The sequence below is a fragment of the Exiguobacterium sp. s40 genome, assembly GCF_018617905.1.
Classification (GTDB): domain Bacteria; phylum Bacillota; class Bacilli; order Exiguobacteriales; family Exiguobacteriaceae; genus Exiguobacterium; species Exiguobacterium mexicanum_A.
On record NZ_JACSLC010000006.1, the window covers coordinates 1 to 57,671 of the forward strand.

A 57,671-nucleotide genomic window follows, 5' to 3' on the forward strand; every position below is an offset into this window, starting at 1 on the left:
AAAAGGCGATCGTCCCGACACAAGTCGGGCCAATCGCCTTTTTCACGTTCTCACGCTCGGATAGAGCGGGGGTTTTTCAGTGCCCTCCTACCATGGCGGGAGTTTTTTTGTCATGTTCATGCTAAGAAAAGTATGCTATATTATAGGTGATAATGAGAATCGCTATCAGTAGGAAGGTGGAACATGATGGAACTCATGATGATCAGCGGTGTACTGGCCCTCCTTAGTGGCGGCACGGTATTCCTCGCACAACAGATGCGCACTCGGCCGACGCGGTAAGGAAGGGGGAACCCTTCTTTTTTTGTGAGCTTGTTTGCGTGTCGTGAACACATTGAGCGCGGAGGAAACGGCTGCATTCCCATCATTCATCCACAATTGTTTGATATGATAAACAAAAAACGTTGCAGAGGTGACTGGAATGTACACAATCTATTTAGTCGATGATGAAATCAATTTAAATAAGATGCTCGTCACGTATTTAGAGCAAGAAGGGTATCAGGTCCGTTCGTTCACCGACGGGACCTCGGCCCAGGCCGCAATTAAAGACGAACCAGACTTATGGGTGCTCGATATCATGCTCCCGGACCTCGATGGGTTCCAGTTACTGAAACAAATCAAAGCGAAAAACGCGTTCACGCCGACGATTTTCATTTCGGCGCGAGATGAGGATATCGATAAAATTATCGGACTCGAGATGGGGTCGGACGATTACATCGCGAAACCGTTCTTGCCACGGGAACTGGTCATCCGCGTCAAAAAATTGATCGACCGTGTCTACGGTTCGAAATCGAATGAGCATATCGAATATGGAGAATATACGATTTATCCTGAGAAACGTCTCATCAAGCATGGACAAGATGAAATCGATTTGACATCAAAAGAGTTCGACTTGTTGCTGCTCTTCCTCGAACATCCGGGGTCGGCCTTATCACGCGAACAGATTTTAGAAGGGGTATGGGGCCATGACTATTTCGGCTCGGACCGCGTCGTCGATGACTTGGTACGCCGTCTCCGGAAGAAACTGCATCGCCTTGAGCTCGAAACGCTCTATGGCGTCGGTTACCGACTCGTTAAGCCATGAAGCTCGATCGTCTCCAGCCGAAACGGCTCATGTGGAAGATTTGGGTATTGATCCTTCTGATCATCGTGACGCTCGCCTTGATGATTTTGTTGACGATTCGTTCCTCGATCACGCAGTTTATCGATGAACAAGTGTACGAGACGTTGCAAGATGTGGATTATTACCTGGGGAATACGAATGAGCTAGAAAACATTCCGCAAAATCCGATTGAATATGACCGTCGCCAACAAGAATCCCGATCGGTCAACCAGCTCATCTTTTTGCCGAATGGACGCATCATTTATGGTTCGGCCCCGCTTGAATTGACGAACCGGATGTATCAAGAGGCGCTCACTCAGACGAGCGAGGTCGCCAAATACCAGACGACGATTGATGGAGAGGACGTCTACTATATCATCCGGCAGAACGAGTACGATGGGGCTCTGATCTACCAAGCTTCCTACGCCTGGGACGCTTACCGGCGTGAACTTGTCTCGACGCTCTACTGGCGCATCTCGATTTTAATCGGCGTCATCAGCCTGTTGTCGTTAATCCCGGCTTTATGGATGTCGCGAGAGTTGACGAAACCGATCGTCGAGATGGAGCGGGCGGTCGAGAAAATCTCGAACCGACAATGGGAGACGGTGCTCCCGCTCGCTCGTCAAGATGAGCTCGGGCAGTTGGCCCGCTCGATTGACGCGATGCGGCAAGAGTTGCAAGAGCAAGACGTGGCCCAACAGGCGCTGCTCCAAAACATCTCGCACGACTTGAAGACACCGATCATGGTCATCCGCGGCTACGCCCAATCCATCGGGGACGGGATTTATCCGACCGGGGATTTGAAAGGGTCGGCCGAAGTCATCGACGAAGAGGCGTCCCGACTCGAGAAGAAAGTCGTCGATTTGTTATATGTCACGAAGCTCGAATACTTCAAAGGCCAAGAAATGCGGCTTGAACCGATTAATCTCGATAAGTTGATGGAACTGCTCGTCAGCCGATTCAAACTGCGAGGCAACTTGGACTGGTCGGTGACAGGACATGCCGGCGAGATGCTCGGGGACGGAGAACAAATCCGTGTCGCCTTCGAGAACGTGCTCGATAATGCCTTGCGCTATGCCGAGTCGACGATTCGAATCGAACTGACGCGCTCCGAGGCGGGTGTCGACATCACCATTGAGAATGACGGTCCCCCGGTCGACGCGAACCTCGACTTGTTCCATCAGTTTTCGCGAGGGAAACAAGGGAAGTTCGGTCTTGGCCTGTTCATCGTTCAACGAATCGTGACACTTCATGAGGGGACGGTCGCCTTGGGAAATACAAAAGACGGAGTACGTGTACATTTTCAATTTCCCCAATCGAAATCGTTACAGAATAAGAAATTAGATCACTGAAATTAAAAAATCAGCCGATAATCGGTTGGTTTTTTTAGTGGGAAATATATGAACGAGATTTGTTTAAGTCTTCATTTCTTGGTATGAATGACATGTAAGTCACTATATCCATGATGGAGGCAAATCAGATGACTCAGTTGACGAATGAAACAAGAGCTTTGATTCCAGTTTTCAATGAGTATGGGGAGGCGGAGACGCTCGTCTATCAATCCGACGGTGTATCGCGAATGAAGGGATCGCCCCTGTATTTACTCGAATCGGCCTGTCTGTATTACGGTTCAAGCATTCAAGGACGGATCGAGGCGGCTCGTAACGTACTCGGCCCGCACCGGAAGACACCTGTCATCATGGATTGGCATGCAGATGCGATCTTTTTCCCGACGATTGCAAAAGAAAGTCCGGACTGTGCCTGGATCAATTTTTCTCAAGTCCTCGATGCTAAGAAGAGTGGTAAAGGAAGTCGGATTATCTTTCATTCGGGTGAGTCGGTCGAGGTCCCGGTCTCGAATCATACCGTCTATAAGCAAAAGCAACGGTCCATCGAGTTATCGTATTCGTTTCAAAAACGCTTTCACTGAAGCACATTCAACTGTGTTTAAAGATTGAAATGAATGGTGAACCCCTCTATGATAAAGAAGAATAGTTCATATGTGTATTTGCACATTATCTGAAAGTGAGGGGTCAACATGTTTTTTCAAAAAATGATTGAACGAGGAAAACTGGTCATCGTGTTTTTGCTCGTCGCAGTCGTCGTCGGAGTGCTCACGTTCTTCCAACTTCCGAAACGTGAAATTCCAGAGACGAGTGTCAATATCATCTTGATTCAAACGCCATATCCGGGCGCGACCGCAGAGACGGTCGAACGGAACGTTACGAATATTTTGGAGACTGAATTGAGAGGACTCGATGGTATCGAGAATGTGTCATCATTATCCGCATCCGAGTTCTCGAATATCACCGTCGAGTATGAAGACGGCTTCGATCGAAGTGAGCTGCAGTCGAATGTACGCCAAGCGATCTCAGACGCTGCGCCTCGCTTGCCAGAAAATGCGCTGGCCCCGACCGTCAATGACTCGATCGGGCAGTTGCCGGTCGCTTCTTACTTGTTGACGGCAGATGATCGCCAAACACTCCAGACAGTGCGTGAAGATATCGAGCGGTTGGAGGAACGTCTGTTGCGGACAGATGGGGTTACCGGTGTGACGATCAAAGGACTACCGGAAACGGAATTCGTCGTCTCGCTCGACTCGGCGGAACTCGGGGAGCGTCAACTTGCTTTTCCGGACGTCTTGACGGCGATCAATGAAGAATATAAGACGACCCCGCTCGGTCGCCAGTCGACTGAAGATGGGATTTACCAATTGGCGATCGATAGTTTGACGAACGTCAATGACATGGGCCGAGTCGTCGTCGGCTCAGTGGATGGGACGCCTGTCCTCCTTGAAGACGTCGGCACGGTCGAAGAGACGGAGAAAGCGGTCACGGACCTCGTTTCACTCGACGGACAACCTGCCGTTTCCTTGACGGTCACGATTGAATCGGGTCAAGATATCCCGACTCTTCAAGAACGCGTCGACGAAGTCGTTGCGGATGAAGTCGGGGACGTGAATGGTGTCGAACTTGTTCCATATTACGAGCAGGCCAAAGCGGTCGATGATATTTTCTCATCCCTCACTCGTGAATTCATCATTGCCATGATTGCGGTCATCGTCGTCACGACGATCGGGCTCACGTTCTCAGGCTCGCTGATTGTCAGCTTAGCGATTCCATTGTCGTTCTTGCTCGCGTTGATTCCACTTCGTTTCACCGGAGTCGACTTGAACCAAATCTCAATCATCGGGGCTATCATTGCGCTCGGGATCCTCGTCGATGACGCCATCGTCGTCAATGACAATATCCTCCGCCGTTACCGAAAAGGTGACACGGCGATGGGCGGTGCCGTACGCGGGACGAAAGAAGTGTGGGGCTCGATCGTCACATCGACGCTCGCCGTCGTCTTCGCCTTCTTGCCATTGACACTCCTCTCGGGAGCGAACGGGAACTTTATCCGTGCCTTGCCGACCGTTTTGGCCTTGTCGGTGCTCGCTTCGATGCTCATCAGTTTGACGCTCGTGCCGATCGCCCAGTACTGGTTGAATCGGAAGCAAGTGAAAGTATCGAAACGCGAGCCGGGGTGGTTGGGTGGGCCACTGAACCGTCTCAGTAATTTCTATGCAGATACGTTACTACCCAAAGTCGCGAAGCGTCCATGGACGTTCGGTCTCGTCGGTTTCGTCATCACGACCGCATTGTACGGTTTGATCTTGTTGACGCCGTTCGAATTCTTCCCGGCTGCGAACCGGCCAGAAGTCGTGACGAGTGTCACCTTGCCGGTCCAAACCGACCTTGAGGAGACAGAACAGAGACTTCGAGCGATCGAGGAAGAGTTCCAAAGTATTGATGGTGTCGTCGAGACATCTGTCTTTGCGGGTGGCGGCCTACCGAGCCTCTTCACGGGAGGGCTCGATCAGACCGGTGAAAACACGGGTCAAATCGTCGTTCGTGTCGACAATGAGACGATTGACGCGATTCAATTGATCGACGAATATACGACACAAATCCGGGAAAACAACCCGGATGCTGAAATCTTCTTGGATACGCAGCAACAAGGGCCGCCGACTTCGGCACCAGTCGAGTTCACGATGCGCGGTGAAACGATTGAGCAACTCGTCACGGCCCGGGATACCGTGAAAGCGGACCTTGAAGCCATCGACGGTGCACTCGTGCTCGACAACATTAAAGAGCCGTTCCAGACGCTCACGTATGAACTTGATCGTGACGCGATGGCGGCCGCTGGTGTGACCGCGAAATCAATCAGTGACCAGATTCGCCTCGTCACGGACGGCATCCCGATCGGCACGTTTGATGACGGAGTCGAACAACGCGATGTGAAAATCGTCGTCGATGCGGAAGCGAACCGTGAGGCGCTCGCCTTAAACGATATCCTCGTCCCAGTTCAGACGGAGGCAGGTCCTCCGGTCGCACCGCTCAGTACGTTCGTCACTGAGACGACGACAGAACAGATTCAACAGATTCCGCGTGAGAACGGGGAACGGATCGTGACGCTCCAAATTTATGCGAGCGAAGGCATGGACGAAGAGGCGTTCAAACAAGACGTCGACCGCGTGCTTGCTGACGCCGAGGCGTCATTGACCGATGAAGGAATCGCGTTTGACCAATCTGGCGCGAGCGACACACAGAACGAGTTCTTCCTTGAACTTGCTACGTTGTTCGTCGTCGTCTTGTTCTTGATCTTCTTGATCATCGCGTTCCAGTTCAATTCACTGTCTCTTCCGCTCCTCGTCTTGTTCACGATTTACTTGGCGATTGCGGGTGCTGTGGTCGGACTGTTCGTCACCCAGACACCATTTAGTTTCATGGCCTCGATGGGGATCGTCTCACTAGCCGGGATCGTCGTTCGGAACGCAGTCGTCTTGTTCGAGTTCATCGAGCAAGGAATTCGCGACGGCATGGCCGTCACGACCGCCGTCTATGAGGCGGGACGCGCCCGGATTCGTCCGATTCTGTTGACGGCGTTGACCGCTGTCGTGGCACTCTTGCCGGTCGCGCTTGGAGAAGACCCACTGTTCCGACCGCTTGCTATCGGAATCGTGTCAGGAATTCTCTTCTCGACCGTATTGACGCTCGTGCTCGTTCCAGCTTACTACTTGATTTTGGCGAAACGTCGCCATCGAGATAAGCCGTTCACGGAGTAATGTGGCAAACAGAGGGTGGTCCGAACCGGGCCATCCTCTGTTTTTGTGAACGAACGTTCACGACAACTCATGTTTTCCCCAGATGTTGTATGGGTATAATAAGAAAAGGTACTTCAGTATATTGGAGGGAATAGACATGAATGATTCGTACACATGGATCAATCGGCGCAAGATGCGCCCTGCTTATAGCGCGACAGGGGGTCGCTCGTGGACGAGTGAACGGATAGTCCGACCCGATGCGGCTCGTGGGCGCACCGTGCGTGGCGTCAAACGTGTCCGTCGCCCGTACACCGATGAACACGGTGTTCGTCGTTATACGACGGGACGTGTCGTCATTACCGATGCGGCTCGTCAGGCGCGTGCGCACGGTCACGGCGAGTCGGCGGTTCAACTCGAGCTGTCGGTGCCGACACCGTATGAACGGGTGAAAGAGATGATTCCGACGAAAAAAGTGCTCGTGCCGGTCATGGCCGGGATTGCTGTCGCCGGAGGACTTGCGGGTGCGATTTACGCGCTTCGTAAGAAAAAACAAAATAAAAACAAGCACAAATAAAAAAATCGCCCGCGGGCGATTTTTTTATTTGAGGCGATCTGCGAGAATCCGTTCGAGCTGTTGCTCGCCGAGTTCACGCATCTCTGCTTCGTTCTCTTGGTCATACGACTCGTCTGTGAAACGGCCGACGAATTCGACTTTCCCGTTCCCGAGTTCACGGAACACGAGGTTTTTGCGATCGTTATAGAAGACGACGCGGTACTCTCGTCCATTCTCATGTGGATAGTTGAACACGCCTTTAATATGGTCCATGTTCTTTTCTTCGGGTTGGTCTTCTTCCTCTTCATCCTCTGCGAGGGCGTCGGCGAGGACTGCCGTCGGTTCTACTTCTTCCGTTTCTTCTTCAGAGGAAACGGCCTCTTTTTTTTCTTCTTCTGTCATGAAAAACGACCTCCTTTACTTACTTTCTTATCATACCCGCTTTTCGAAAGGCTGACTACTCAAAATGGTGGGAGCAGACGCGGACGACGTTCGAGGATGACATGATCAAACGATGGAACAGTTGTTGCTTGACCGATTCGGGGGCATCGACTGTTTTGAGCGCTTGCTCCATGCAGCCGAGCCAGTGGCCGGCGTGCGTTTCCGAGATCGGGTGGTCGCGATGGATCATCGCCAAGTTGCCGCCACCGCGACGTTCCGTATACAGTTTCGGTCCCCCGAGCAGTTGTGTTAAAAACTCAAACTGATGCGCTTTGACCCGGTCTTTGTCGTCCGGGAACAACGGCAATAAGATCGGATCGGCGTAGACGAGGTCGTAAAAAGCGTCCACGAGTTGCTGAACGCCACGTTCGCCTCCAAATTGTTCATATGCACTCATCTTCTTTCCCCCTCATACGTTCAGTCTAATCGATTTTTGCGGAAAAGGGGACTGAAGCGGGCTGGCCAATTTTCTTCCTGGGCTGTTGAAGGATTTCCCTCTACAAACGAGGTCGAATGGGTCATAATAAAGAAAAAAGGGAAGGAGTGTTCGCCTAAATGACGGTCACTTTTCATGTCGGGCGTTCCGGGAGCGGAAAAAGCGAATGGATGATCAAACGAGTCATCGAAGAGCTGAAGCGTGACCCGAGCGGACCGACCATCTATATGCTCGTCCCAGACCAAATGTCGTTTGAGATGGAACGGAAGATGGCGATGATGGACGGCTTGAACGGGTCGACCCGGATTCAAGTCTTATCGATGCGTCGACTCGCCTTTTTGATGATGCGCGACCGTGGCGTCGCGACCGAACAGTTTTTAGATCAGACAGGGACGCACTTGCTGTTGCGCCGTGTCGTCGAGATGAACGAGGAACGATTGACGTTGTTCCGCCGGACGATGAACCAGTTCGGATTTTACGAGGAACTGAACCAGTTGATCACGCTCCTCAAGCGCGGCCTCGTCGATCCCGAGCAGTTGCTCCGCTTAAGCGAGCAAGACCAACATCGGTCCCTCAAACTTCAAGATTTGTCGATTCTTTATGAGGGCTTCTTGACGATGACAGAAGGGAAATCGCTCCACGCGGAAGACTATTTCAACGTGTTGCTACAACTGTTGCCGGACATCGATTTGACCGGGACGCAGTTTTACGTCGATGGGTTCAATGAATTTTCGGAACAAGAGCTGGCCGTGCTCGTCGCTTTAGCGGAGAAGGCGCCGCTCGACGTGTTGTTGACGATTGACCCGGATTCGCTCTATCGGCCTCATCCGTCGTTCGGACCGACGCAACGGACACTCATGCGTTTCAAAGAGCTGTTGGCCGAGCGCGGTCTCTCGTCAAACGACCACCCTCATACAGGATCTCCGCGCTTCCAACATCCGAGCCTAGCCTATCTCGAGGCGACGTTCGGGCAAGTGACGGCAGCCCCATACACGCGTCCTGATTCGAACGTGGTGTTGAACGCGGCCGTCGACCGGTCGGTAGAAGTCGAGGCGGCCGTCCGTGAGGTCGTTCGGCTCGTCCGCGAGGATGGATTCCGCTATCGCGATATCGCTTTCGTGTCACGCTCGCTTGAGGAGTACGGCGACTTGGCGACACAAGCGCTCCAAAAAATGCAGTTGCCGTTCTTCCTTGATGAGCGCCAACCGATGCTCGATCATCCCGTCGTCGAATTATTGAAGGCGACGATTGAGGTCGCGATGCGTGGCTACCGGGAAGAACCGGTGTTTCGGGCGCTCAAAACCGAACTGATTTTGCTCGATGCGGAGCATCGATGCACGTCGGTCGACCGACTCGAGGCGTTCGTCATCGAGCGCGGGATCAAACATTATCACTGGCACGAGGATTGGTATTTGCGACGCCGAGCCGAAGAAGAGGCGCGGCTGACCGGGGAAGAACTTGACTTGGAGACGGCACTCAATCGTTACCGCCAAACCGTCGTTGAAACGTTCGACCCGCTGTTGGCCGATTTAAAAGCGGCGAAGACGATGCAAGCTTACACGCACGCCATCTATGCCTTTCTAGAACGGGTTGATGTGGCGTCTTGTCTCGCCTATTGGCGCGAGGAGGCGCTCGAGGAATCAAGATTGCTCGAAGCGAGAGAACATACCCAAGTGTGGGATGCCGTGTTGCACTTGCTCGAGCAGTTGGAAGCGGCGGCGCCAGATGAGACGCTCTCGACCGAACTGTTCCTGCAGATGATGGATACCGGGCTCGACAGTTTGCGCTACGCGCTCGTCCCGCCATCTCTGGACCAATTGACGGTCACTGATTACGTCCGGGGCCGCTTGATTGATAAAAAGGTCGTCTTCTTACTCGGGGCAAACGAAGATCAAATCCCGCTCGTAGCGACCCAGTCGAAACTGTTGACCGACCAGGACCTTGATTTCATGCATGACAACGGCGTTCGGGCCGGGAAAGCGACCGAGCATTTATTTGATGACGAGACGTACTATTTATACAAGGCGCTCACGGCACCGAGCCATCGTGTGTTCGTCAGCTATGCCCTCGTCGACCGGGCTGGCAAGGCGATTCAACCGGCGAGTTTTATCGCTGACCTGAAAGCCCGCCTCAGTGGCGGGAAAGTCGTGACGACCCATTTCGCGGAAGCCGGGGAACATCGCCCGAGCGACCAGCTGTCTTTTATCACGAACGTGAATCAGACGGCAGCGGTGACAGCGCTCGAACTGCAACGACTCAGCCGGCATTATCCGATTCAAGATACGTGGTTCACGGTGTACAACGAACTGTTGAAACATCCGGAAGGCCGCGAACGGATTCGCTTATTGACGAGTGCACTCTTCTATCAAAACGTGCCACAACCGTTGCCGGAAGATGTCGCCAAGTCACTTTATACAAACTCGATTCGAGCGAGCGTCTCACGGCTCGAGACGTTCCAAGCTTGTCCGTTCCGTCACTTTGCGAGCTATGGGCTCCGTTTGAAAGAACGTCGCCTGTATCGGTTAGAAGCGCCGGATATCGGAAACTTGTACCATCGCACGATCGAGCATATGTCCCAGACCGTGAAAATGGACGGGAAAGAATGGCGGGATGTGAGCCGCGACGAGTGTTCGTCACTCGCCGAGGCGGCCGTCGAACTCGTCACGCCCGAAATTCAAAATGCGATTTTGATGAGTTCGAACCGATATGGCTATTTGAAGAAGAAATTGACCGATGTCGTCAGCAAGACGGCGGAAGTGTTGATCGAGCAATCGAAACGGGACGGATTCGACCCCGTCGCTTTCGAACTCGCCTTCGGCAGCGGCAATTTCCCGCCCGTGTCGTTCACGCTCAGTAACGGGGCGACGTGTGAACTTGTCGGTCGCATCGACCGCGTCGATACGGCCTCGGTCCATGATCAGCTCTACGTCCGGATCGTCGACTATAAGTCGAGCAAACGAGAAATCGACTTCGCCGAAATCTATTACGGGCTCGCCATGCAGATGCTCATCTATTTGAAAGTACTGATCGAGCAGGCGAACGCGTGGACACAAGAGAATGTCGCGCCGGCAGCGGCGCTTTATTTCCACGTCCACCGGCCGCTCGTCGCACCGGCCGAGACGGACACGGACACCGAGCGGAAGGTGCTCGAATCGTATCAGATGCAAGGATTGCTCGTCGACGATCCTGCCATTTTAGAGGCGATGGACCGGACAGCGAAACTCGATCAGAAAAAATCAATCGTCATCCCGGTCAAGTACAAGAAAGATGGGACGATCGATGCGAATACGACGAAAAAAGTCGTCTCCCCGCCACAGCTCGAGCAATTGATGGACCATGCCCTTAATTTGGCGGAGGCGAGCGCCGAGGCGATGTACGATGGCGAAATCGGAGTCGAGCCATATGAATATAAAGAACGACGGCCCTGCCAGACGTGCCCGTTCCAAAGTGTCTGTCACTTTGATGAGGCGCTGTCTAATGAGCCACGGCAATTGAAGAAATTAGAAAAAGATGACGTCTTGTCAAGATTAGGAGGTGACGTCGATGAAGTGGACGAATGACCAACAAGCGGCCATCGATGCCAGAGGATCCCACGTGCTCGTCTCGGCGGCAGCCGGTTCCGGGAAGACGGCCGTCCTCGTGGAACGGCTCGCGAGCCGTCTCTTGGATGAGACGGACGAATTGACGGCGGACCGCATGCTCGTGGTCACATTCACGAATGCGGCGGCGGCCGAGATGAAACGTCGAATCGCCAAAGCACTCGACGGGGCACTCCGTGATGATCCCGAGAACGCATATATTCGAAAGCAACGCCAAATGCTCAACCGGGCACTCATCACGACGATTCACTCGTTCTGTCTCGAAGTGATTCGGGAGAATTATTATTTGCTCGACCTCGACCCGGCGTTCAAAATCGCCGAGGAACGGGACTTGGTGCTTTTGCAGGACGATGTGCTCGAAGATGTGCTCGAGGAGGCGTACGGTCAACAAGACCAAGCTTTCTTCACTTTGATTGACGCCTATACGTCGGACCGCGGGGACAGTGAAATCGAGGAATTGATTCTCGGTCTCTATCACTATGCACGGACGCTACCGGACCCGGAAGCGTACTTGGACGAACTTGTGTCGTTGTATCAGTTCGATGGGGATCCTGATGAGGAACAACTGTTGATTGAATTCGGGCGCCTGCTTTGGGGAGACATCGAAAAAGCGTTGCGTCAGCTCCGTCGCGTCGCCATCGAACTTCGGCTCGCCGGTTATGAGGCGCAATCCGAGAACGTGCAACAGGCGATTTTACCATTTGCGAATCTCGATCCGGACTCGTTCAAGTGGAGCGAGCTCGAGACGGCTTCCCGCGCCGTCAAGTTCGGGACGATGAAATCCGTTCAAAAGAAAGAAGAACATCACGTCTATCACACGGTATTGAAGCCGGCGTACGATCAGGCGAAAAAGAAGTTAAGTGAAGCCATCGCCCAAGCGAGCACGAGTGGGGCCGATTATTTGGACGTGTTGATGACACAACGTCCGCTCGTCGAGACGCTCGTTAAGACCGTGCGGACGTTCGGTGCCGCTTACGAGCAGGCGAAGCGGGATCGTGCTTTTGTCGACTTCAGCGACCTCGAGCATTATGCGCTCGCCATTTTACGAGACGAGGGAGGACCATCTTCGGTCGCTTCGCTTTACAAACAACGCTTCGCCGAAGTATTGATCGATGAGTATCAGGACACGAACGAGATTCAAGAGACAATCATCGGGCTTGTCAGCAATGAAGTCGAGCATGTCGGAAATCTGTTCATGGTCGGTGATATCAAGCAGTCGATTTATCGGTTCCGCCATGCCGAACCACGCTTGTTCATCGAGAAGGCGACGCGCTTCAAACAGCATGGGTCGGGACAACGGATCGACTTGTCCCAAAACTTCAGAAGCCGAGCCGAGGTACTTCACGGCATTAATGACTTGTTCGTCCGGTTGATGGACGAGGAAGTGAGCGAAATCGAATACGATGAGGCGGCACGTCTCGTCCCGGGGCGTGACTATGAGGCGCTCGAGGCGAGTCCTGAACTCATTCTCGTCAACGGGGAGAGCCGCGACTTGTCGAAACAAGAACTCGAAGGCCGGGCCATCGCGACCCGGATTTTAGAACTCGTCTCGGGCGAGGAACCGTTCAAAGTGACCGATGAAGCGACAGGTTTGCTCCGGTCGTGTGAATATCGTGACATTGTCATCTTGGTCCGTTCAAAGAAAGAGCGGGTCGAACAGTTGATGGATATTTTGACACAGTACAACATTCCGGCCTACACCGATTCGGACGGGGGATACTTCCAAGCGACGGAAATTCGGATGATGCTCGCAGTGTTGAAACTGATCGACAACCCGCTCCAAGACATCCCGCTCGCCGGGGCGCTTCGCTCGCCGATGTTCGGGTTCAGCGACCAAGAGTTGGCGAAAATCCGCCTTGAGTCGGAAGAGTCGTTTTTTGAGGCGCTCAAAGCGAAAGCGGATGATGAGGACGATCTCGGTCTGAAGTGTGGCGATGTCCTCGACGCGTTATCAGCGTGGCGCACGTTCGCTCGCAACCACAGCTTGTCAGAATTGATTCAACAAGTGTTCAACGACACAGGATTTTATGATTTTGCCGGCGGACTGCCGGGCGGGAAAGGGCGCCAAGAAAACTTGAAGGCGCTCTATGACCGGGCGTTGTCGTATGAGCGGAGTGGTTACCGCGGCTTGTATCGTTTCCTCCGCGTGATGGATCGGCTTCAGGATAACGGCGAGGACTTGTCCGAGGCGCGTTCACTCGGTGAAGAAGAAAACGTCGTCCGGATCATGACTGTCCATAAGTCGAAAGGACTGGAATTCCCGGTCACAATCGTCGCTCAGCTAGGGAAGCAGTTCAACAAGCGCGATCAAATGCAGCGCGTCATCTTCCATAAACGTTACGGAATCTCCCTCGACGCGATTGACGTCGTCACGCGCACGAAAACGGAGACGTTCGTCAAAGAGATGATTCGCCGCGAGCTCGATGCGACGATGAAAGCCGAAGAGATGCGCGTCTTGTATGTCGCGCTCACGCGCGCGAAAGAAAAACTGATTTTGGTCGGGACGGTCAAAGAGCCTGGGAAACAGATCGGGCAATGGTTGCACGTCGAGCAAACCGGGACGACTTTATCGGCCGATGCACGCCGTGAGGCGAAGACGTATCTCGATTGGGTCGCTCCGGCGCTCTTAAAACTTGAAGGAGCGGCCCCGTTTTTAGAAGAGCAAGGGTTGCCGATGATCGCACCCCAATCGGAATCGACCCCGTGGACGTACCGTATCATCGGCGAAGAGGACTTGGCGAAAGTCGCCACGCTCCAAGAGATGATGGCGCAGCTCCATCACGTCAAACAGTTCGAAGCGATCGACTTTCCGGTCAAAGACGAGGCGAACGTCACAGATTTTGTCCGCCGGGCGTTCACCTATAAATATCCGGCTCAAGCCGCGACCGAGACGGCTGCCAAGCAAACGGTCACGGAGCTGAAACGCGCGCTCCAACTTGAGCAGGCGGCGTTTGAAGAGACGTACCGGGCGAGTGACACCCCGTACCGAGAGCCGAAGTGGAAACAATCGAAACAGACGGGAGCCGAGCGGGGTACGACGTTACACCTTGTCTTTCAATTGATCAACCCGTCTGAACCGCTCGCCTTACAAATCGATCGCTGGGAAGCCGACGGCATGCTCAGCCCGGTCGAGGCCGAGACGGCACGGCTCGCGCGTCCTGAAATCGAGGCGTTCTTCGCTTCGGAAACCGGGTGTGCGTTAACGGCAGCGCTTCAAGTCGGACGAGGTTGGCGCGAGCTGCCGTTCACGTACACGGTTCCGGCCGAGCGGGTCAACCCGAGCGGGGCGTTCACTGACGAACACGTGCTGATCCAAGGGATTATCGATTGTCTGTTCTATGATGGGGAGACATATGTGCTCCTCGACTATAAATCGGATTCCGTGCTCTTCTCGAGCGACTCTCGTGAAGCGGCCAAACAACTGTTGCGCGACCGCTATCACGTCCAATTATCGCTCTATCGGGAGGCCATCGAGGCGATTTGGGGAATCACAGTCGGTCGGATGCTCATTTATTCCCTCGATTTACAGGAAATTGTTGCCTTGTAGTCTAGACGTTCCGACGAAAAAGGGGTACGGTTATACACCGTACATCTTTTTTTTTGTGATTATGAACTGAATCCGTTAAAATAGTGAAATGGGATAAAAAATGGAGGAATCGTCATGGTAAAAATATTATTAGCTGAAGATGAAGAAGTTTTACGTATGCTCGTATTAGATACGTTAGAAGATGAAGGATATGACATTGATGAAGCGCCAGACGGCCTTGAAGCCTACCGGCTAATCGAACAGAACGAATATGACCTCGTGATTGTCGACCATATGATGCCAGGCATGACCGGTCTTGAGGTCATTGAGAAAGTTCGGAAACTACCGGGACGTCAACATACAAAAGTGATGATGCTGACTGCGAAGAGTCAACAATCTGATCGTGATTGCGCGAATGAGATTGGGGTCGACTACTTTATTTCGAAGCCGTTCAGTCCGCTTGAATTGGTGAAGATTATAGGAGGCATCGTGAATTGAACAGATGGTTTAAACAAAAACTCGGCCGCGACCTCATGGTCGTCCTTTACTCGTTTCTCGCGGTCGCGCTCGTTGGCTCGATTTTTATGTATTTGCACATGCAAGAACGTGTTGCGGCGAACGAACAACGGTTGCAAGATGTCGATCAACGCATCGACCGGTTGAATACGTTGTGGGACGAATGGCAAGGAGCTCAATACGATGCTCGAGGCTATCTTCTGTTTGGGGATACTGAGTCGCTCGAACGGGCCCGTGCCAAAGAGAACGAGTTCCAACAAGAAATCAACTGGTTCAAAAGTGTTGTCCAAACGAAGCAAGGTGAGATTTTCTCAGAAGACTTGCAAAAGTTCCATGACTTTTACTTCGGTGTCATCCTTCCAGTGACAACGGAATACGGACAATTGCGAGCTGAAGGTGAAATTACTGAGACGACGATTGACCCTGAGACAATTTTGACACTTCCGACTGCCGAGCGCTTGATTGAGCAAGGTGTTGTCCCGTATAGTTCAGAACGCGGCATCGACACGCTCGGACCAATCCGGCAAATCGAGACGGCACTGTCAGATTATAAAAACTTAATGAACAGCGAGAAACAAAAAGTATATGATACTTGGAAATTAAACAACAACATTCTTCAATTCTTATGGATTGCGAGCATCTTATCGTTTGCAGCCTTGATTTTGTTGTTCATCCAGCCGTTCCTGCGTCGCCAAACAAATTTGATTTCCCGGCTTTCAATCGCATCTGACCGCTTGTTGAAAGGCGAGATCGTCGATTTGAGCGATCAGATGGGACGCGAAGATGAGATTGGGACGATGTCACGGTCGTTCCATAAGATGGCCGAGACGCTTCGTGACAATGAACGTCACTTGATTGAGAAAAACCATGAGTTACAGGCGCAACAAGAAGAGTTGATTGCGCAACAAGAAGAACTTCAAGCGCAACAGCAAGAACTTGAAGAAATCTTGGAGCAGACGCAACAGAACGAGCAACACTTGGCTTACCGCAACGAGTTGACCGAGACGCTCGCGGCCCGCGATTCGTTGACGGCTTACCCAGAGATTATCGAGAAACTGGTCGCCATCACCGACTCCGAAGTCGGCGCCCTCGTATTTGTCGATGCGACAGGCTCGTTCTCAATCACAAGCCACGGATTGAACGAGACGCTCACGCGTCAGTTGCTCGACAGCGAGAACTCAGTCTTGACGCGGGCGATGACGCTTCGGACGACAGTCCATTCGTCGAAACAAGTCGCAAGCGACCACCCGCTCCCGTACCCATACTATATGTATGAGACGGCTGTACCGGTCCATGACCCGACAGATGACTCGATCATCGCGTTCATCTATCTCGTCCGCTATAAAGATCGCTTTACGCAGACACAGATGGGTGACATCATGTCGTTCGCTCGTCAGTTGTCGCTCTCGCTTCTCCGGATGCGTCTGTTTGAAGAGATGACCCGTGAGAAAGGGAAGACGGAACGGATCCTCGATTCAATTCGCGAGGCGGTCATCTATGTCGAGCATTCGACCGATGATGTCTTCGTCAACCGACCACTCTATGAAATGTTCCCTGAACTCGATGAGATCACGTCGAGAGAACTCGCGGAATTGTCATGGAACGAATGGCGAGAGACGATTTCGACGACAGTCGACCAAGAAGATGATTTCTTGAAGTATACCGATCGCCTCTTCACCGACGACTTCCCGCATGACAGTGTCAGCTTCTCGATCCGTAAAGGCGAGATGAACTTGCAGATGTATGCGGAACGGATCGTCGTCGGCGGGTTGTCAAAAGGGACGTTGCTCGTCTTCCGTGACATCACGAGCGAGACCGAGGCGGAACGCTTGAAGAGCGAATTCATCTCGACGATCTCCCACGAGTTGCGGACACCGCTCTCGTCGATCTACGGGTTCACCGAACTCATGGTCAAGAAGCAGTTGCCGAACGAGAAGCAGGCGAAGTACTTGCAGACGATTCACGCCGAGACGGAGCGCCTGACGCATCTCGTCAACGACTTCCTCGACGTGCAACGGATGGAAGCCGGCAGTCAGATGTACGACCGCGAACAGCTCGATATCGAGCCGGTCATCCGCGACATGATGACGTTCTATGAGGCTTCTTCGCTGAAGCATACGTTTGAACTCATCACGGCCGATGACCGACCGTATGAACTGTTCGCCGACTGTCAAAAGTTCAAGCAGTTGATGAGCAACTTGCTCTCGAACGCCGTGAAGTATTCACCGCGCGGCGGAAAGATCACCGTCGAATTGGCCCACCACGATCAATCGGTGTCGATTAAAGTGAAGGACCAAGGTATCGGTATTCCGAGTGACGCGCTCGACCGTCTCTTCGACAAGTTCTATCGGGTCGACAATTCCGATAGCCGAGAAATCGGCGGAACCGGACTCGGTCTTCCGATCTGCCAAGAGATCGTGCGCGGTCACGCCGGACAGATTCATGTCGAGTCGGTCCAACATCAAGGGTCGACGTTCACGGTCGTGATTCCGAGCTTCGAATACGCCGTTCGCGAACAAGAGTCAACGACAGCTTAATAAATGAAATACGACAAGGCGCCTGATCATTCCTCGATCAGGCGTCTTTTTGATAGGCGATCAGATTTTTCAGTGTCCTGCTTGACCGTAATCAGAGCGACTCGTGTACAATAGAGGTTGTACATAATGGAAAGGGGGATTTAGAATGTCATTGATTGCATTCCTACACACGCACGTCACGAGCTGGGTCTTGTTACTCGTCTTGTTCGCTGTCGCCTATATCGGCTACAAAAATGCCAACAAGAGCGGGAAGATCGCCCACATGGCGTTTCGACTCATGTTGCTCGTCGCGTTCGGCACGGGACTTTATTTGTATCTTCAATTACTCGAAGGCGGCATGTTCTACCACGTGAAGATCACGGTCGGACTCTTGACACTCATCTTTGGTGAGATGACGCTCATCCGTGTGAAGAAGAACAAACCTGTGGGCACGATGTTCAGCGGTTTTGCGATTCTCGCGCTTGTGACAATCTTCATCGGCTATGCGTTGCCGTATGGACAGTCGTTCTTCAGCAACTTCATTTAAGTTTGATTCCCACTTCGCACATCGGAGTGGGATTTTTTTGTTTGTCCGTAAATTATTAGGGGAAAATAAAAAAATCAGTGATAACGATGATGAGGTGAAACGATGGAACAACAGATGAATGAATGGTCACGCGTCTTGCACGCACGCAGATGGATGAAACAAACCGAATCGTTCTTGCCGCTCTGGCACGGATATATCGGCTATAAATATGGGTTGTTCGATGCGCTCCAAGGCGGGGCGAGCTTTGCGGAGATGACGCTTCGCTTGAAGCAACCGTTGACGAAACTCGCGCTCGAGCGTTGGCTCGACGTCGGGGTCGCCGTGCGCCATTTGAAGAAGAAAGGTTGGCGCTATTTCCCGACCCGTAGTTTGAAATATCAGTTGTCGCACGAAGATGAGCGCAGCATCGGCTTCATGCTCCAAGAGATGATGGAACTTCATATTCCGGCACTCATCGCATATCCTGACTTTTTAGAGTCGGGCAAACAGAAAACGTTCAATGGGGCGACACATGGCCAGGTCGTCGCACAGACGTCGACGCTCGTCGAGACGGTCGCGTTCCCGGTCGTGCAGCAGCTGTTGCGGCAAGCCGACGTCAAGACGATGCTCGATATCGGGTGCGGCCACGGGGGTTACTTACGCAAACTGCACGGACTCGAACCCGATTGGCAGTTGACCGGCATCGATCTCGAGGAAGACGTGATCGCAGAGGCGCGGGAACAAGATGAGTCCGGTGAGATTCGCTACGAAGTAGCCGATTTTATGGAGTGGGATCACGACGAACGATTTGATGCCGTCATGATGAATAATATGTTGTATTATTTTTCTCCGGAACAACGAATCGAACTGCTCGGACGGATGCTCGAAAACTTAGACGAAGCTGGTGTCGCGGTACTCGTCACTCCGCTCGCCGAGACGCCGCTCGGTGCTCGATTTGCCTCAGCGTTCAATGCGTTCATGACGTTGCATGATAACCTCTATCCGCTCCCAACGATTCGTGAGTTACGTCGTCAAATGCACAAGGTCGGCTTTGACAACGTCCGTTTCATCCCGTTCATCCCAGAAGGGTCATGGTACATTGTCATCGCGAAACGCGACAATTGACACATCGCGGACACATGACGAGCCGATTCAGATTTGAACTTTTCTCCAGTCATTTCTATAATGGGATAGAAGCATAAGAGACTTTTCACATAGGGAGTTGTTCAACGTGTCGGAAAAAAGAGTCGCCGTAATCGGTGCCGGACCAGGAGGACTTGCGGCCGCTATGCTGCTCGCAAGCCGTGGTGTGAAAGTAACAGTGTTTGAGAAGCAGGCGTTCGTCGGTGGACGGACGTCGCGTCTGCAAGTCGGAGAATTCGCGTTCGATCGTGGCCCGACTTTTTTAAATATGCCATACATTTTAGAAGAGATTTTCGAAGAGACAGGTCGAGATTTACATGACTATGTCGAGATGAAACGACTCGAGCCGATGTATGATCTTTATTTTGATAAAGGAAATCGGGTCCTATCGATGACGACCGATCGCGATCAAATGCATCAGGCGATTGAAGAGCAGTTCCCAGGCAACGGGGAAGGGTACGAACGCTTCATGGCCGAACAAGCCATCAAGCTGTCGAAACTGATGCCGGTGCTCCAGACGGCACATGACAAATTGACCGATTATGTGGCGACACGCGTCTTGAAGGCGCTCCCGTTCTTATCGATCGGCAAGTCGTTATACGACGTCTTGTCGGAGTATTTCACGAGCGAAGAGCTGAAGTACGCGTTCACGTTCCAAGCGAAATACCTCGGCATGTCGGCGTGGGATTGTCCGGGTGGCTTCTCAATCTTGTCGTATATGGAACATGCTTACGGCGTCCATCACCCGATTGGCGGCGTGAATCAACTCTGCACAGCGATGGCCCGTGTCATCGAAGAAGAAGGTGGGGAAATTCGTCTCGAGGAAGGCGTCGACCGGCTCTTGCTCGACGGGAAACGCGTCAACGGGCTTGTGGCGAACAACGTCCATTATGCTTTTGACGAAGTGATTGTCGGTGCCGACTTCGCGCACGCAATGATGACGCTCGTTCCGAGCGATGCACTCACACGGTGGAGTCCAAAACAACTGAAGAAGAAGCGTTACTCGTGTTCGACGTTCATGCTTTATCTCGGACTCAATCGTATCTACGATGATGTCGCGCATCATTCGATTCATTTCGCCGACGATTACGAACGGAATGTGAAAGAGATGACGCAAGACTTGAAGCTGAGCGAAGACTTCTCGTTCTATGTCCAAAATGCTTCACGGATTGATCCAACACTCGCACCGTCAGGGAAATCCTCGCTTTATGTGCTCGTCCCGGTGCCGAACAACCTGTCGAATTTACCGTGGGAGACGCTCGAGACGACGATGACCGAGCGCGTCCTCGATGCACTTGAGACTCGTTCGCCGTATCGTGAGATCCGGAACCATATCGAGGTGATGCAGCCGCTCACGCCAAACGATTGGGAAGCGTTCGGTGTCTATGAAGGGGCGACGTTCAACTTAGGACATAACTTGTCACAGATGATGTATTTCCGTCCTCATAACCAGTTCGAGGAGCTCGACCACGTCTGGCTCGTCGGCGGTGGGACACATCCAGGCAGCGGACTGCCAACGATTTTTGAATCGGCGCGCATCACCGCCAACCTGTTGCGTGACCGGGCAGGTGTCGGCCAATGAACATCAGTTTCGTCGGTGCCGGCATTGGGTCGCTTTACGCGGCCTTGCTCCTGACCCACAAATATCCGTCGCTGGACGTGACCATCTATGAAAAAGAAGCTCGTGTCGGCGGCCGGCTCAATTATGTCGAGTTCAAGAACGGCGCCCGCGTCGATGAAGGGCCGACCATCGTCTTATTGCCCGGAAAATTGAAAAGTCAGCTCCTCGAGGCCGGTTTTCCGGAGCGAGAGCTCGAGTTGATCGAGGTCGACCCGCTTTATCGCCTCCGTTACGAGGATGGCACGACGTTCTACAAATACCGTGACATCGAACGTCAGGCGGCCGAAATCGACCGTCTGTTCAACGAGGGCGACGGCTTTAGAAAGTATATGACTCAAAAACGAGAAGAGTATCGCCTCGGGTTCGATGCATTCTTAGACCGGGGCTATAAAGGCAAGACCGATTTGTTCGAACCGAAACTATTGATGCTCCTCATGCGCTTGAAGGCGTATGAGACGGCCCACGAGAACATGAAACGCTTCTTCAAAGACGAGCGTCTGCGCGTCGCCTATAGCCTCCAAACGCTCTATATTGGTGGGAACCCATATGATACCCCATCCCTCTATGGTTTGATCCCGTACCGCGAACAAGAAGAAGGAATCTGGTACGTCAAGGGAGGATATTTCTCACTTGCGACGAAAGTAGAACAAGAGTTGAGACGACGCGGCGTCAAGTTCGAGTTGAACGCGAACGTCGAACGGGTGCAGGTGGAACAAAGCCGGGCGAACGCGGTCATCGTGGATGGTGTCGTTCATCCGTATGATGTGGTCGTCGTCAACGGTGATTTTCCCCTCATGGAACGGTTGATTGATGGCGTTAAGCCGAAATCATACGAACCGTCGAGCGGGACGCTCTTGCTTTACTTCACCGTGACCGGGGACATCGATTTACCGATCCACCAATTCGACTTGCCGAATGATTTTGCCGGGTCGATGCGGACCATCTTCGAAGATGGTAAACTAAGCAAGTATCCGGCGATGTATACGTTCAATCCGTCTTTGATGGACGACACGCTGGCACCGGACGGGACGAGCGTTCTCTATGTCCTCGTGCCGGTCCCACGTAAATTGGAGCGTGAGGACTTTGAAACGAGCGGTGCGATCGAGCATTTGATTGGTCGGATCGAACAGATAGTCCCCGACTTCAGGGATCGTGTCATTGAGATGAAAGTTCGGACGCCGATGGATGCGGAACGATTTGGGTTATTCGAAGGCGGGAGCTTCGGCATCGCCCCGAGATTGGCCCAATCGGCCGCGTTCAAACCACAGGCTCGCCCGTACGCGCACATCGACCGACTTTACGCCGTCGGAGCATCGGTGCATCCGTGCGGAGGCGTCCCGATCGTCATGATCGGCTCGCAGCTGTTAGTGAAGAGAATGGAAGAAGAAATGGGGGCATTGTACCATGACGACACAAGAAGCGTATCGTCACTGTGAAGACGTAATGAAAAAAGGCTCGCTCACGTTTTATCGGGCCTTTTCTTTGCTCTCCAAACCAGACCGTCAGGCCGTGGCCGCGGTCTATGCGTTTTGTCGGACGCTCGATGACGCGGTCGATGAATCCGACCGTCCTGAAGAGAGCTTGACGGACTTTTTGACCGAGTTCGATCGCTTCTTGGCCGGTGAACATCTGACCGATGCGCTCTGGGTGGCGTTGCATGACGTTTGGGGACGGTACGACATGGACGTCGAACCGTTCTTTGAATTGGCTGAAGGCATGAAGTGGGACTTACATAAAACGCGCTACGCGACGCTCGAGGAGACGGAGCAATATAGTTACTATGCGGCCAGCACCGTCGGTTTGATGCTGTTGCCGATCCTCGCGCCGGACGTGGATGCGACGGGACGGCAACAGTTGAAACAAGGTGCGATCGACTTAGGCATCGCCATGCAGTTGACGAACATCTTGCGTGACGTCGGGGATGACCTCGATCGGGACCGGATTTATGTGCCCCAATCGTTGCTCGCCGAGTTCGGTGTCGAGGAAGCCGATTTGTTTGCGCGGCAAGTGACTCCGGCGTTCATCGACGTCTGGGAGACGATGGCGCGCCGGGCCGAACACCTATACGTCCGGGCCCGGGAGACCCATCACTTATATCCTGCGACGAGCCGGAAGCCGGTCAGCGCGGCGGGATTGCTTTATGAAGGCATCTTGGACGCGGCTCGGCAGAATGGGCACGACGTCTTCACGAAACGGGCGTTTGTCTCGACGATTCAAAAAGGGAAACTGTTGGCCAAGTTATAAAATCAGGCAGCCGTCGCAAAACGGCTGCCTTTTTTGCGCACAAAAAAACCACTTTTGGCGGGGGACCAAAAGTGGTGTAAGCGTTATGTGATTCGTTCATCGGGGAAACGAACGAATCGGACGTGATGAACCCTAAAGATGTGCCTCGTTTCATAGGGAATGAAACGATGGGGCATCTTCGCTGAAGCAGGATGCTTGATGGACTAAGGGGGAACATCAGATGCATGCTGTTCCAGCTGCGAGATACGAGTGGGGAAACTCGCTCATCACTTTTTTCTCGGGTGTGACAAGTTCAAAACGCGATAGGCTCGGGGAAGCCATTCGATCGCTACAGGTGTAACTAACGTTACAAAACTGCTTGAACTCGAATATGATATTATCACGTCTGTCCCGTGTCGACAAGTGTCGAATCTTCTGTTCACAAAATGTTCAAATTGTCAGAGGTATGTCCTCTAACATCGACCGAGCCGCAAATTGTCCTGAAAGCGTCACCATCGGGCTACCGCCGCCAGGGTGGGTCGAGCCTCCGGCAAACCAAATGTTGGACACATCTTCCGAGCGAGCGGAAGGTCGGAAAAACGCTCCTTTTTTCGAGTTGGCCGATGTCCCATAGAGTGCCCCGTAATATGCGTAAAAATCACGCGTCAAGTCGAGCGGGGTGACACGGCGATGGAAGACGACATCGCGATCTTCCCATTCAACGCCGAATTTCCGGAGGCGTCGGCGAATCAAATGTTCATACGTCTCGGCATCGATGTCGGTCATATGGGCCGGCGCATTGACGAGGATGAACAAGTTGTCGCCAGCTTCTCCCATCGAAGGGTCGGTATGGGCCGAGTTCGAGATGTAAATCGTCGGTTCGTCCGCATACCGTTCCTCGTCGAACAGCGCCCGGAATTCCGCTTCGTAGTCGTCTGAGAAGTAGACGTTATGATGCGCCAAGTTCAACCGCTTGTTCAAGCCGACCATGATGACGAAAGCGGACACCGATGGTTCAATCGTGTCACGCGTCGGTACCGGGAACGACGGACGGTCAGAAGCATCGACGAGTCGCGGATACTGCGTGAGCAGTTCTCCGTTCAATAAGACGGCGTCACAAGACATGACTTCTTCATGGTCGATGACGACCGCATGCGCTTTTCCGTTCGTCACTTCGATTTTTGTGACTTCATGACCGAGCCGGAACTCGACGCCAAGCTCGCTCGCCCGTTTGGCGAAGCCTTTCGCGATCGTCCAGTTCCCACCTTTGGCGAAATAGACGCCATCATTCAGCTCCAGGTGCGAGATAAGCGCGAACGTGCCGGGTGTAACGTACGGACTGCTGCCGATATACGTCGCATAGCGGTCGAGCGCCTGGATGATGCGCGGGTCTTTAAAATACTTCTTATGGAGCGCATGAAGGCTCTTGAGCGGATGTACTTTCATCATGTCAGCCCAAAGGCCGGTATCGATTTTTGAATCCATCCGTGTGAAGAACCGGTTATTGGCGATTTCAAACAACTTCTCCGCCTCGTCTAAGTAGTCGGTCAATTGATTCTTGTCGGCCTTATCGCCGGTCAGACGGCGTACCTCGGCTTCCATTTTCTCGCGGTCTGAATGAAACGTGAACGTCGAACCGTCAGAGAAATGATTGACCGTGTGCGACTCAAGTTTGACGAGCTCAAAATAGTCATCCGGGTTAGCTCCGCTGTTGCGAATGACGGAGCGGAACACGTCCGGCATCGTAATCGTATTCGGCCCGAAGTCGAACCGGTGTCCATCGGTGATGATGGGCATGAGCTTTCCACCGACATGTTCATTCTTTTCAATGACGGTCACGTCGTAACCGCGGGCGGCCAAGGTGACGGCGGCGCTCAAGCCGCCGAGCCCGGCCCCGATAATAGCGATATGTTTCATGTTGTGCCTCCTAGCGAGATTATTGATACGTCCGGCCTTTCCATGAAATCGGCTTTCGTCGCCATTTGCGCACGACCGCGCTCGCGAGGAGCAACAAGTAGGCGATGAGGCTGAACGGATGGAGCCAAAAGTGGCGTCCTCCCGATTTGACGTCGATCGCGAGTCGAGCGAGCAAGACGAACACGCACGCCAAGAACGAGATCCAGTCCATGTGGACGAGGAGTGCGATGAAAGCAGACAGCTGGGTGCCGTAGTATAAGAAGAAATAAAGGGCGATGCCCACTGCTTCATTCATTCCCTTGAATACGTTCTTTGAAAACCCGTTCCACACTTCTTCATTCGTCGCATACATGTCACATGTGATGTAAGGCGAGACGTTGACGAGCGATGTGACTTTTTTGCGTCGCTTGAACTCACGGCACAGATCGATATCATCGATCAATGAATTGTGGATCGAGGCGTGTCCACCGACGTCGTCATAACTTTTCCGTTCGACGAGCACGTTCATTCCGTTGGCGGCGGCGAAGGCGGGATGACGCACTTTTCGCCAAAACAACGGCAAATGTTGGGCGATCAAGACGTGTTGCATCGGAATCAACAGTTTCCCGAGCCACGTTGGTGTCGGGAAACGAGGAAAACCTGACAAGAAGACCGCCTCTTCACGGGCGAGTGTGCCGTGCAGTCGCCCAATGAACGTCGGGTCAATCGTCACGTCGGCATCGAGGAACAATACGTACGGCTCGGTCGTGCGGGTCGCCAGCTGGTGACACGCGTGGACTTTGCCGGCCCAACCTTCAGGCAACGGCACCCCACGGAAAATGGTGAAGCGGGCATCGTCCGCGATTTCCCGGACGAGTGCCTCGTATGTAGCATCCTCGGACCAGTCCTCGTATAAATAGACGTGGCTTTCATCCGTCAAGGCGGCCTTCAAACTCGTGATCAGTTTTGGCACGTTCCGTTCTTCGTTCCGTAGTGGGATGCACACCGCGGTCGGAGGAGCTGGGATGGGTGCGGTGAGCGGACGGAGGAATAGCAAGTTGACCAACGTGAACAGCAGCATCAAAAACGTGAGCGACAAAATCACCATCAGCGGCCTCTTCCGATTTGGAGCAAGTGCTCCGTCCAATCTGCCAAACTGCGCTTCGGTGGGAACAAGGCGATATAGCGGTCGGACTGCTTGATTACATCGTCGCGCGTATCGTCATAAAGGCGTTCGAGTGCTTCGGCGAGCTCTTGTTTTTGAAGCCGCCGCGTCTCGGAGACGACCGTATGGTTGCGGAAGCGCACGTAGACGAGCGGAGCGGCGTGCGACGCGAACGTATAATAGATGGCGCATAGCCGGACTTCCGGCTGGTGGAGCAGCATCGTCACACCTGAGCCAATCTCGAGCGGACGATGCTCTTGTGGATACTCGCGTCCTTGTGGGAACACCCAGACGGACTTGCCTGCAAGTAAGAGCCGATTGGCGTAGTCGAGCGAGGCGCGCACATCCGACAGTTTGCCTTTTTTGATGGAGAACGCGCCCAAGTGACGGAAGAACGGGAAGCGGCGCAACCCGTCCTCATCCATCAAGACGTGAACGTCATGACGCAAATAGTATTCGTTCAACATGAGCAAAATCATCCCGTCCCACCACGAGCTATGTGTGCTCAAAAACAATCCTGGTGTCGGCACGTCATCGGCCCGGACGTGGATCGTATGGAAAAACGGACGGATTTGACGTTCTTTGACGAACGTCGAGAACAGATTATTGAACCATTTCTTTTTGCTCGCTTCGATCATGTCGGCTCCTCCGTTCTATCAAGATGAGGCCTGCGGCTGTGACAACGCTGAGTACGCCGATGCCGTAAAGACCGGCGTTGACGGCCGTGACACCGAACAGGGCGTGCAGCATGACGAACAAATAACGTCCGTGTCCGAGTAACATCGGCTCGGCTTCGACTTCAAACCGGTCGAGCAACCAAGAGAAAATGAGCGACAGTCCGAACCAACCGACGAAATTCTGCGTCGGGATATCATAATACAGACCGTCATTGGCCCATTCCCAGTAGCCTTTCACGTTTGCTGCGACCGGGTCAATCGCCATATCGAGCCAAACGGCGAGGAACGGGACGAGCCAGAGCGTTCGGTTCTTGAACGAGAACAAGCGGGCGACGGCAAAACTCGAGCCGATGACGGCGAGCCAAGCTGCCCCGATCGTGACCGGTACACCGAACACGGTCGGACCGAACGCCTCCGCGTAGATGTACTCACTGAACGGGAACCCGGTTTTGACACCGAGCGTCTCGACAGCGATTGAACCGAAGAAGATGAACGGGACGATCAGGCGGGCGTGGCGGACGCCGTCCGCAATCACCCAACCGCCGATGAGACCGGCGAGCCATAAGAAGACCGGGTTTGCCCATTCGAGCCAACTCGGCAACAAATCAAAGCCGACGAGGACGACCCCGACGACATACCAAACCAAAAACCATTTCCAAATCCATGGATACACTTTCATTTCATCACCTCTATTCTCATTCTAGAGAGGTTTGCGGCTTGCGTCTAATAAATGCATGCAAAAAAAGAGTCCCTCGAGAGGGACCCATCAATTCGCCATCCGTTTTCGTTTTTTGACGAACGAGAAAGCGATGAATAAGACATAGAACGTGACGGCGATGAACCAGAACGATGGCCATTCTTTCCACCGGGCAAAAATCATGTACGTCAAGTAGATGAGGCTGACCGTGATGATGAACGAGTGGCGCGGGAGCGGCACGTCTTTAAAGCTCGGGATGCGGACACGGCTGACCATGAGCAGAGCGAGACCCGTGAAGAAGATTGGGGTGAGCAACTCGTTAATTTGGTCCCCGAACGTCGTCACGACGGCGAGCAAGCCACCGGCGGCGGTGATCGGGACACCCGAGAAGTAACTGGCCGTGACGTTCGTCGCCGACAAGTTGAAGCGGGCCAAGCGGTAAGCACCGAACAACGGGAACAAGGCGGCGAAGAAGAGACCGTAGTTGCCGTAATCGATGAAAAACGTATAGTAGGCGAGAAGCGCCGGGGCGACCCCGAACGTGACGACATCGGCGAGCGAGTCGAGTTCTTTTCCAAAGTCACCGGCCACGCCGAGCATACGGGCCAGCCGTCCATCCAAACTGTCGAGCATCATGGCGATGATGATGAGTAGCGTCGCGTTCGAGAAGTCGCCGCGCGCCGCATAAACGATCGCCAAGACGCCGCAGAACAAGTTGCCGAACGTAAACGAGTTAGGAATCCATGAGCGGATTCGTTCTTTCCACATAGGTATTGCCTCCATCTTTCTTTGTCATTGAGTGAACCAGTGACCGTCCGTGAACCGGAGCAAATCGGTCGGTGTGAGTTCGAGTTGGTAGCCGCGCTTGCCGGCCGAGATGATGATCGTATCTTTTTGTCTGGCACTATCATGCAAGAAGACAGGAAACCGTTTTTTCGCCCCGATTGGCGAGACACCGCCGCGGATGTAGCCGGTCAGCGTTTCGAGCTCCTTCATCGGGACAGGGGAGGCTTTTTTGGCGCCCCAGGCTTTCGCGGCCGCTTTCAAATCGATATCTAAATCTCCTGAGATGAGGAAGAAGGCGTAGCGCCGTTGCTCATTCTCGAGACAAATCGTTTTATAGAGCTGGTCGAGCGGTTTACCGAGTGACGCGGCGACATGTTTGGCGGAGACGTCGGACGCGTCCACTTCGTAGGAGTGGTACGTGAACGGGATGTTCCGTTGTTTCAATTGTCTTGCGGCATTCGTCAGTTGCATCAGCCCCACCCTTTCGTTGAACGACTCTTTTAAGAATAGCAAATAGTGGTAGCGTCGGGCAATCGAACTCGGAAAGTTTCTATGACAAGAAGGAAACAGAATGAACGATATAGAAATGAATAGTGATTCATTTTAGTAAAGGGGGAAATGGGATGGAAACGATTCAACTGGAACAGCGGAACGGGGTCGGCTGGCTGAAATGGGACCGGCCGGAAAAATTGAACGCATTAAATGAGATGTTGCTTCGTGAGGCGAGGGAAGCGATGGAGCAGCTCGTGGCGGATGAGGCCGTCCACGTCATCGTGCTCGTCGGGCAAGGGCGTGCCTTCTCATCGGGACAGGACTTGACGATTGAGAGTGACGCCGACTATGGGGTGTATTTGGAAGAGGTGTACCATCCGCTCGTGCGGGCGCTTGCCGACTGTCCGAAACCAATCATCGCCGGCATTCACGGGGTCGTGGCGGGGGCGGGACTCAGTCTGGCGCTCGCGGCGGACGTCCGTCTCGTCGCCCGGTCGACGAAGTTCAGTTCCGCCTTCATCAAAATCGGCCTTGTCGCCGATGCCGGGGGTCCGTACTATTTACGGCGCTTGATGCGGCCCGATCTCGCGCTCGCTTGGATGTGGAGCGGCAGCACGATTGATGCCGAACAGGCCGAAACGTTCGGTCTCGTCACCGAGCTCGTCGAGGATGAGGCGTACTTGGAGCGATTGACGGCCTATGCCGAGACGCTCGCAGCCAAGTCACCGACGGCGGTGCAAGGCATGAAGGCGTTATTCCGGGCCGACTCGTTCGAGGACGGTCTCGAGCAAGAAATCATCTGGCAACGGAAATGTGGTCAGACGGACGTTCATCGCCAGGCGATGCAGGCGTTCCTAAATCGATGAAAAAAGAAGCGGTCACAGCGACCGCTTCTTTTTGGTTGATTATGAAGTTGGCTTCGGTTCGAACTGGAAGCCTTTTTGTTGCCACGTGCCGTATTTCCAACGACGGAAGGCGAAGAAACCGCGGAACCACTCGTCGAGCGAGAAGGCGAGCCAAATGCCGAGGACGCCGAGTCCCATTTGGAGTCCGAACAAATAACTGAAGACGACGGCAACGCCCCACATCGAGGCAATCCCGATCATGACCGGGAAGCGAACGTCGCCGACCGACTTGAGCGATCCCATCAACACGATGTTCATGGCGCGACCTGGCTCAAGGATGAGCGTCGCCCATAAAATCGGCACCCCGACGGCGATGATATCCGGGTTCGATGTGAACAAGCCGAGCAGCGACTTGCCGAAGACGGCGAGTCCGAGCGACGCCACGAGTGAAGCGAACATGGCAATCTTCAACGTCTTAACGGCGCGGGTATACGCTTCTTTAAACCGTTTCCCGCCGATGTCACGGGCAATCAATAATTGCGTCCCTTGCGCGACGGCGACCGTGAACAAGAAGGCGAGCATCGACAAGTTCATGACGTATACCCGTGCGGCGAGGGAAGCCTCGCCCATCGTGGCGATGAAACCGGTGATGATGATTTGCGAGAACTGATATGACAAGTTCTCTCCGGCTGATGGTACGCCGATTTGGAGCAAGGCGCGAATGTCGTCGCGTTTCGGACGAATCAATTCCTTGAGCGGGAAGCGGAGCATGAGCCGCTTCTTGACGATCCAGAACAATAGCACCATGGCTGAGAAGCGGGCAATGACGATGGCCCATGCGACGCCGGCGACACCCGTGACCGGGAGACCGAACCAACCCATGACGGCGATCATGGCTCCGATGGCCGTGATGATATCGATGAGAAGCGTCGCGAGCATCGCGTGCTTCGTCATCCCGTGGCTCCGGAGGACGGAACTGAGCGCCATGATGAGCGCTTCGGTGAACAGCGACAACCCGACAATCTGCAAGAATAACAGGCCATGGTCGAACAGCTCATCCGATAAGCCGAACAAACGGAGGAACGTCTCACCGAACAAGAAGACGACCGCGACCATGAGCACGCCGAGCCACATGTTCAAGCTGACGGCGGAACGGGCGAAGTCACGGCTCTTCTTCATCCGATTGGCGCCGATCGCTTGACCGATCAAGATGGTCGCACCGACCGAGGTCACGCTGAAGACGATTAAGAAGACGTTCAAGATTTGGTTGGCGACGCCGACCGCGGAAGCGGCAGCATCGGAGTAATGGGCGAGCATGAGCGTGGCGATGATCCCGGTCCCCATATGAAGTGCGAGTTCGATGAAAATCGGCCACGAGATTTTAAATAAACTGAGCTGTTCGGTGTCTTTTGTCGGCATGTTGTATTCTCCCTTGTTTCTACAATTCTCTATATGAAATATTTACGTTGTCAAAATCACAAGGGTCATGTTACTCCTTTTGAAATGAAAAAGAAAGGGATTTGGCAAATTATTTTCAACAAAAAAAACACCCGCCGAAACGGGTGCAAAACGGAATTTATTTCATTTTTAAAATCGTGGCGCTGTACGGTGCGAGCTCGACTTCGAGCGAGTCTACATCATGGTCGCGCAGCAAATCGTAAGCGCTTCCGGTATGGCCGAGCGGATTAAGTTTTGATACGGAATCAGAGTTATTGAAGTATATCAAATACGTCTCATCTTTCGTACAACGCTCGATGATGAGGGCGTTATCCTCATCGTCGACGAGATTGAAACGATACGAGCCGCCGTTCGCGAGCACCGGATGCTCTTTGCGGAGTCGAATCAATTTCTGCACGTAGCGGAACAGTTCGCGATCTTCTTCGGCTTCGTCCCACGGCATACAACGGCGGCAACCCGGATCTTGTTCGCCTTCGAGGCCGATCTCGTCCCCGTAATAGATGCATGGGCTTCCTGTGTACGTGAGCATCGACGTCATGAGTAACTTGAACTTCCCTTTATGTCCTTTCGCTCGTGTCAGGGCACGTGGTGTATCGTGCGAGTCTATCAAGTTGAACGTCACTTCGTTCACATTCATCGTGTTCATCATCTCGACACGCGTCAATTCGTCACGGAACTCGGACGCCGTCGTCCGGTCAAGGGCGAAATAGTTAAGGCTCGCGTTTGTAAACGGATAGTTCATGACTGCATCGAACTGGTCGCCTTGGAGCCACGGTTGGGCATCATGCCAAATTTCGCCGAGGATGTATGCTTCAGGATTTGCCTCTTTCACCGTTTTACGGAAATCACGCCAGAACGCATGGTCGACTTCGTTTGCCACGTCGAGTCGCCAGCCGTCGATTCCGAACTCTTCGACCCAGTAGCGGGCGACTTCTAATAGATAAGCTTTTAGCGCCGGGTGCTCCGTATTGATTTTCGGCATGTTTTTCTCAAAGGCAAACGTGTCGTAGTTCGGCTTCGGCGTCGTCTCGATCGGGAAGTCACGAAGATAGAACCAGTCACGGTACTCTGACTGTGGTCCTTTTTCGACGACGTCTAAGAACCAAGGGTGGTTGTAGCCGACATGGTTGAAGACGGCGTCGAGCATGACTTTGATACCGTTCTCGTGGAGAAGATCGACGAGTTGTTTGAACTGCTCTTTCGTTCCGAACTGCGGATCGATTTCCATATAATCGAGCGTGTCGTATTTATGGTTCGTCGTTGCTTTGAAGATCGGGCAGAAGTAAATCCCGGTGATCCCTAGATCGACGATATGGTCAATATGGTCGATGATCCCTTGGAAGTCGCCACCGAAGAAGTTCGTGGTCGTCGGTTCGGTACTATTCCATGGGAGCGTGCCTTCGGGATTGAGCGAGTCATCGCCGTTGGCAAAACGATCCGGGAAAATTTGATACCAGACCGTGTCCTTCACCCATGACGGGGCGTGGAAGATGTCGACCGGATTGATGAACGGGATGCAGAAATAGTAGCCTGTGTCATCGAGCGGTTTGTCTTCAAACCAACCTTTTTCCGTATAGACGGCCGTCTCGTTCCCGTCATGGAGGCGGAAACCGTAACGGAGTCGGCGGAACGGCGGCTTGATGGCGATGAACCAGTAGTCGTATTGGTCGTCGTGTCCAATCTTTTCCATCGGTGTCTCGAACGTACGCCAGAAACTCGGCTTGTTCGGATCAAAGTTCCACATGGCCGGATCTTCCGAGTGCCAGTCATATGGATCGTTCCAAATTAAGTCAACGGATTGGATATCATTTCTTTTTGTGTGGAACCGGATATGTATCGTTTCTCGGTCGTACTTGTACACGAAAGGTGACATGGCGCGGTGGTAGATGGCTTCTTTGATCATGGGTTTGAATTCCTTTCTCTATTAAGAGTTATAACCATTTTACACTGTCTGTTCAGAAAAGAAACAACAGTTGTGAAAACGTTTGCTCAAGCAAAGGGTAATAAAGCGTTTACATTTTGTCAATCGTTCGATTCCTTATTTCATAAGAAAAACACCTACAAAAACTTCAAAAAGAGATAAATGGGACAACAGCAGGAAAAATTCCTAAAAAAAAGTCTTGTAAAACGCTTACACAACTGTATAATAAAAATTGAGGTGAGGATGCAAACGTTTTCACTAACCTACTGATTCTGTAGCGGAGTTGTTTAAAATCAGTAGGTCGGTGCGATTGCGCAAATCTGACCATACTATTCCTTGGGGAGGTTTTTCATCATGAAGATGAAAAAAATGGTAGCAGGACTTTCAACGGCAGTATTCGCTTTCGGTGCACTTGCTGCATGTGGTGGCGGTACGGACAATGGTTCTACTAACGAAGGCGGTTCTTCTAGCGAGAACAAGCCAGAAAAAATCGTAATTTGGGAGGATATTGAAAAGTCGGAAACGACGAAAGAAGTTGCGAAGGCGTTTGAAGAAGAACACGGCGTCGCAGTTGAAGTCGTTGAAGTTCAAATGACGGATCAAAAAGACAAGTTGGCGCTTGACGGCCCGGCTGGTAAAGGTCCTGATATCGTTCTCGTACCACACGACCAAATCGGAACGATCGCTGATCAAGGTCACTTGGCTCCACTTACGGATGAAGGCGCACTCGAGTCGTTCACAGACGCTTCGAAATCGGCTGTCATGTTCGACGGACAAGCTTACGGCTATCCGAAATCAGTTGAAACACCAGTCCTCATGTACAACAAGGATTTGGTATCAGAAGCTCCTGCTTCAATGGACGACTTGTACAAGTTGTCTACAGATCTTAAAGACAAAGGCGAGTACGGCTTCCTTGGTCTTTGGGATAACTTCTACTTCGCTCACGGTGTAGTGGCTGGCTTCGGCGGTTACGTCTTCAAAGAAGACGGCGGCGCGCTCGACCCAACCGACGTCGGTTTGAACAACGAAGGCGCAGTCGAAGGCTTCGACTACATCGGCAAATGGTACCAAGAAGGCCTCTTCCCTAAAGGGTTGATCGGCGAGTCTGGTGGCCAAGCGCTGGACCAACTCTTCACTGAGAAAAAAGCACACACAGTCATGAACGGACCATGGGCCGTAGCTGGTTACCAAGATGCTGGCGTCAACCTTGGAGCGTCTGCATTGCCGACACTTCCAAACGGTGAGCCAATCAAGACGTTCATGGGCGTGAAGGCATACGCACTTTCTGCTTACACAGAAAACCAAGAGTGGGCTGAAATGTTCCTCGCAGAACTCACGAACGAAGAGAACGCATTGAAAATGTTCGAAGCGTACAACGAGATCCCACCAGTAGCAGCACTCGAGTCGAATGAGACAATCACGTCGAACGAAGTTGCGAAAGCGGTATTCGATCAAGCGACGAACGCAATCCCAATGCCTAACATTCCTGAAATGGGACAAGTTTGGGAGCCAATGGCACAAGCACTTCAGCTCGTAGCAACTGGCAAGCAAGATGCACAAAAATCAGCTGACGATGCTGTTAAAGTCATCGAGCAACAAATCCAAGCAAACAACCAATAAGGATATGAAATGATGGGGTACGCCGACTGGCGTTCCCCCTCATTTTCTAGAATTGAGCAAACGCTTGCTCGATTGATTTGCTCAAATTGAAAGGAGAAATTGAGGATGGCTTCAATCGCGAACCCTAAAACGCCGGAACAACGTCCGGAAAAACCGACCAATCATGCTCGGAACGCCGCATTACTTTCGATCATTCCGGGAGCCGGTCAATTCTATAACAATCAAAAAGCGAAAGCGATCGCTTTCTTTATCGTTATCATGTCTTATTTTGCAGTAAACTACGATCTCTTTTTCAAAGGAGCGGGCGCAGGACCTGGCGACCGTGGTGGCCTTTGGGGATTGATCACGCTTGGCGAAGTGGCAGGACCTCGTAACGACCACTCCATCTTCTTGATGGTAGAAGGGATTGTCGCATTAATCTTACTTTTCTTCGGAATCGCGTTCTACATCTGGAACATTCGTGACGCCTACCGAGTCGGTCGCATTCGTGATCAGCACCTAAACGTCCCAACGTTCCAAGTGCAACTCCGCAACTTGCGCGACCATGGATTCCCATACTTGATGTTGATCCCGTCGCTCATCTTGCTCGTCTTCACAGTCGTATTACCACTCATTTTCACATTCTTGATCGCGTTCACGAACTATCGTTACAACAACGCACCACCGGCAAAACTTGTCGAGTGGATCGGGTTTGAGAACTTCACACGAATTTTTGAAATCGAAATTTGGCGCGACACATTCGTCGGCGTTCTCGGCTGGACACTCGTCTGGACGGTCGCTTCGACGGTCGGTGTCATCGCGATCGGGATTTTCCTTGCGGTCCTCTTGAACCAAGAAGGCCTTCGCTTCCGCCGCTTGTTCCGCTCGATTTTGATTTTGTCATGGGCCGTTCCAGCGTTCATCACAATCTTGATTTTCCGTTCGATGTTCAACGAATCGTTCGGTGTGTTCAACACGACGATCCTTCCAGCGTTCGGACTTGATCCGATCAACTGGATGACCGATCCGACGGCGACGCGCAGCGCGCTCATCTTGATTCAATGGTGGCTCGGCTTCCCGTTCATCATGACGCTCATGACTGGGGTATTGCAATCGATCCCTGGCGACTTATATGAAGCGGCGACGATTGACGGTGCGACCATCTTTGACAAGTTCCGCTTGATTACGTTACCGATGCTTCTGTTCGCAACAGCACCGATTCTCATCACGCAGTTCACATTCAACTTCAACAACTTCAACATCATCTATCTCTTTAACGGCGGTGGACCGGCTGTACCGGGACAAACTGCCGGTGGTACCGATATCTTGATTTCATGGATTTACAAATTGTCTCTCGGAGCCAACCCGCAATACGGACTTGCGGCTGCGATCACGCTCATTTTGTCATTCTTCATCATGACACTTGCCGTCATCCAGTTCCGTCGGACAAAATCTTTCAAAGACGAGGATATGATTTGATATGAAAAAACAAAAACGAATCAATTTGGCGTTCTCTTATGTCATCTTGACGCTTGCGTCGATCATCATTCTCTATCCAATGCTTTGGGTGGTAGGGACGTCATTCAACCCGGGTCGTACCATCACGTCAAAAATCATTCCAGAAAATCCGACGTTCATTCACTATAAAAACTTGTTCGATTTAACGATTTCGGATTATAGTTTATGGTATGTGAACACGTTGAAAATCGCTTTCATTACGATGGCGCTCGCTGTCATCTTGGTGACGATCACTGGTTATGTGTTCTCGCGCTATCGTTTCGTCGGACGGAAGAACTCGCTCATCTTGTTCCTCGTCTTGCAAATGGTGCCGCAATTCGTCGCCATCATCGCCATCTACGTATTGCTCAACATGCTCGGTCTTCTCGACACGCACACAGCACTCATTCTGCTGTATGCCGGTGGCGCGATTCCGATGAATACGTACTTGGCAAAAGGTTATTTCGATACGATTCCGAAAGAGCTCGATGAAGCCGCTCGGATGGATGGTGCCGGTCACCTTCGTATCTTCTGGCAAATCATTTTGCCGCTCGCGAAGCCAATCGTCGCAACGATCGCCCTCTTCAACTTCTTGGGCCCGTTCAACGACTTCATCTTGGCATCGCTCGTCCTTCGGACACCAGAGAAACAGACGCTCGCGGTTGGTCTTTACAACATGATTTCTCGACAGTTCGACAACAACTTCACGTTGTTCGCGGCAGGCGCCGTCCTTTCGGCCCTCCCAATCGTTCTCTTGTTCTTCATGTTCCAACGCTACTTCGTCTCGGGTCTCACTGCCGGTGGTACGAAAGGATAATACTCACTTAAGGGGGAAGCGATATGAGGCGAGGCGTCGTGCTCGTTCTTCTGTCGCTTCTTTTGTTTCCAACAGTCGTCGGAGCGAAAGAAGCAGCATCGTGGGAACAGGAACGCATGTACTTTATCATGGTCGATCGGTTCGTTGACGGGAATCCGGACAACAATGATCAGGTCGATCAGAATGACCCGAAAGCCTTTCATGGGGGCGACATCCGAGGCGTGATTGAAAAACTTGATTACATCGAGTCGCTCGGATTCACGTCCATCTGGTTGACGCCGGTGTTTGAAAACATGCCGGGCGGTTACCATGGCTATTGGATTAAAGATTTTTATGACATCGATCCCCAATTCGGGACGAAAGAAGATTTGCAGGAGCTCGTCGATGAGGCGCATAAGCGGGATATGAAAGTCATCCTCGACTTTGTCGTCAACCACGTCGGGCCGAACCATCCGTGGGTCGAAGAAAAACCAGACTGGTTCCATGACGAGCTACCGATTGTGCTGTGGAACGATCAAGAACAAGTCGAGACGCACTGGCTGTTCGATTTGCCCGACTTTAAGACCGAAGACCCGGAAGTGAAAGACTACTTGCTCGAGGCGGCCACGTATTGGATCGAAGAGACCGGGATCGACGGCTATCGTCTCGATACGGTGCGCCACGTCGATAAGCCGTTCTGGGAAGATTTCGCCAAAGCGGTCCGTGAAGTCGATCCAGATTTTTATCTCTTGGCCGAAGTGTTCGATCCGGACCCGCAGTATGTCGCCGAGTATGATGGCTTAGGCTTCAACAGCATCACCAATTTCACGTTTTATGACCGCGTCTCGAAGACGATGACGCAAAAGACGGCGAACGTCGACGAAATCGACGTGGCCGCAAGTTACGCCGAGACGTTCTTTAATGATCCGAACCAAATGGCGACATTCCTCGATAACCATGACGTCGAACGTTTCATGCACGTCGCGGAACTAGGTGGTGCCGAGTCGGCCGAACGCAGGCTCCGCCTCGGATTGTTCGCCCTTTACGCGTCACCGGGGATGCCAATCGTCTTCCAAGGAACGGAGAATGCCCAGTCAGGCGGGGCTGATCCCGCGAACCGGGTCATGACCGATTTCCCTGGAAATGAAGAGCTCCATGAATACGTTGCGACGATGAACCGGATGCGCGCCGAATACCCGGTGTTTGCGACCGGTGAACAACGGATGATCGCTTCGAAAGACGGCATGGCCGTGTTTGAACGTCGTGACGGCGAAGATGTCGCGCTGTACGCCATCAATATGAACGCCGAGGACAGAGAGATTGAATTCGAGGTAAGCGAGGTCGGAGAAGATACACGGCTTCGTGGTCTCTTGTTCTCACAACTTGTCACGGACAGCCGTGGCACGTTCACCATCAAACTCGCAGGAGAAAGTGCGAACGCCTACATCGTCGAAGAATCGGAAGTGAACATGTGGACGATTGGTCTACTCGTGGTCGCCATCCCGATTTTCTTGACTGGATTGGTCATGTGGAAGCGTCGCAAGAGCGCGAGCTGAGGATACCCTGTGGTAGGGAACTTTGAACTAACGGAAGCAAAGGGGAGCATCATGCAAATCACGATTAAAGATGTCGCCAAACACGCCAATGTCGCACCGTCGACCGTGTCTCGCGTCATCGCCAACAGTCCGCGTATCAGTCAAAAAACAAAAGAGCGTGTACGCAGTTCTATGGAAGAACTCGGGTACCATCCGAACATTCACGCCCGAAGCCTTGCCAACCGCTCGACGCAGTCGATTGGTCTCGTCATGCCGAGCGCGGCGACGAAGACGCTGCAAAATCCATTTTTCCCGGAAGTGTTACGCGGGATCAGTACGAAAGCGCATCAAAATGGCTACTCGCTCTATATGACAACGGGTGTGACCGAAGAAGAAGTATTGTCCGGGGTCATCGAGATGGTGCAAGGACGTCGCGTTGACGGAGTCATCGTCTTGTACTCACGTGAAGATGACAAAGTCGTTCAATACTTGCGTCAGACGAAATTCCCGTTCGTCGTCGTAGGGAAGCCGTTTGGGGACGCCTCGTCAATCACATATGTCGATACGGACAATTACTTGGCTGGGCGGGAAGTGACGAAGCACTTGTATAATCTTGGTCATCGTTGTATCGCCTTCATCGGGGGATCGGATAAACTCGCCGTTACGCAAGATCGTCGCAACGGGTACGCGACCGCTTTGATGGAAGCGGGCATCCCGGTCCGGGAAGACTATATCGCCCGTGCCGAGTTCATGACAAAGGGTGGGGCTAAAGCTGTACGAGAGTTACTTCGACTAGAAGAGCCGCCAACAGCCGTTGTCGTAAGTGATGACATGATGGCGCTCGGGGTAATCAGTACGCTGAGCGAAATGGGTCTCAAGATTCCTGAAGATGTGGCCGTCGTTAGTTTTAACAACGTCTATATCGCCGAACATTCGAACCCGCCGCTCACTTCCGTTGAGATTAATATCTTCGGTCTCGGTTTCGAGGCGACAAACTGTTTGATTGAACAAATCGGTGATAGCGCACCTCCTTATGGGAAACGCGTGATCGTCCCGCACTATTTAGTCGTTCGACAGTCGTGTGGTCAGAAAAAGAAAACAGAAGTTGTCGATTAAGCGAAAATCTTCCGCATCTTGCGGAAGATTTTTTTGTATGAAAAATGAGAATATATGATAGTAGAATAATCAATCGGTCGAAAGTCATAATATTACAGAAAGATTACAAATGTGAAAATAGTGCTTGAAAAGAAAGCATGGGGGAACATTTACATTACCGGCCGAATGGCAGATCAATGCGAATCCGCCCAGCCAACAACCAAAAAATAAAGAATTTGAAAGGGAGATACAATCATGGATAACAAACGTTATGTAGGCACTTACTATCAGGAATCAGAACTTGTTTCAAAAATTGATGAGCTTCGTGCTCAAGGGCATCGCGAAGACGATTTATACGTAGTAGTGAAAGATAAATCGAACCTTTCAATGGTTCGAGGTTCAACGGATGCAGAAGTAAAAGAGACGAAAGCGTCATGGCTTGATCGCTTCTTCGGAGTAGCAGACGGAGGAGATGAAGTTCGTCATACGTTCGATAAACTCGGTTTCTCAGAAGAAGAGACAGCACGCTATCACCAAGACATCGAGAACGGTGGCATGATTCTCTTGTTAGATACGAATGACGGCGTGTTCGATAATGGTCGTAACGATACGTTCGAAGGCGGACGCACATCAGCAGGTTATGGTTCAGAAGGAAATGAGGCAGGTAATATGACTGCGCATAACCTTGGCGCAACTGGGGCAGGGATTGGTGCTAACCGTTTCGACGATATGGATGAAGACATCCGCAACCGTACAGATTTGACGGATGAACAAAAACTCGAGTTACATGAAGAACGTCTTCTTGTGAACAAAGAACGTGTTCAGACTGGAGAAGTACGTGTTGAGAAAGATGTCGTCGAACGTGAAGAACGCGTGGACGTTGAAGTTGAGCGCGACGAAGTATATGTAGAACGCCGACGCGTCGACGGAGAACGTGAAGTGACAGGACATTCTTACGATGCGACGACAGACCGCGATGAGATTCGCGTTCCAGTCACAGAAGAACGTGTCAATGTGACGAAAAAAGATGTCGTGGCTGAAGAAATCGTCGTCGGCAAAGAAAAAGTCAAAGATACGGAAACGGTACGTGAGACGTTACGTAAAGAAGAAGCGCACGTCGAAGGGGAAGACGACCTTCGCCATCGTGATCATGACCGCGACCATACACGTCGTGATGAGCGCGACCGCTTCTAATCTGATTGACTAAGTACCTCGACAAGGATGGCTCTCTCTGAGGGACCATCCTTTTTTTCGCCAATTGTCACCATAGGAGGACGAAAGCTATGAAACATGCGATTATCTCAGAAGTGTTTGACCAACCTGAAGCGTTGCTGAATCGAACAGTCGATTTGAAACGAGAGGGGTATGATGAAGAGGATATGTACGTCCTCGTCAAACGAGCGGACGTTGCTGACGCGGTTCGACGTCATTCAAAGCTATATGTGCTCGTCACCGATGAACCGGGCACCGTCGCCTCGTTAGTCACCTCCAGTGAACGTCCAATTGAGCGTTGGCTAAAAAGTATGCGGTTGACGGCAGAACAACAGGATCGTTTTGCGAAGGAAGTCGAACAAGGGAGGCTTTTTCTCTACGTTGATGCTGATCGAAACGAGCAGCGCATTGATTCTGCGCAGCCGAAGACGGAGACAGCGCCAGAAACTGAGGAACAGACGCTCTCTCTACATGAAGAACGAATGATCGTGGAGAAACAAGCGGTGCAAACGGGAGAAGTCGTCATCAATCGCCACGTCACAGAAACAGATCAAGAGATTGAAGTCCCCGTCCTAAGAGAACAAGTTCATGTAGAGCGGAAAGTCGGTTCGGAGGATGTGCTCGAGGACTACGACTTTAACCAGTCGGGCATTCGTACGATTGACGAAGGAGACCATCTCCGAATTCAAGTGATCGAAGAACGGGCGTTTGTCGTGAAGCGTCCAGTCGTCGTCGAAGAAATTATCGTTCGGAAACGAGTGACGGAAGAAATGGAAACTCTGACCGAAACGCTCCGTAAAGAAGAAATCGAAGTGACGGAAGTCGGGCAAACCGATGTGATCATCGATGATCAGACAATCCGAAAGGATGAGGAACGATGAGCAAACGTCGATTTGTAGACACGTATCAGGACGAGGCGGCAAATCAATCAATTGACCGAACGAGGCTATGAGGAACGCGATTTATATGTCGTCGCGAGAGACAAACAAGACGTCTCTCTCGTCAAACGAGACACCAATGCGAGAGTGGAAGAGGCAAGCGCCAATTGGATGCAAAAGTTTGCAGGTGTGGCTGAAGGCGAGCGGGAAGTGAAGCGGGCGTTGCTCGATCTCGGTCTTGCTGACGACGACGTCAATCAGGCATATGTTGATATTTTAAATGGTGGGTATGCTTTAATTCTCGATGAACCGGACACCGGATTCAACGATGGACACAGTCCGATGTTTGAAGGACATGCGGCGAACGCTACGTTTGGACGCGATTACGAATGACGAACATCATGACCTATCAGGCCGTTTAGCGGTCTGATAGGTTTTTTGATAAATCATGAAGAAAAAAGGAAGAAAAAGTTTTATGCAAACGATTGCATTCTTGCGCGAGTTGTGTAAAATGAGAAGTGAGATTGAAATATAGCGCTTTCATAGACAAGCGGTTGCATAAATCGTTTGTCTGATGACGAGTAGCCTTGTAGAGAAAAAGGAGTGGCAGACAGATGAAACGATTGTTTGCAGTCGATGAATGGAAAGTAACGGAAAAAGGCCTACATCCGGAAGAAAACCGCCTCGCGGAATCAATTACCTCACTCGGTAACGGACATATGGGGATGCGCGGCAATTTTGAAGAAGAGTATTCGAATGATACACACCAAGGCTTTTATGTGGCTGGGGTTTATTACCCTGATAAGACACGGGTCGGTTGGTGGAAGAACGGCTATCCGGAATACTTCGCAAAAGTATTGAACGCGACAAACGTTATCGGTCTTCGTGTCGCCATCAATGGTACGCCGGTAGACTTGGCAAAATGGAAAGTGAAGGACTTTACGCGTGAACTCGATATGCAGCGCGGTGTCTTGACACGAACGTTCACGCTCGTGAATGGGACGGAAGAAACGAACGTCGAAGTCGTGCGTTTCTTCTCCATCGTCGACAAAGAGGTTTTGGCGATCCGTTATAACGTCACTCCGGTCAACTACGAAGCGAAAGTCGAGTTCACACCTTTCTTGGACGGCGACGTCGTTAACGAAGATTCGAACTATGACGAGAAGTTCTGGTTGCCGGTCGAACACGGCGTCGAAGAGCGTTTCGGGTTCGTGACAACGAAAACGAAGAAGCTCGACTGGCACGTCACGGCATCGATGATCGCTGACGTCGAAGGGGCACGTTGCGAAGTGCTCGACGCGACGGACCTTTACGTCGCTAATAAGTTCACGGTCACGGCACCAGCTGGCGAGACGGCGACGGCGTACAAGTACGTCTCGGTCGTCACGAACCGTGATTATGAAATCGAGGAATTGCAGCCGATCGGGATGCAACGTGTCGAGATGGCGTTCGAAAAAGGCTTTGAAACGCTTCTCGCCGAGCAGACAGAAGCATGGCTCGCTCGTTGGGAAGATGCCGACGTCCGCATCGATGGGGACGCTGAAGCGCAACAAGGCATCCGCTTCAACATCTTCAACATGTATCAGACGTACACGGGCGAAGACTCGCGCCTCAACATCGGACCGAAAGGGTTCACCGGTGAGAAATACGGCGGTGCCACATACTGGGATACGGAAGCATATTGCCTCCACTTCTACTTGGCAACGACGAAACCGGAAGTCTCATGGAACTTGCTCAAATATCGTCACAACCAATTGCCACAAGCAAAAGAGAACGCGGTCAAGAACGTCGGCATGGAAGGCGCCCTCTATCCGATGGTGACGATGAACGGGGAAGAGTGCCACAACGAGTGGGAAATCACGCATGAAGAGATTCACCGGAACGGTGCGATCGCCCATGCCATCTTCAACTATACGAACTTCACGGGCGACAAGTCATACCTAGGTCAATACGGACTTGAAGTATTGGTCGAGATCTCGCGTTACTGGGCGAGCCGCGTCAACTTTGTCCCGCACAAAGACGTGTATATGATCCTAGGCGTCACAGGTCCGAACGAATACGACAACAACGTCAACAACAACTGGTACACGAACTTGATTGCCGCTTGGACGCTCGAGTACACGCAAGAAGTGTACAACTATTTGAAAGAAGCAGAGCCGGCGCGCCTTGAAGAACTTGTCGCGACGCTCGGTCTTTCAGACGAAGAACTCGTGAAGTGGAACGATATCCAAACGAAGATGTACTATCCGAAAGATGACCTCGTCCCAGACGTGTTCATGCAACAGGACGGCTTCATGGATAAAGAACAGATTTTGGTGAAAGACCTTGATCCGAAACACTTGCCGCTCAACCAAAACTGGTCGTGGGACCGCATCCTCCGCTCGAACTTCATCAAACAAGCGGATGTGCTCCAAGGGCTCTATACGTTCAGCGACCGCTTCACGGTCGAACAGAAGCGTGCTAACTTCGATTTTTATGAGCCGCGTACGGTTCACGAGTCGAGCTTGTCGCCTTGCGTCTACTCAATCATTGCGGCCGAAGTCGGTTACGAAGACAAGGCGGTCGAGTTGTACCAACGTTCGGCACGACTCGATCTCGATAACTATAACAACGATACAGAAGACGGGCTTCACATCACATCAATGGTCGGTTCATGGATGTCGATCGTTCACGGTTTCGCAGGCATGCGCGCCCTCGAGTCGGAGCTCACGTTCAGCCCGATGATTCCTAAGGGCTGGAACGGGTACTCGTTCAACATGCTCTGGCGCGGTCATCACTTGACGGTCACGTCGACGCGTGAACAAGTGACGATTAAACAGACGGGCGGTACGGACGTATCGATTCGTGTCTACGGAAACGTCGTCACGGTCCCGGCAAACGATACGGTGACCATCGAGACAGTGAAAGCGTGACCAAACGCATCAGCTCAACAAGTCGGCCCCGGCCGGCTTGTTTTTTTATTAGAAGCGCGAACACATCCCATTATTTTTATGGTAGGCAGCACTAGAAAACTATGTTATCTTGATTCTTAGCCATTTTTGAAAGGGGAGACAGAACTTGACGGAAGCCGTTAAAGAACACGCACGCATCGGGATCGTTTCGATTATCGGGGGAGTGTTCGTTGCATTATCTATGACATTATTCTTAATCCCGGCGGGGGTATACTCGACCGGATTTACAGGGCTCGCCCAAATCTTTACGAAACTGTTTGCGGGGACACCGTTTGAGCTCGGAGAAGGGATTTGGTTCTTCGTCTTGAACGTGCCGCTCTTGATCGTCAGCTACTTCATGCTCGGCAAGAACATGATGATTCATACATTGATCAGCGTCGCGGCAGTCACCGTGTTCATTCGCGTGCTTCCGCAGTCGTCAATCATTTCGGACGACCCGCTTTTGAATGCTGTGTTCGGTGGGGTTTTGCTCGCCATCGGTTCGGGAATCACGATTCGTTTCGGTGCCTCGACCGGCGGATTCGATATCGTCGCCCTGATCTTAGCGAAGTTCACGAACAACTCGGTCGGCGTCTATCTGTTCCTCATGAACATGATGATCGCGCTTTGGGCTGGTGCTTTGTTCGGGTGGCCGACCGCGCTTTATACGATCGTCTTCTTATACGTCACGTCGAAAGTCATCGACGAAATTTATACGAACACGCAGCGGCAGACGCTCTTCATCGTCACGAGTCATCCGGACGAAGTGACGAAAGAACTGCATCAGCATGTTTTCCGCGGCATCACGCTCATGCCGGCAATCGGTACGTATTCGAAAGTCGAGAAAGCGACGCTCATGATGGTCGCCCAGCGCCACGAAGTGCGTGAAATCACGCGAATCTGTAAAGACGCCGATCCAAGCGTCTTCATCAACATGGTTCCGACTGAAAATGTCGAAGGTGCGTTCCGACGCTGAAATGAACCCCCGCTGAACGCTCAGCGGGGGTTATTCTATAGATAGGAATAAAAAGAGATGGGGTGGACGTGTGATGATTGGAGTCAGTATTGCGACGAAGTGGGAATACGAAGCGACATTGGAGCATTATGACGTCAAAGCGGATGAGCGGTTCAGCTACCCGTATGGCGAGTACTTCATGAGGACGGTTGATGACGTCGAACTCGTATTCTACAGCACCGGTGTGCGGAAAGCGAACGGGGTGGGAGCCAATCAATATATGATGTCTCGGTTCAACTTAGCAAAAGTAATTGTGGCTGGAACGTGTGCCGGAATCGACGATACGTTCAACCCGTTGGATATCCTCGTCCCTCATCGCGCCGTTCAATATGATTGCACGGTGAAAGAAGTGGAACCGCTGATCAAGCAATCGTTCATCGTCGACATTGAACTAGCGAACTACGGGAACGATTTTTTGACCGGTACCATCGCGACGGCCGATCGAGCGGTCGTGATGTGGAACGATTATTTAGAACTCAAAGAGCATAACGTCACCATCGCGGATACGGAAGCAGGCGCCATCGCCTATATCTGCAAGAAAAATGACGTCGAGTGTATCATCATCAAAGGCATCTCTGACTTCCCGACGGATGAACGCGATGCGAATCCAGTCGAATCGAACGCGGAACAAATCAATGTGTACCTAGCCAATACCCCAAAAGTCATGACCAAGATTTTTGACGACTATTTGATGCGCTTTCTGTAGGCAAATCGCAAAACACACCGACTGCAGGAACAGTCGGTGTGTGGATTATGCTTTGATGCCAAGCTGTTCTTCGAGGTAGATGGCGATGCCGTCTTCCATGTTCGACGCGGTCACTTCATCCGCGACGGCTTTCAACTGGCTGATGGCGTTGCCCATCGCGACGCCGGTGCCGACGTAGTCGAGCATCTCGAGGTCGTTTTCCTCGTCGCCGAACGCGATGATGTTTTTGCGGTTGATGCCGAGATGTTTCGAAACTTCGCGCAACCCGAGCGCTTTCGACGTGTTCTGGCTCATGACTTCGATCATGTGCTCCGGCATGCGCCATTGGCGGTTCAAGACGGCCTCGGCGTGGACTTTATTCAAACGAGCACGGACGTTGTCGACGTGCTCTTTCGTCGCGTGGATGAGGAGCGATGTCGGCTCATCCTGCAAATGCTTGAGCAAGTTGCCTGACGTGACGCTGAGCGCGCGCTCGGCATACGGGCTATAAAACTCTTGCGGGTCTTTATGGAAGTAGACGTGGTCGGTCACTTCGACGACGATGTTGTGCGCTTTCGTGTCCGAGACTTCTTCGATGATCTCGTGCGCCGTCTTGAGCGGGATCGGCCGGTGCGTCACTTTGTATGACGGATCTTTCGGGTGATGGACGAGCGCTCCGTTAAAGTTGATGAGCGGTGTCGTCAAGCCGAGCTCTTCGTAATACATGATCGAATGGCGTTGTGGGCGTCCGGTCGCGATCATGACTTCATGACCGGCCTCACGGGCCGCTTGAAGCGCGCGTACGTTGCGCTCACTGATCGTCTTGTCGTCGCGCAACAACGTTCCATCTAAATCGACTGCGATTAAATAACGTGACATAAAGGGTTCCTCTTTTCTACGAGATGCTTATTTCTCAAACCGTACCATATTTCCCGTTTCGACGGAAAGAATATACAATCGAGGTCGCACATTTTACGGTAACAATGCTATACTAAGGTCGTATGAATTTTTCATGAATCATCTGTGAGATGGAGGGGACTATCGATGCGTTACTTAGTCACATTGTTCTGGGCGATCTTGCTTTCGAATACAGCAATCTTTATCATTTCTGCTGTCGATGGCGTGTCGTTCAACGCGATGCTCGCGACATTCTTTGGCGTCGTCATCACGATCTTTATTGTACTCTTGGACACGCTTAACCAAGATATGGGGATTAGTGACGTCGCACAAGAGAAGTAAGACGTCTACAACCAAGCTGGCTCATATCCGAGTCAGTTCTTTTTATATTATTTAGGAGGAATCGAATATGAAAAACAGTGCCAAACGGGCGAACTTCATCACGTTCGCCATCATCGGTGTCATCATCATCGTCGGGATCGCTCTCTTGTTCTTCTTGAACAATGCGAACGAGGAGACAGGCGTCAACGCTGTCACACCGGACGAGCTTGAGACGAAGATTTCAGAAGAAGAGGAAGTCGTCGTCTACTTCTGGCAGACTGGTTGCGAATACTGTGAGCAAGTCAAACCGTACGTCGAGCCACTCATCGAAGAATATGACGCCGTGTCGATCAACTTGGCCGACCACAACGTCTGGACGACTTACGGCATCAACGGAACACCGACAATGATTCGTTTCCAAGATGGAAAGGAAGTCGATCGTGTGGAAGGTGCCGTCTCTGAACAACAATACGAGACGTTCTTTAAAAACGAGGAGGGCGCACAGTGATAAAAAGCCGCTTGTATCAGACTTTGTTTGAGTTGAACGCGACCCCGGTCATTGCCAAACGACTCCGTGCCTTCGCTGAATCGTCAGCGAGCCGGTCCTTCATCCCTTCGTTTGCGAAAACGTATCAAGTCAATCTTGATGAAGCGGCGGAGCCGATCGAGGCTTATCCGAGTCTGCACGCCTTTTTTACACGTCATTTGAAAGAAGGGGTCCGGCCGATCGATGCAAGTCCGGACTCGGTCGTCTCGCCATGTGACGGGAAACTATCCATCGTGGCCGATATTACGGACGACAGCCGCTTCGAGGTCAAGGGTCAGTCGTACACCCTCGCCGAACTGCTCGGATCGCAACAAGAAGCAAGACGTTACGCCGGCGGTACGGTCTGTGTCCTTTATTTGAGCCCGCGTGACTATCATCGCGTCCACGTCCCGCTCGCCGGACGGGTGCTCAGTCATTATGAACTCGGTGACCGTTCGGCACCGGTGAATGACATCGGGTTGACGGAGACGGTTCGTCCGCTCTCACGCAACTATCGTCGCGTCACACGCTTCGAGACGGCCGTTGGAGTATACGAGCACATCATGGTCGGGGCGTTGAACGTCAATACGATCGAATGGACGCTTGAAGGCGAACACGCGGGCAAAGGCGACGAGGTCGGTTATTTCTCATTCGGTTCGACCGTCATCCTTTGTTTTGAGAAAGGCCGCGTCACGATCGACCCAGCCAAAATCGGCCCGGTTCGACTCGGAGAAGTCATCGGGACGATGCAAAACGATTGATTTTAAAAACTTTTTCAGGCCGACCGAACGATACACTAGTCGTTTGGTCGGTTTTCGTTTACCATAGAAGGGATATCACTACATGTATAGTAGTTGAATCGCTTTAGCTAATTGGAGGAATTTAAACGTGTTTAATCGACTTTATCCGAAACAGTTCGTCGCGTCAGTTTTTGACATCGACCTTGAAGAATTGAAAGACCGTGGGGTTCGCGTCATTTTGACGGACCTTGATAATACACTCGTGGCCTGGGACGTCCCGCACGCACCGGAGCTTCTTTTGCTATGGCTTGAAAAAGTGAAATCACACGGACTCGATGTCATCGTCGTCTCGAATAACAACGAGAACCGCGTACGTACGTTCACGGAACCGCTCGGCCTTCACTATGTGGCGCGTGCGAAAAAGCCGTTGCCGTCTGGATTCAAACAGGCGCTCGCAAAATATGGATACTCGACGAAAGAAGCCATCTTCTTAGGCGATCAATTGTTCACGGACGTGCTCGGCGCCAATATGGCCGGGATTCACGTCATCCACGTGCAACCGGTCGTCAAGACGGACGGACTCGTCACCAAGTTCAATCGCATGCTTGAAAAAGTCGTGTTCGCCCATATGAAACGTCGCGGGAAGTACGTGTTGATCACGAAAAAAGTTGAGGAAATCGCTGTCGATGCGAAGCGCGCAAAAGTGGCGGTCGCTGAGAAAATCGGTGAAGCGATGCACTCTCGTTCCGAAGATTCACATAAAAAAGATGAATAAGGACCTCGAACGCACAGGAAGAAGGAGGCTGTCCATGTACGGCGCGTAAGGCGTCGGAATTAACGCTTCAGGAGTAGCGGCGAGGCGCTACGGTGAATGAAGAAGAGGCAACTCAAATGACAGCAGACAACATTATGGAAGAAACAAAACGTTATTGCGCCGGTTGCGGCGTCGCCATTCAAACGGAAGACCCGACCGGTGTCGGTTATGCACCAAAATCGGCACTCGATCGCGAGATCGTCATTTGCCAACGCTGCTTCAAATTGAAGCACTACAATCAAATTCAAGACGTCGAACTGACAGATGACGACTTCTTGCGTATCTTAAACGGCATCAGCGCGAAAGAAGCGCTCGTCATCAAAATCGTCGACATCTTCGACTTCAACGGTAGCTGGTTGCCGGGGCTCCAACGCTCGGTCGGCACAAACCCCGTCCTCTTGGTCGGGAACAAGGTCGACTTGTTGCCGAAATCGGTTAACCCGAACCGGATGTCTAACTGGATGAAGGCCGAAGCGAAAGAGCTCGGTTTGGAACCGATTGACGTCCATTTGATCAGTGCGAAAAAAGGTCACGGGATCGACGAGCTTGCCGAAAAGATCGAATATTATCGGAAAGGCAAGGACGTCTATGTCGTCGGTTGTACGAACGTCGGGAAGTCGACGCTCATCAACCAAGTCATCAAACGTTTCGGGGCAGAGGACGAAGCCATCATCACGGTCAGTCATTTCCCGGGAACGACGCTCGACTTGATCGATATCCCGCTCGATGATGATGCGAACCTTTATGACACGCCAGGGATTATCAATCGTCACCAAATGGCGCATTACGTCGATGCGAAAGATTTGAAAACGATCACCCCGAAAAAAGAGATCAAGCCGCACGTGTTCCAGTTGAACCCGCAACAGACGCTCTTCTTCGGTGGACTCGCCCGTCTCGACTACATGGAAGGCAACAAGCGCTCATTCGTTGTCTACATGTCAAACGAGTTGAAGACACACCGGACGAAGCTCGATAAAGCAGATGAACTATACGAAAACCATATCGGTAAGATGCTCAACCCGCCGAACGAGAAGACATTACAAATGTTGCCTCCGCTCGTGCGTCACGAGTTCAGTCTCCGTGACGGCGTCAAGACCGACATCGTCTTCAGCGGACTCGGTTGGGTTGCGATTCACGGAAAAGGTGGACGCATCGCCGCATGGGCACCAAAAGGAGTGGCCGTCACATTGCGTGAGGCGCTCGTATGAGACTGGCCGTCCTCGGTCACCCGATTGCTCATTCGCTCTCTCCCGTCCTGCACGAGCAGTGGCTGAGCGCGTCTGGGCTTTTCGGGCACTATGAAGCACTCGACGTCGCCCCGGGCGAGCTCGGGGACTTGTTTCAAGCGATGCGGGACGGCGTCTGGGACGGCTTTAACGTCACGATTCCGTACAAAGAGGCGGTCATCCCGTATCTCGACGAACTTGACCAGGCGGCTGAAGCCGCCGGTGCCGTCAACACGGTCTATAAACGGGACGGAAAGCTGATTGGGACGAATACGGACGGTGTGGGTCTAGTCACCGCACTCGACCGTCATACCGATTGGACGGGACGTGTGCTCGTTATCGGGGCAGGTGGGGCAGCGCGCGGGATAATCAGCGCCTTGCCGACCCGAGCCGTCACGGTCACAAACCGAACGATGGAACGAGCGGAGCGTCTCGCGGAGGCGTTCGGCATTGAAGCGCAGGCGCTCACCGACATTGATCCCTCATGCTATGACGTGATCATCCAGACGACTTCGGTGGGGATGGATGGTATCCATTCGCCTCGATCATTAAAAGGTTTACGACAAAACACCGTCGTTTGTGATATCATATATCGTCCACTCGTCACACCGTTTTTAAAGGAAGCCGCCAAAAATGACGCGAAAATCGTCAACGGAACTGCCATGTTCGTCGGACAAGGCGCTTTGGCGTTTGAATATTGGACAGGTGTGAGACCGGATCAACTTGTCGGAATGAAGTTAATTGAAAGCTTATTGGAGGAATAAATAGTATGTTATCAGGTAAACAAAAACGCTTTTTACGTGCTGAAGCACACCACCTTTCACCGATTTACCAGGTCGGAAAAAATGGAGTCAGCGAAGCGATGTGCAAAGACATCAGCGACGCGCTCGAAAAACGTGAGCTCTTGAAAGTTCAAGTGCTCCAAAACTGTGCCGATACGCCGAAAGATGTAGCCGGTGAATTGGCTGAGGGCACGAAAGCCGAAGTCGTTCAAGTGATCGGAAAAGTCATCGTCTTGTACAAACAGGCGACCGAGAAAGAAAATCGCCAAATTAAACTTCCATGAGCCGCATCGGCCTGATGGGAGGCACGTTCGACCCGCCGCATCTCGGTCATTTGTTGATTGCCGAGCAGGCACGTGAACAGCTCGCCCTCGACGAGGTCTGGTTTCTACCGGCGGCGATCCCGCCTCACAAGGCGGGGTTCAGTCCGGCCGAGGATCGGATCGAGATGACACGACGGGCGATCGCGGACCAAGCCGATTTCAAGCTGAGCTTGATCGAGTTTGAACGCGACGAACCGTCTTACACGGTCGAGACGATGAGACGGTTGCGGGACATGTACCCAGATGACACGTTTTTCTTCTTGATCGGGGCGGACTCGCTCGAGTCGCTCGAGAAGTGGTACGATTACGACACGCTCGTGACCCTCGTCACGTTCGGGGCCGTTGCGCGTCCGGGTAGCCGGTATCGCATCCCGAGACAGGCAGATGTGCGCACAATCGATATGCCGCAACTCGAGATCTCATCGACCGATATCCGGGAACGGGCGAAACGGGACAAGTCAATCAAATATCTCGTCCCACGCGATGTCGAAACTTATATCAAGGAGCGCAACTTGTATGACGTATGAGGAAGCACAATCATTGATTGAGGCGACATTACCGGAGAAACGCTATATCCACACGCTCGGTGTCGTTGAGACGGCAGATCGGTTGGCCCGTTTATACGGTGCCGATGTGGAGCAAGCACGTCTCGCGGCGATGTTGCATGACTATGCGAAATATTTGGATAGCGATATGATGCGCCAAGTCGTGGTCGAGGAAAACCTTGACCCGAGCTTGCTTGCGTTCGATGACGAACTGCTGCATGCACCGGTCGGCGCGATTCTGTTAGACCGGGCGTATGACCTTGACCCGGCCGTTGTATCGGCCATTAAGAACCATACGACCGGAGAGCCTGGCATGTCACGCCTCGACCAGATTTTATTCGTCGCGGACGCGATTGAACCGAACCGGTCGTATCCGGGCGTCGACACGTTGCGTGACCTCGCGGACCGTTCGCTCGAAGCGGCAGTCGTCGCGACGTTGCGTCAGACAATCGATTATTTATTGAAGAAGTCGGTGCGAATCTTTCCACTGACGATTGAGACGTATAACCATTTTGTGAAAACACCCTAGGAGGTACAGTATGACTGTAAAAGAAGAATTAGAATTGATCGTGAAGGCCGCTGACGATAAGCGTGCCGAAGATATCGTCGTCCTCGACATGGAAGGCATCTCACCGGTCGCAGATTATTTCGTCATCTGCCACGGTAACTCAGAGAAGCAAGTCCAAGCGATTGCACGCGAAATCAAAGACGTGGCCGGCGAGCACGAGCTTCCGCTCCACAAATTCGAAGGCATGGACTCGGCACGTTGGGTGCTCGCTGACCTCGAAAACGTCGTCGTCCACATCTTCCATCGCGATGACCGCGACTACTACAACCTTGAAAAATTGTGGGCAGATGCGCCACACGTTGAAGTGGAAGTCGGCTAATGGCGTACGAAGGGTTCGCCTACGTCTACGATGAGTTAATGAAAGATGCCCCGTACGAGGATTGGGTCGCCTTCGTGCGTCGCCACGTCCAAGACGGTGCATCGCTTGCTGACGTCGGATGCGGGACGGGCTCGGCGACGATTCGCTTGGCGGAACATTACGAGACGATCGGACTCGATTTATCCGAGTCGATGCTCGAAGTCGCCCAAGAGAAGGCGCTCGAGGCAGGCATCACGCTCCCGCTCTGGCAACAGGACATGCGGGAGCTTGAATTGCCACACCCGGTCGACGCCGTGACGATCCTTTGTGACTCGCTCTGCTACCTCGAGGATGAGGCCGACGTCATCGACACGTTCGAGGCGGTGTACGAACAATTGAAACCGGGTGGCATGTTCATCTTCGATGTACATTCGCCGAACAAGATGCAGACGCTCTTCAACCAGAAGACGTATGCCTCGAACGGGGAAGACTGCTCGTACATCTGGTTCGCCGACCCAGGCGAAGCACCGCTCTCGGTCGTACACGATTTGACGTTCTTCGTCGCCCTCGAAGATGGCACGTATGAGCGTGTTGAAGAGACACACGAGCAACGGACGTACGAACCGGGGCAATATATGCAATGGCTCATCGGGGCCGGCTTCCATGTGAAATCGGTCACCGCTGACTTTACGGACCAAGCTCCGGGCCCGAACGCGGAACGAATCTTTTTTGTCGCCCAGAAATAAACGAGACCCCATCGCGGATTTGCGATGGGGTCTCGAGCTGTTACCGAATCAAATCGCAACATGCGGTCTGATTCTTTTTTTATTGATGGTTCTGCCCGAAGTGAAGCATTGTTGCAGTCATGTTTGCCCAATTCGTGTTTCCGTGCCTCCAAGTCAGGTGTTTAATACTTGACTTATAAAGGCAGCTTTAGCTTGAGTATACTTTTCTCGGTCATTACGAAATTCTTTTGCTAAATGCCTTTTAAGAAGCCCGTACTCTTTTACAAGCGAAGGATTGTCTCGTAGTTTATCTCGAAACTCAATCTGTTTTCCCCAACGATCTTCTGCCACTTTCATGATGTGTAAATGAGCAACTCGCTTATCATTTTTTACTTTCACAAAAAATCTCCGCCAGGCTTGTCCATCTAGTTCAGGTGGTACATAGTGCCAATCATGCAACGTTAATGTATCAACAATATCGTGGATTTTTTCAAACGATTCGATACTAATCATCACATCTATAATAGGTTTTGCGGGTAGACCAGGAACGGCCGTACTACCTATGTGTTCTGCTTCCTTGATGTCAAACTTTGAAAGTAAGTCGAACAACTCTCTTGTTTCTTGTAGACCTAACCGTGCCCAATGCACGTTAGAATCTTCTATTTCAATAGTCTCATAAGCCCAAATTGGAATATTTGAGTGTTCGTGTTTGTCTTCTTTCATGAGTTTATCCCATCTCCCTGAAAGTTTTTTTCACTTTATACCCAGAATCTCATTTTTAAACGCGATATAGAGAAACAGATAATTTTTATCTCATTTTGCTTACAGCCTTGTTTCTCCGTTCACAAGTAATTTAATGTTGATTCATGGCCCCGTCATAATGCTAATCATAAAAAGAGTCGAAAGACCCCATCGCAAGTAGCATGGGGTCTTTGTCATGGTCAAGCCTCGTGACTGAATTGCCATTGGACACCGAAACGGTCTTCGACCATGCCATACGCCTTGCTCCAGAACGTCTCTTGGAGCGGCATAAGGACACGGCCACCGGCAGATAAAGCCTCGAATTCTCGACGGATGGCGTGGAGGTCATCTGTCACGACGGCGAGTGTGATGTTCTGCCCGAACGTGACCGGACCGTCCGGCATAGCGTCCGAAAACATGAGCGATGTACCATGGACGCTCAGACGGGCATGGAGGACGAGGTCGGCCAGCTCGTCCGGTACAGGTTCACCGTCCGGTCCAGGCTGGGCACCGAACGTCATGATATCCGGGGCGGGCTCGGCGAAGACGTCGGCATAAAACAGGACGGCGTCGCGACAGTCGCCATTGAAATTGAGATAAGGGTTGATCGTCATGAGTGTTCCTCCTCGAATCGTTTCTTTCAGTATGAGACAAACGGGTGACGGAAGAATCCGACAAAAGCACGAATTTTCGGACAAGGTTGTTGAAACGGTCGCTGAAACGGGAATGGAGTAGGTGAGACATTCTTACGAAAGAAGGCGTAAGGAGATGAAACTGACACGAGGACGTCTATTGGAATTCGGGTTCGTGTTGTTCATGGCAATCATTCTCGTCACGTCGATTATCGAAGGGGAATGGTTTGACGCGAGCGTCGCTGGGGCGGGGATCGTGTCGGGATTGATTCCGTTCATTCTCGAGAAAACGTTCAAAACCGAGTTCGACGCCAAGATGAAAGTCGCCTATATCCTTTTCTTGTTCGCATCGCAATATTTGGGCTCGATCGTCGGTTTATATTCGAACGGTTGGTGGGACACGTTTCTGCACGTGTTGAGCGGCGTGTTCTTGGCGTTTCTCGGCTTCGATTTCTTAAGTCGACTTGATGAGGACATCCGGCTCGAGATGCCGAAGCGGTTCGTCTTCGTCTATATCGTTGTTTTCGCAATGGCCGGGGCAGCGCTTTGGGAAATGTATGAATTCACATCGGACTTGGTGTTGAACACGACGATGCAAGGGAACGGGAATGATGACACGATGGTCGACATCGTCGCGGGATCACTCGGAGGTATCATTGCGGCTCTCCTTGTGACCGAAATCCATCGGAAAGAACAACGGCACAAACATAAAAATTGAAAGCGATTTCAAAAACGCTCGAGTCCATCGAGCGTTTTATTTGTAATAATTATTATCTTTTAATATTATTAATCTTGTAATAATGATTATTAAGAGGAGGCAATATTAATGGATCAACACCGTCATCTAACTACTAACCAAGGCGTCCCAATCGGGGATAACGCCAACTCCATCACAGCGGGTCGTCGCGGCCCGACACTTCTCGAAGATTATCAGCTAATTGAGAAACTCGCCCACTTTGACCGTGAGCGCGTACCGGAACGGGTCGTTCATGCCCGTGGCGCCGGAGCCCACGGTGTCTTCAAAGTTAAAAATAGCATGAAACGATATACAAAAGCCAAATTTTTGCAGGAAGAGGGACAAGAGACACCAGTCTTTGCTCGCTTCTCGACCGTCATTCATGGTCTCGGCTCACCAGAGACGCTTCGTGACCCACGTGGATTCTCGGTCAAGTTTTACACGGAAGAAGGGAACTACGACTTCGTCGGAAACAACTTGCCAGTCTTCTTTATCCGTGACGCCATCAAATTCCCGGATGTAATCCACTCACTCAAACCAGACCCGCGGACGAACCTGCAAGACCCGGACCGTTTCTTCGACTTCATGTCGCTCACGCCGGAATCGACGAGCATGCTCATCCACTTGTTCAGCGATGAAGGAATTCCAGCGTCATACCGTCATATGCGCGGCTCATCGGTCCACTCATTCAAATGGGTCAACGAATACGGAAACACGGTGTACATAAAACTCCGTTGGGTCCCGAAACAAGGTATTAAAAACTTGTCGATGGAAGAAGCGGCGAAAGTGCAGGCCGAAGACTTCAACCATGCGACACGCGACTTGTTCAACGCCATCGAGGAAGGCGACTTCCCGGAGTGGGATCTTTACGTCCAAATCCTCGACCCGGCCGATATGGACAACTTTGACTTCGATCCGCTCGACGCGACGAAAGATTGGTTCGAAGACGTCATCCCGTATCAACTTGTCGGTACGATGATACTCAACAAGAACGTCGACAACTTCTTCGCCGAGACAGAGTCGGTCGGTTTCAACCCGGGTGTGCTCGTTCCTGGAATTCAACCGTCTGAAGACAAGATGCTCCAAGGCCGCTTGTTCTCGTATTCGGACACGCAACGTTACCGCATCGGGGCAAACTATTTGCAGCTCCCAATCAACTGCCCGTTCGCACAAGTGTCGAACAATCAGCGTGATGGGGCGATGCCGTTCAAACAACAGACGAGCCCGGTCAACTATGAACCAAACCGCTATGAGGACGCACCGAAACCGGACGCGGCTTATATCGAGACGGAACAACCGCTCACAGGCGTAGCCGGTCGTCAAAAAATCGAGA

At 52.1% G+C, this 57,671-nt stretch carries 52 protein-coding genes (1 of these 52 running past the window's edge); 39 read left to right on the forward strand and 13 right to left on the reverse strand.

Annotated elements, in window-relative coordinates:
* The first annotated feature begins 418 nt into the window (after positions 1-418).
* From KNP02_RS07125 to KNP02_RS07145, 5 genes are all read left to right on the forward strand, one after another.
* Positions 419-1,081: a response regulator transcription factor gene (locus tag KNP02_RS07125; RefSeq protein WP_214707892.1), complete on the forward strand. Its 663-nt coding sequence runs from the start codon at positions 419-421 to the stop codon at positions 1,079-1,081.
* Positions 1,078-2,451 (forward strand): sensor histidine kinase, encoded by a 1,374-nt coding sequence (locus tag KNP02_RS07130; protein ID WP_214707894.1) that lies wholly within the window; start codon positions 1,078-1,080, stop codon positions 2,449-2,451. The genes KNP02_RS07125 and KNP02_RS07130 overlap by 4 nt, the downstream gene beginning before the upstream one ends.
* A gap of 128 nt (positions 2,452-2,579) precedes the next feature.
* Positions 2,580-3,029 (forward strand): competence protein ComK, encoded by a 450-nt coding sequence (locus KNP02_RS07135; protein ID WP_034776556.1) that lies wholly within the window; start codon positions 2,580-2,582, stop codon positions 3,027-3,029.
* 108 nt (positions 3,030-3,137) lie between these two features.
* Entirely contained in the window at positions 3,138-6,206 is a 3,069-nt protein-coding gene (locus KNP02_RS07140; RefSeq protein ID WP_214707896.1) for an efflux RND transporter permease subunit, read from the forward strand.
* A gap of 136 nt (positions 6,207-6,342) precedes the next feature.
* The gene (locus KNP02_RS07145) at positions 6,343-6,759 is read left to right on the forward strand and encodes a hypothetical protein (RefSeq protein ID WP_034776560.1); all 417 of its coding nucleotides are present in this window, start codon (positions 6,343-6,345) and stop codon (positions 6,757-6,759) included.
* Positions 6,760-6,783: 24 nt separating this feature from the next.
* On the opposite strand, the gene KNP02_RS07150 is transcribed toward KNP02_RS07145, so the two are convergent.
* Both KNP02_RS07150 and KNP02_RS07155 read right to left on the reverse strand, forming a co-directional pair.
* Complete coding sequence (locus KNP02_RS07150; RefSeq protein WP_034776562.1) at positions 6,784-7,140, reverse strand: hypothetical protein; 357 nt, start codon at positions 7,138-7,140, stop codon at positions 6,784-6,786.
* Between the two features lie 55 nt (positions 7,141-7,195).
* Positions 7,196-7,576 carry a truncated hemoglobin gene (locus KNP02_RS07155; protein ID WP_138859867.1) on the reverse strand — a complete coding sequence of 127 codons (381 nt, stop codon included), beginning with the start codon at positions 7,574-7,576 and terminating at the stop codon, positions 7,196-7,198.
* 158 nt (positions 7,577-7,734) lie between these two features.
* On the opposite strand from KNP02_RS07155, the gene addB reads away from it, so the two are divergent.
* From addB to KNP02_RS07200, 9 genes are all read left to right on the forward strand, one after another.
* Positions 7,735-11,175 carry a helicase-exonuclease AddAB subunit AddB gene (gene addB / locus KNP02_RS07160; protein WP_214707898.1) on the forward strand — a complete coding sequence of 1,147 codons (3,441 nt, stop codon included), beginning with the start codon at positions 7,735-7,737 and terminating at the stop codon, positions 11,173-11,175.
* Positions 11,159-14,761, forward strand: a complete 3,603-nt coding sequence (gene addA, locus KNP02_RS07165; protein ID WP_214707900.1) for a helicase-exonuclease AddAB subunit AddA — start codon at positions 11,159-11,161, stop codon at positions 14,759-14,761. The genes addB and addA overlap by 17 nt, the downstream gene beginning before the upstream one ends.
* 114 nt (positions 14,762-14,875) lie before the next feature.
* Positions 14,876-15,238, forward strand: a complete 363-nt coding sequence (locus KNP02_RS07170; RefSeq protein WP_021066686.1) for a response regulator — start codon at positions 14,876-14,878, stop codon at positions 15,236-15,238.
* Positions 15,235-17,793 (forward strand): HAMP domain-containing sensor histidine kinase, encoded by a 2,559-nt coding sequence (locus tag KNP02_RS07175; RefSeq protein ID WP_214707902.1) that lies wholly within the window; start codon positions 15,235-15,237, stop codon positions 17,791-17,793. Before KNP02_RS07170 ends, KNP02_RS07175 begins: the two co-directional genes overlap by 4 nt.
* Before the next feature lie 145 nt (positions 17,794-17,938).
* A complete protein-coding gene (locus tag KNP02_RS07180) occupies positions 17,939-18,319 on the forward strand; it encodes a YisL family protein (protein ID WP_214707904.1) in 381 nt (126 codons plus the stop codon).
* A 102-nt stretch (positions 18,320-18,421) separates the two neighbouring features.
* Complete coding sequence (locus tag KNP02_RS07185) at positions 18,422-19,423, forward strand: class I SAM-dependent methyltransferase (protein WP_214707906.1); 1,002 nt, start codon at positions 18,422-18,424, stop codon at positions 19,421-19,423.
* Positions 19,424-19,496: 73 nt separating this feature from the next.
* Positions 19,497-21,023 carry a phytoene desaturase family protein gene (locus KNP02_RS07190; RefSeq protein ID WP_214708161.1) on the forward strand — a complete coding sequence of 509 codons (1,527 nt, stop codon included), beginning with the start codon at positions 19,497-19,499 and terminating at the stop codon, positions 21,021-21,023.
* Positions 21,020-22,498, forward strand: a complete 1,479-nt coding sequence (locus KNP02_RS07195; RefSeq protein WP_214707908.1) for a phytoene desaturase family protein — start codon at positions 21,020-21,022, stop codon at positions 22,496-22,498. The genes KNP02_RS07190 and KNP02_RS07195 overlap by 4 nt, the downstream gene beginning before the upstream one ends.
* Positions 22,467-23,306 (forward strand): phytoene/squalene synthase family protein, encoded by an 840-nt coding sequence (locus tag KNP02_RS07200; RefSeq protein ID WP_214707910.1) that lies wholly within the window; start codon positions 22,467-22,469, stop codon positions 23,304-23,306. Before KNP02_RS07195 ends, KNP02_RS07200 begins: the two co-directional genes overlap by 32 nt.
* 429 nt (positions 23,307-23,735) lie before the next feature.
* Here KNP02_RS07200 and KNP02_RS07205 read toward each other — a convergent pair whose 3' ends face one another.
* From KNP02_RS07205 to ybaK, 6 genes are all read right to left on the reverse strand, one after another.
* Positions 23,736-25,202, reverse strand: coding sequence for a phytoene desaturase family protein (locus KNP02_RS07205; protein ID WP_034776586.1), 1,467 nt, complete (start codon positions 25,200-25,202; stop codon positions 23,736-23,738).
* A gap of 19 nt (positions 25,203-25,221) precedes the next feature.
* The gene (locus KNP02_RS07210) at positions 25,222-26,289 is read right to left on the reverse strand and encodes a glycosyltransferase family 2 protein (RefSeq protein WP_214707911.1); all 1,068 of its coding nucleotides are present in this window, start codon (positions 26,287-26,289) and stop codon (positions 25,222-25,224) included.
* On the reverse strand, positions 26,289-26,984 hold the full coding sequence (locus KNP02_RS07215; RefSeq protein ID WP_034776590.1) for a lysophospholipid acyltransferase family protein: 696 nt from the start codon (positions 26,982-26,984) through the stop codon (positions 26,289-26,291). Before KNP02_RS07215 ends, KNP02_RS07210 begins: the two co-directional genes overlap by 1 nt.
* Positions 26,950-27,702, reverse strand: coding sequence for a carotenoid biosynthesis protein (locus tag KNP02_RS07220; RefSeq protein WP_034776593.1), 753 nt, complete (start codon positions 27,700-27,702; stop codon positions 26,950-26,952). The genes KNP02_RS07215 and KNP02_RS07220 overlap by 35 nt, the downstream gene beginning before the upstream one ends.
* An 87-nt stretch (positions 27,703-27,789) precedes the next feature.
* Complete coding sequence (gene pssA / locus KNP02_RS07225) at positions 27,790-28,488, reverse strand: CDP-diacylglycerol--serine O-phosphatidyltransferase (RefSeq protein WP_021066674.1); 699 nt, start codon at positions 28,486-28,488, stop codon at positions 27,790-27,792.
* A gap of 24 nt (positions 28,489-28,512) precedes the next feature.
* Entirely contained in the window at positions 28,513-28,977 is a 465-nt protein-coding gene (gene ybaK / locus KNP02_RS07230) for a Cys-tRNA(Pro) deacylase (protein ID WP_034776595.1), read from the reverse strand.
* Between the two features lie 152 nt (positions 28,978-29,129).
* On the opposite strand from ybaK, the gene KNP02_RS07235 reads away from it, so the two are divergent.
* Positions 29,130-29,864, forward strand: a complete 735-nt coding sequence (locus KNP02_RS07235) for an enoyl-CoA hydratase/isomerase family protein (protein WP_214707913.1) — start codon at positions 29,130-29,132, stop codon at positions 29,862-29,864.
* A gap of 39 nt (positions 29,865-29,903) precedes the next feature.
* Here KNP02_RS07235 and KNP02_RS07240 read toward each other — a convergent pair whose 3' ends face one another.
* Positions 29,904-31,262, reverse strand: a complete 1,359-nt coding sequence (locus tag KNP02_RS07240) for an MATE family efflux transporter (protein WP_214707915.1) — start codon at positions 31,260-31,262, stop codon at positions 29,904-29,906.
* 157 nt (positions 31,263-31,419) lie between these two features.
* Complete coding sequence (locus KNP02_RS07245; RefSeq protein ID WP_214707917.1) at positions 31,420-33,204, reverse strand: glycoside hydrolase family 13 protein; 1,785 nt, start codon at positions 33,202-33,204, stop codon at positions 31,420-31,422.
* A gap of 372 nt (positions 33,205-33,576) precedes the next feature.
* Between KNP02_RS07245 and KNP02_RS07250 the strand changes: the two genes are divergently transcribed.
* From KNP02_RS07250 to KNP02_RS07300, 11 genes are all read left to right on the forward strand, one after another.
* Positions 33,577-34,842: an extracellular solute-binding protein gene (locus KNP02_RS07250; protein WP_214707919.1), complete on the forward strand. Its 1,266-nt coding sequence runs from the start codon at positions 33,577-33,579 to the stop codon at positions 34,840-34,842.
* Positions 34,843-34,947: 105 nt separating this feature from the next.
* Complete coding sequence (locus KNP02_RS07255) at positions 34,948-36,300, forward strand: carbohydrate ABC transporter permease (protein ID WP_214707921.1); 1,353 nt, start codon at positions 34,948-34,950, stop codon at positions 36,298-36,300.
* A 1-nt stretch (position 36,301) separates the two neighbouring features.
* A complete protein-coding gene (locus KNP02_RS07260; protein ID WP_214707923.1) occupies positions 36,302-37,135 on the forward strand; it encodes a sugar ABC transporter permease in 834 nt (277 codons plus the stop codon).
* Positions 37,136-37,158: 23 nt separating this feature from the next.
* Positions 37,159-38,670 carry an alpha-amylase family glycosyl hydrolase gene (locus KNP02_RS07265; RefSeq protein WP_214707925.1) on the forward strand — a complete coding sequence of 504 codons (1,512 nt, stop codon included), beginning with the start codon at positions 37,159-37,161 and terminating at the stop codon, positions 38,668-38,670.
* 51 nt (positions 38,671-38,721) lie between these two features.
* The gene (locus tag KNP02_RS07270) at positions 38,722-39,765 is read left to right on the forward strand and encodes a LacI family DNA-binding transcriptional regulator (protein WP_128124333.1); all 1,044 of its coding nucleotides are present in this window, start codon (positions 38,722-38,724) and stop codon (positions 39,763-39,765) included.
* Positions 39,766-39,999: 234 nt separating this feature from the next.
* Entirely contained in the window at positions 40,000-40,938 is a 939-nt protein-coding gene (locus KNP02_RS07275) for a YsnF/AvaK domain-containing protein (protein WP_214707927.1), read from the forward strand.
* Positions 40,939-41,027: 89 nt separating this feature from the next.
* A complete protein-coding gene (locus tag KNP02_RS07280) occupies positions 41,028-41,837 on the forward strand; it encodes a YsnF/AvaK domain-containing protein (RefSeq protein ID WP_214707929.1) in 810 nt (269 codons plus the stop codon).
* 51 nt (positions 41,838-41,888) lie between these two features.
* Positions 41,889-42,227, forward strand: a complete 339-nt coding sequence (locus KNP02_RS07285) for a general stress protein (RefSeq protein ID WP_251129169.1) — start codon at positions 41,889-41,891, stop codon at positions 42,225-42,227.
* A 221-nt stretch (positions 42,228-42,448) separates the two neighbouring features.
* On the forward strand, positions 42,449-44,746 hold the full coding sequence (locus KNP02_RS07290; RefSeq protein WP_214707931.1) for a glycoside hydrolase family 65 protein: 2,298 nt from the start codon (positions 42,449-42,451) through the stop codon (positions 44,744-44,746).
* Between the two features lie 145 nt (positions 44,747-44,891).
* On the forward strand, positions 44,892-45,740 hold the full coding sequence (locus KNP02_RS07295) for a YitT family protein (protein WP_034776620.1): 849 nt from the start codon (positions 44,892-44,894) through the stop codon (positions 45,738-45,740).
* A gap of 73 nt (positions 45,741-45,813) precedes the next feature.
* Positions 45,814-46,485 carry a 5'-methylthioadenosine/S-adenosylhomocysteine nucleosidase family protein gene (locus KNP02_RS07300; RefSeq protein ID WP_214707933.1) on the forward strand — a complete coding sequence of 224 codons (672 nt, stop codon included), beginning with the start codon at positions 45,814-45,816 and terminating at the stop codon, positions 46,483-46,485.
* A gap of 45 nt (positions 46,486-46,530) precedes the next feature.
* Here KNP02_RS07300 and KNP02_RS07305 read toward each other — a convergent pair whose 3' ends face one another.
* Positions 46,531-47,343 carry a Cof-type HAD-IIB family hydrolase gene (locus KNP02_RS07305; protein ID WP_138859850.1) on the reverse strand — a complete coding sequence of 271 codons (813 nt, stop codon included), beginning with the start codon at positions 47,341-47,343 and terminating at the stop codon, positions 46,531-46,533.
* Positions 47,344-47,508: 165 nt separating this feature from the next.
* On the opposite strand from KNP02_RS07305, the gene KNP02_RS07310 reads away from it, so the two are divergent.
* From KNP02_RS07310 to KNP02_RS07360, 11 genes are all read left to right on the forward strand, one after another.
* On the forward strand, positions 47,509-47,703 hold the full coding sequence (locus tag KNP02_RS07310) for a YjzD family protein (protein ID WP_034776626.1): 195 nt from the start codon (positions 47,509-47,511) through the stop codon (positions 47,701-47,703).
* A gap of 67 nt (positions 47,704-47,770) precedes the next feature.
* Entirely contained in the window at positions 47,771-48,190 is a 420-nt protein-coding gene (locus KNP02_RS07315) for a thioredoxin family protein (RefSeq protein ID WP_214707935.1), read from the forward strand.
* The gene (locus tag KNP02_RS07320) at positions 48,187-48,969 is read left to right on the forward strand and encodes a phosphatidylserine decarboxylase (protein ID WP_214707937.1); all 783 of its coding nucleotides are present in this window, start codon (positions 48,187-48,189) and stop codon (positions 48,967-48,969) included. The genes KNP02_RS07315 and KNP02_RS07320 overlap by 4 nt, the downstream gene beginning before the upstream one ends.
* Positions 48,970-49,096: 127 nt before the next feature.
* Positions 49,097-49,723, forward strand: a complete 627-nt coding sequence (locus KNP02_RS07325) for a YqeG family HAD IIIA-type phosphatase (protein WP_034776630.1) — start codon at positions 49,097-49,099, stop codon at positions 49,721-49,723.
* A gap of 134 nt (positions 49,724-49,857) precedes the next feature.
* Positions 49,858-50,970 carry a ribosome biogenesis GTPase YqeH gene (yqeH, locus tag KNP02_RS07330; protein WP_034779781.1) on the forward strand — a complete coding sequence of 371 codons (1,113 nt, stop codon included), beginning with the start codon at positions 49,858-49,860 and terminating at the stop codon, positions 50,968-50,970.
* Positions 50,967-51,752 (forward strand): shikimate dehydrogenase, encoded by a 786-nt coding sequence (gene aroE, locus KNP02_RS07335; protein ID WP_214707939.1) that lies wholly within the window; start codon positions 50,967-50,969, stop codon positions 51,750-51,752. The genes yqeH and aroE overlap by 4 nt, the downstream gene beginning before the upstream one ends.
* 5 nt (positions 51,753-51,757) lie before the next feature.
* Positions 51,758-52,054, forward strand: a complete 297-nt coding sequence (gene yhbY / locus KNP02_RS07340) for a ribosome assembly RNA-binding protein YhbY (protein WP_034776635.1) — start codon at positions 51,758-51,760, stop codon at positions 52,052-52,054.
* Complete coding sequence (locus tag KNP02_RS07345) at positions 52,051-52,620, forward strand: nicotinate-nucleotide adenylyltransferase (RefSeq protein ID WP_138859847.1); 570 nt, start codon at positions 52,051-52,053, stop codon at positions 52,618-52,620. Before yhbY ends, KNP02_RS07345 begins: the two co-directional genes overlap by 4 nt.
* Entirely contained in the window at positions 52,610-53,167 is a 558-nt protein-coding gene (yqeK, locus tag KNP02_RS07350) for a bis(5'-nucleosyl)-tetraphosphatase (symmetrical) YqeK (RefSeq protein WP_214707941.1), read from the forward strand. Before KNP02_RS07345 ends, yqeK begins: the two co-directional genes overlap by 11 nt.
* A 10-nt stretch (positions 53,168-53,177) precedes the next feature.
* Entirely contained in the window at positions 53,178-53,525 is a 348-nt protein-coding gene (gene rsfS / locus KNP02_RS07355; RefSeq protein ID WP_034776639.1) for a ribosome silencing factor, read from the forward strand.
* Positions 53,525-54,250, forward strand: coding sequence for a class I SAM-dependent DNA methyltransferase (locus tag KNP02_RS07360; RefSeq protein ID WP_034776641.1), 726 nt, complete (start codon positions 53,525-53,527; stop codon positions 54,248-54,250). Before rsfS ends, KNP02_RS07360 begins: the two co-directional genes overlap by 1 nt.
* Before the next feature lie 153 nt (positions 54,251-54,403).
* On the opposite strand, the gene KNP02_RS07365 is transcribed toward KNP02_RS07360, so the two are convergent.
* Both KNP02_RS07365 and KNP02_RS07370 read right to left on the reverse strand, forming a co-directional pair.
* The gene (locus tag KNP02_RS07365) at positions 54,404-54,952 is read right to left on the reverse strand and encodes a GrpB family protein (protein WP_214707943.1); all 549 of its coding nucleotides are present in this window, start codon (positions 54,950-54,952) and stop codon (positions 54,404-54,406) included.
* Positions 54,953-55,170: 218 nt separating this feature from the next.
* Complete coding sequence (locus tag KNP02_RS07370; protein WP_214707944.1) at positions 55,171-55,584, reverse strand: VOC family protein; 414 nt, start codon at positions 55,582-55,584, stop codon at positions 55,171-55,173.
* A 154-nt stretch (positions 55,585-55,738) separates the two neighbouring features.
* On the opposite strand from KNP02_RS07370, the gene KNP02_RS07375 reads away from it, so the two are divergent.
* A complete protein-coding gene (locus tag KNP02_RS07375; protein ID WP_214707946.1) occupies positions 55,739-56,320 on the forward strand; it encodes a DUF2238 domain-containing protein in 582 nt (193 codons plus the stop codon).
* A gap of 108 nt (positions 56,321-56,428) precedes the next feature.
* Positions 56,429-57,671 carry the 5' portion of a catalase gene (locus tag KNP02_RS07380; protein WP_214707948.1) on the forward strand. 227 nt of this gene lie beyond the right edge of the window, so only the first 1,243 of its 1,470 coding nucleotides appear in the window; it begins with the start codon at positions 56,429-56,431; its stop codon lies beyond the right edge, outside the window.

What these genes read in the sequence shown, in the direction of transcription:
- KNP02_RS07210 (WP_214707911.1), bottom strand. Translation starts at nt 26,289, where the DNA reads ATGGTGATTTTGTCGCTCACGTTTTTGATGCTGCTGTTCACGTTGGTC.
- KNP02_RS07220 (WP_034776593.1), bottom strand. Translation starts at nt 27,702, where the DNA reads ATGAAAGTGTATCCATGGATTTGGAAATGGTTTTTGGTTTGGTATGTC.
- KNP02_RS07290 (WP_214707931.1), top strand. Translation starts at nt 42,449, where the DNA reads ATGAAACGATTGTTTGCAGTCGATGAATGGAAAGTAACGGAAAAAGGC.
- KNP02_RS07250 (WP_214707919.1), top strand. Translation starts at nt 33,577, where the DNA reads ATGAAGATGAAAAAAATGGTAGCAGGACTTTCAACGGCAGTATTCGCT.
- KNP02_RS07305 (WP_138859850.1), bottom strand. Translation starts at nt 47,343, where the DNA reads ATGTCACGTTATTTAATCGCAGTCGATTTAGATGGAACGTTGTTGCGC.
- KNP02_RS07205 (WP_034776586.1), bottom strand. Translation starts at nt 25,202, where the DNA reads ATGAAACATATCGCTATTATCGGGGCCGGGCTCGGCGGCTTGAGCGCC.
- pssA (WP_021066674.1), bottom strand. Translation starts at nt 28,488, where the DNA reads ATGTGGAAAGAACGAATCCGCTCATGGATTCCTAACTCGTTTACGTTC.
- KNP02_RS07255 (WP_214707921.1), top strand. Translation starts at nt 34,948, where the DNA reads ATGGCTTCAATCGCGAACCCTAAAACGCCGGAACAACGTCCGGAAAAA.
- KNP02_RS07125 (WP_214707892.1), top strand. Translation starts at nt 419, where the DNA reads ATGTACACAATCTATTTAGTCGATGATGAAATCAATTTAAATAAGATG.
- KNP02_RS07370 (WP_214707944.1), bottom strand. Translation starts at nt 55,584, where the DNA reads ATGACGATCAACCCTTATCTCAATTTCAATGGCGACTGTCGCGACGCC.
- KNP02_RS07155 (WP_138859867.1), bottom strand. Translation starts at nt 7,576, where the DNA reads ATGAGTGCATATGAACAATTTGGAGGCGAACGTGGCGTTCAGCAACTC.
- KNP02_RS07315 (WP_214707935.1), top strand. Translation starts at nt 47,771, where the DNA reads ATGAAAAACAGTGCCAAACGGGCGAACTTCATCACGTTCGCCATCATC.
- KNP02_RS07270 (WP_128124333.1), top strand. Translation starts at nt 38,722, where the DNA reads ATGCAAATCACGATTAAAGATGTCGCCAAACACGCCAATGTCGCACCG.
- KNP02_RS07310 (WP_034776626.1), top strand. Translation starts at nt 47,509, where the DNA reads ATGCGTTACTTAGTCACATTGTTCTGGGCGATCTTGCTTTCGAATACA.
- KNP02_RS07150 (WP_034776562.1), bottom strand. Translation starts at nt 7,140, where the DNA reads ATGACAGAAGAAGAAAAAAAAGAGGCCGTTTCCTCTGAAGAAGAAACG.
- KNP02_RS07140 (WP_214707896.1), top strand. Translation starts at nt 3,138, where the DNA reads ATGTTTTTTCAAAAAATGATTGAACGAGGAAAACTGGTCATCGTGTTT.
- KNP02_RS07245 (WP_214707917.1), bottom strand. Translation starts at nt 33,204, where the DNA reads ATGATCAAAGAAGCCATCTACCACCGCGCCATGTCACCTTTCGTGTAC.
- KNP02_RS07200 (WP_214707910.1), top strand. Translation starts at nt 22,467, where the DNA reads ATGACGACACAAGAAGCGTATCGTCACTGTGAAGACGTAATGAAAAAA.
- KNP02_RS07170 (WP_021066686.1), top strand. Translation starts at nt 14,876, where the DNA reads ATGGTAAAAATATTATTAGCTGAAGATGAAGAAGTTTTACGTATGCTC.
- KNP02_RS07265 (WP_214707925.1), top strand. Translation starts at nt 37,159, where the DNA reads ATGAGGCGAGGCGTCGTGCTCGTTCTTCTGTCGCTTCTTTTGTTTCCA.
- KNP02_RS07185 (WP_214707906.1), top strand. Translation starts at nt 18,422, where the DNA reads ATGGAACAACAGATGAATGAATGGTCACGCGTCTTGCACGCACGCAGA.
- KNP02_RS07345 (WP_138859847.1), top strand. Translation starts at nt 52,051, where the DNA reads ATGAGCCGCATCGGCCTGATGGGAGGCACGTTCGACCCGCCGCATCTC.
- rsfS (WP_034776639.1), top strand. Translation starts at nt 53,178, where the DNA reads ATGACTGTAAAAGAAGAATTAGAATTGATCGTGAAGGCCGCTGACGAT.
- KNP02_RS07260 (WP_214707923.1), top strand. Translation starts at nt 36,302, where the DNA reads ATGAAAAAACAAAAACGAATCAATTTGGCGTTCTCTTATGTCATCTTG.
- addA (WP_214707900.1), top strand. Translation starts at nt 11,159, where the DNA reads ATGAAGTGGACGAATGACCAACAAGCGGCCATCGATGCCAGAGGATCC.
- KNP02_RS07135 (WP_034776556.1), top strand. Translation starts at nt 2,580, where the DNA reads ATGACTCAGTTGACGAATGAAACAAGAGCTTTGATTCCAGTTTTCAAT.
- KNP02_RS07195 (WP_214707908.1), top strand. Translation starts at nt 21,020, where the DNA reads ATGAACATCAGTTTCGTCGGTGCCGGCATTGGGTCGCTTTACGCGGCC.
- KNP02_RS07275 (WP_214707927.1), top strand. Translation starts at nt 40,000, where the DNA reads ATGGATAACAAACGTTATGTAGGCACTTACTATCAGGAATCAGAACTT.
- yhbY (WP_034776635.1), top strand. Translation starts at nt 51,758, where the DNA reads ATGTTATCAGGTAAACAAAAACGCTTTTTACGTGCTGAAGCACACCAC.
- KNP02_RS07300 (WP_214707933.1), top strand. Translation starts at nt 45,814, where the DNA reads ATGATTGGAGTCAGTATTGCGACGAAGTGGGAATACGAAGCGACATTG.
- KNP02_RS07280 (WP_214707929.1), top strand. Translation starts at nt 41,028, where the DNA reads ATGAAACATGCGATTATCTCAGAAGTGTTTGACCAACCTGAAGCGTTG.
- KNP02_RS07145 (WP_034776560.1), top strand. Translation starts at nt 6,343, where the DNA reads ATGAATGATTCGTACACATGGATCAATCGGCGCAAGATGCGCCCTGCT.
- addB (WP_214707898.1), top strand. Translation starts at nt 7,735, where the DNA reads ATGACGGTCACTTTTCATGTCGGGCGTTCCGGGAGCGGAAAAAGCGAA.
- KNP02_RS07375 (WP_214707946.1), top strand. Translation starts at nt 55,739, where the DNA reads ATGAAACTGACACGAGGACGTCTATTGGAATTCGGGTTCGTGTTGTTC.
- aroE (WP_214707939.1), top strand. Translation starts at nt 50,967, where the DNA reads ATGAGACTGGCCGTCCTCGGTCACCCGATTGCTCATTCGCTCTCTCCC.
- KNP02_RS07180 (WP_214707904.1), top strand. Translation starts at nt 17,939, where the DNA reads ATGTCATTGATTGCATTCCTACACACGCACGTCACGAGCTGGGTCTTG.
- KNP02_RS07240 (WP_214707915.1), bottom strand. Translation starts at nt 31,262, where the DNA reads ATGCCGACAAAAGACACCGAACAGCTCAGTTTATTTAAAATCTCGTGG.
- ybaK (WP_034776595.1), bottom strand. Translation starts at nt 28,977, where the DNA reads ATGCAACTGACGAATGCCGCAAGACAATTGAAACAACGGAACATCCCG.
- yqeK (WP_214707941.1), top strand. Translation starts at nt 52,610, where the DNA reads ATGACGTATGAGGAAGCACAATCATTGATTGAGGCGACATTACCGGAG.
- KNP02_RS07215 (WP_034776590.1), bottom strand. Translation starts at nt 26,984, where the DNA reads ATGATCGAAGCGAGCAAAAAGAAATGGTTCAATAATCTGTTCTCGACG.
- KNP02_RS07130 (WP_214707894.1), top strand. Translation starts at nt 1,078, where the DNA reads ATGAAGCTCGATCGTCTCCAGCCGAAACGGCTCATGTGGAAGATTTGG.
- KNP02_RS07235 (WP_214707913.1), top strand. Translation starts at nt 29,130, where the DNA reads ATGGAAACGATTCAACTGGAACAGCGGAACGGGGTCGGCTGGCTGAAA.
- yqeH (WP_034779781.1), top strand. Translation starts at nt 49,858, where the DNA reads ATGGAAGAAACAAAACGTTATTGCGCCGGTTGCGGCGTCGCCATTCAA.
- KNP02_RS07360 (WP_034776641.1), top strand. Translation starts at nt 53,525, where the DNA reads ATGGCGTACGAAGGGTTCGCCTACGTCTACGATGAGTTAATGAAAGAT.
- KNP02_RS07365 (WP_214707943.1), bottom strand. Translation starts at nt 54,952, where the DNA reads ATGAAAGAAGACAAACACGAACACTCAAATATTCCAATTTGGGCTTAT.